Annotated in this window: 58 protein-coding genes; 26 read left to right on the top strand and 32 right to left on the bottom strand. The window is 67.0% G+C overall.

The window, feature by feature from the left end; translation table 11 throughout:
- Positions 1-55 precede the first annotated feature (55 nt).
- From A605_RS02700 to A605_RS02660, 9 genes are all read left to right on the top strand, one after another.
- A complete protein-coding gene (locus tag A605_RS02700) occupies positions 56-856 on the top strand; it encodes an IclR family transcriptional regulator (RefSeq protein WP_015399967.1) in 801 nt (266 codons plus the stop codon).
- Positions 857-1,269: 413 nt separating this feature from the next.
- Positions 1,270-2,550: a cytochrome P450 gene (locus A605_RS02695; RefSeq protein ID WP_015399966.1), complete on the top strand. Its 1,281-nt coding sequence runs from the start codon at positions 1,270-1,272 to the stop codon at positions 2,548-2,550.
- A gap of 19 nt (positions 2,551-2,569) precedes the next feature.
- A complete protein-coding gene (locus A605_RS02690) occupies positions 2,570-3,703 on the top strand; it encodes a PEP/pyruvate-binding domain-containing protein (protein WP_015399965.1) in 1,134 nt (377 codons plus the stop codon).
- Positions 3,704-3,773: 70 nt separating this feature from the next.
- On the top strand, positions 3,774-5,693 hold the full coding sequence (locus A605_RS02685) for a PEP-utilizing enzyme (protein ID WP_015399964.1): 1,920 nt from the start codon (positions 3,774-3,776) through the stop codon (positions 5,691-5,693).
- Entirely contained in the window at positions 5,686-6,453 is a 768-nt protein-coding gene (locus A605_RS02680; RefSeq protein ID WP_015399963.1) for an SDR family NAD(P)-dependent oxidoreductase, read from the top strand. Before A605_RS02685 ends, A605_RS02680 begins: the two co-directional genes overlap by 8 nt.
- Before the next feature lie 20 nt (positions 6,454-6,473).
- Positions 6,474-6,797: a 2Fe-2S iron-sulfur cluster-binding protein gene (locus A605_RS02675; protein WP_015399962.1), complete on the top strand. Its 324-nt coding sequence runs from the start codon at positions 6,474-6,476 to the stop codon at positions 6,795-6,797.
- 42 nt (positions 6,798-6,839) lie between these two features.
- Positions 6,840-8,123 carry an NAD(P)/FAD-dependent oxidoreductase gene (locus tag A605_RS02670; protein ID WP_015399961.1) on the top strand — a complete coding sequence of 428 codons (1,284 nt, stop codon included), beginning with the start codon at positions 6,840-6,842 and terminating at the stop codon, positions 8,121-8,123.
- Positions 8,120-8,857, top strand: a complete 738-nt coding sequence (locus A605_RS02665) for an HD domain-containing protein (protein ID WP_015399960.1) — start codon at positions 8,120-8,122, stop codon at positions 8,855-8,857. Before A605_RS02670 ends, A605_RS02665 begins: the two co-directional genes overlap by 4 nt.
- Complete coding sequence (locus tag A605_RS02660) at positions 8,854-10,392, top strand: aldehyde dehydrogenase family protein (protein WP_015399959.1); 1,539 nt, start codon at positions 8,854-8,856, stop codon at positions 10,390-10,392. Before A605_RS02665 ends, A605_RS02660 begins: the two co-directional genes overlap by 4 nt.
- A gap of 126 nt (positions 10,393-10,518) precedes the next feature.
- Here A605_RS02660 and A605_RS02655 read toward each other — a convergent pair whose 3' ends face one another.
- The 7 genes from A605_RS02655 to rpsH all read right to left on the bottom strand — a co-directional run bounded on the left by A605_RS02655 (position 10,519) and on the right by rpsH (position 13,826).
- On the bottom strand, positions 10,519-10,947 hold the full coding sequence (locus A605_RS02655; protein ID WP_015399958.1) for a hypothetical protein: 429 nt from the start codon (positions 10,945-10,947) through the stop codon (positions 10,519-10,521).
- Between the two features lie 200 nt (positions 10,948-11,147).
- Positions 11,148-11,597 carry a 50S ribosomal protein L15 gene (rplO, locus tag A605_RS02650; protein WP_015399957.1) on the bottom strand — a complete coding sequence of 150 codons (450 nt, stop codon included), beginning with the start codon at positions 11,595-11,597 and terminating at the stop codon, positions 11,148-11,150.
- Between the two features lie 7 nt (positions 11,598-11,604).
- On the bottom strand, positions 11,605-11,790 hold the full coding sequence (rpmD, locus tag A605_RS02645; RefSeq protein WP_015399956.1) for a 50S ribosomal protein L30: 186 nt from the start codon (positions 11,788-11,790) through the stop codon (positions 11,605-11,607).
- A gap of 3 nt (positions 11,791-11,793) precedes the next feature.
- Positions 11,794-12,426, bottom strand: a complete 633-nt coding sequence (gene rpsE / locus A605_RS02640) for a 30S ribosomal protein S5 (protein WP_015399955.1) — start codon at positions 12,424-12,426, stop codon at positions 11,794-11,796.
- Between the two features lie 40 nt (positions 12,427-12,466).
- A complete protein-coding gene (gene rplR, locus A605_RS02635) occupies positions 12,467-12,871 on the bottom strand; it encodes a 50S ribosomal protein L18 (protein ID WP_015399954.1) in 405 nt (134 codons plus the stop codon).
- Positions 12,872-12,873: 2 nt separating this feature from the next.
- Complete coding sequence (rplF, locus tag A605_RS02630) at positions 12,874-13,410, bottom strand: 50S ribosomal protein L6 (RefSeq protein WP_015399953.1); 537 nt, start codon at positions 13,408-13,410, stop codon at positions 12,874-12,876.
- A gap of 17 nt (positions 13,411-13,427) precedes the next feature.
- Complete coding sequence (gene rpsH, locus A605_RS02625; RefSeq protein ID WP_015399952.1) at positions 13,428-13,826, bottom strand: 30S ribosomal protein S8; 399 nt, start codon at positions 13,824-13,826, stop codon at positions 13,428-13,430.
- 431 nt (positions 13,827-14,257) lie between these two features.
- Here rpsH and A605_RS02615 point away from each other — a divergent pair, with 431 nt between their 5' ends.
- From A605_RS02615 to A605_RS02595, 5 genes are all read left to right on the top strand, one after another.
- Positions 14,258-15,502 carry an amidohydrolase gene (locus A605_RS02615; RefSeq protein ID WP_015399951.1) on the top strand — a complete coding sequence of 415 codons (1,245 nt, stop codon included), beginning with the start codon at positions 14,258-14,260 and terminating at the stop codon, positions 15,500-15,502.
- Positions 15,503-15,521: 19 nt separating this feature from the next.
- Positions 15,522-15,845 carry a DUF6457 domain-containing protein gene (locus A605_RS02610; RefSeq protein ID WP_015399950.1) on the top strand — a complete coding sequence of 108 codons (324 nt, stop codon included), beginning with the start codon at positions 15,522-15,524 and terminating at the stop codon, positions 15,843-15,845.
- Between the two features lie 48 nt (positions 15,846-15,893).
- Entirely contained in the window at positions 15,894-16,724 is an 831-nt protein-coding gene (gene fdhD / locus A605_RS02605; RefSeq protein WP_015399949.1) for a formate dehydrogenase accessory sulfurtransferase FdhD, read from the top strand.
- A gap of 67 nt (positions 16,725-16,791) precedes the next feature.
- Complete coding sequence (locus A605_RS02600) at positions 16,792-17,601, top strand: aldo/keto reductase (RefSeq protein ID WP_015399948.1); 810 nt, start codon at positions 16,792-16,794, stop codon at positions 17,599-17,601.
- 68 nt (positions 17,602-17,669) lie between these two features.
- A complete protein-coding gene (locus A605_RS02595; RefSeq protein WP_015399947.1) occupies positions 17,670-18,194 on the top strand; it encodes a GyrI-like domain-containing protein in 525 nt (174 codons plus the stop codon).
- A 77-nt stretch (positions 18,195-18,271) separates the two neighbouring features.
- Here the strand turns inward: A605_RS02595 and A605_RS02590 are convergent, their stop codons facing one another.
- A complete protein-coding gene (locus A605_RS02590; protein WP_027004232.1) occupies positions 18,272-19,063 on the bottom strand; it encodes a formate/nitrite transporter family protein in 792 nt (263 codons plus the stop codon).
- Between the two features lie 456 nt (positions 19,064-19,519).
- On the opposite strand from A605_RS02590, the gene betT reads away from it, so the two are divergent.
- The gene (betT, locus tag A605_RS02585; RefSeq protein WP_015399945.1) at positions 19,520-21,805 is read left to right on the top strand and encodes a choline BCCT transporter BetT; all 2,286 of its coding nucleotides are present in this window, start codon (positions 19,520-19,522) and stop codon (positions 21,803-21,805) included.
- Between the two features lie 683 nt (positions 21,806-22,488).
- On the opposite strand, the gene rplE is transcribed toward betT, so the two are convergent.
- Genes rplE through rplN form a run of 3 tightly spaced genes read right to left on the bottom strand, consistent with a single transcriptional unit; the run spans position 22,489 to position 23,750 of the window.
- Positions 22,489-23,064 carry a 50S ribosomal protein L5 gene (gene rplE / locus A605_RS02580; RefSeq protein ID WP_015399944.1) on the bottom strand — a complete coding sequence of 192 codons (576 nt, stop codon included), beginning with the start codon at positions 23,062-23,064 and terminating at the stop codon, positions 22,489-22,491.
- A 2-nt stretch (positions 23,065-23,066) separates the two neighbouring features.
- Entirely contained in the window at positions 23,067-23,381 is a 315-nt protein-coding gene (rplX, locus tag A605_RS02575; protein WP_015399943.1) for a 50S ribosomal protein L24, read from the bottom strand.
- Positions 23,382-23,750, bottom strand: a complete 369-nt coding sequence (gene rplN, locus A605_RS02570) for a 50S ribosomal protein L14 (protein ID WP_015399942.1) — start codon at positions 23,748-23,750, stop codon at positions 23,382-23,384.
- 421 nt (positions 23,751-24,171) lie between these two features.
- On the opposite strand from rplN, the gene A605_RS02565 reads away from it, so the two are divergent.
- The 3 genes from A605_RS02565 to A605_RS02555 are packed head-to-tail and all read left to right on the top strand — an operon-like array spanning position 24,172 to position 29,488.
- Positions 24,172-25,722 carry a pyridoxal phosphate-dependent decarboxylase family protein gene (locus A605_RS02565; RefSeq protein WP_081602069.1) on the top strand — a complete coding sequence of 517 codons (1,551 nt, stop codon included), beginning with the start codon at positions 24,172-24,174 and terminating at the stop codon, positions 25,720-25,722.
- Positions 25,719-27,065, top strand: coding sequence for a lysine N(6)-hydroxylase/L-ornithine N(5)-oxygenase family protein (locus A605_RS02560; RefSeq protein WP_015399940.1), 1,347 nt, complete (start codon positions 25,719-25,721; stop codon positions 27,063-27,065). Before A605_RS02565 ends, A605_RS02560 begins: the two co-directional genes overlap by 4 nt.
- Positions 27,062-29,488: a GNAT family N-acetyltransferase gene (locus A605_RS02555; protein ID WP_015399939.1), complete on the top strand. Its 2,427-nt coding sequence runs from the start codon at positions 27,062-27,064 to the stop codon at positions 29,486-29,488. Before A605_RS02560 ends, A605_RS02555 begins: the two co-directional genes overlap by 4 nt.
- A 111-nt stretch (positions 29,489-29,599) precedes the next feature.
- Here A605_RS02555 and rpsQ read toward each other — a convergent pair whose 3' ends face one another.
- From rpsQ to rpsJ, 11 genes are read right to left on the bottom strand one after another with little or no spacing between them, the layout of a single operon-like run.
- Entirely contained in the window at positions 29,600-29,881 is a 282-nt protein-coding gene (rpsQ, locus tag A605_RS02550) for a 30S ribosomal protein S17 (RefSeq protein WP_015399938.1), read from the bottom strand.
- 2 nt (positions 29,882-29,883) lie between these two features.
- A complete protein-coding gene (gene rpmC, locus A605_RS02545; protein WP_015399937.1) occupies positions 29,884-30,114 on the bottom strand; it encodes a 50S ribosomal protein L29 in 231 nt (76 codons plus the stop codon).
- The gene (rplP, locus tag A605_RS02540; protein WP_015399936.1) at positions 30,114-30,530 is read right to left on the bottom strand and encodes a 50S ribosomal protein L16; all 417 of its coding nucleotides are present in this window, start codon (positions 30,528-30,530) and stop codon (positions 30,114-30,116) included. Before rplP ends, rpmC begins: the two co-directional genes overlap by 1 nt.
- 2 nt (positions 30,531-30,532) lie before the next feature.
- On the bottom strand, positions 30,533-31,279 hold the full coding sequence (gene rpsC, locus A605_RS02535) for a 30S ribosomal protein S3 (RefSeq protein ID WP_015399935.1): 747 nt from the start codon (positions 31,277-31,279) through the stop codon (positions 30,533-30,535).
- Positions 31,279-31,641, bottom strand: coding sequence for a 50S ribosomal protein L22 (gene rplV / locus A605_RS02530; protein ID WP_015399934.1), 363 nt, complete (start codon positions 31,639-31,641; stop codon positions 31,279-31,281). Before rplV ends, rpsC begins: the two co-directional genes overlap by 1 nt.
- A 3-nt stretch (positions 31,642-31,644) precedes the next feature.
- Positions 31,645-31,920 (bottom strand): 30S ribosomal protein S19, encoded by a 276-nt coding sequence (rpsS, locus tag A605_RS02525; RefSeq protein ID WP_015399933.1) that lies wholly within the window; start codon positions 31,918-31,920, stop codon positions 31,645-31,647.
- Positions 31,921-31,936: 16 nt separating this feature from the next.
- The gene (rplB, locus tag A605_RS02520; protein ID WP_015399932.1) at positions 31,937-32,773 is read right to left on the bottom strand and encodes a 50S ribosomal protein L2; all 837 of its coding nucleotides are present in this window, start codon (positions 32,771-32,773) and stop codon (positions 31,937-31,939) included.
- 24 nt (positions 32,774-32,797) lie between these two features.
- Positions 32,798-33,103, bottom strand: a complete 306-nt coding sequence (gene rplW, locus A605_RS02515; RefSeq protein WP_015399931.1) for a 50S ribosomal protein L23 — start codon at positions 33,101-33,103, stop codon at positions 32,798-32,800.
- The gene (gene rplD, locus A605_RS02510) at positions 33,103-33,756 is read right to left on the bottom strand and encodes a 50S ribosomal protein L4 (RefSeq protein ID WP_015399930.1); all 654 of its coding nucleotides are present in this window, start codon (positions 33,754-33,756) and stop codon (positions 33,103-33,105) included. Before rplD ends, rplW begins: the two co-directional genes overlap by 1 nt.
- Positions 33,753-34,409: a 50S ribosomal protein L3 gene (rplC, locus tag A605_RS02505; protein WP_015399929.1), complete on the bottom strand. Its 657-nt coding sequence runs from the start codon at positions 34,407-34,409 to the stop codon at positions 33,753-33,755. The genes rplD and rplC overlap by 4 nt, the downstream gene beginning before the upstream one ends.
- A 33-nt stretch (positions 34,410-34,442) precedes the next feature.
- Positions 34,443-34,748, bottom strand: coding sequence for a 30S ribosomal protein S10 (rpsJ, locus tag A605_RS02500; protein ID WP_003854291.1), 306 nt, complete (start codon positions 34,746-34,748; stop codon positions 34,443-34,445).
- 616 nt (positions 34,749-35,364) lie between these two features.
- Between rpsJ and A605_RS02495 the strand changes: the two genes are divergently transcribed.
- From A605_RS02495 to A605_RS02470, 6 genes are read left to right on the top strand one after another with little or no spacing between them, the layout of a single operon-like run.
- Entirely contained in the window at positions 35,365-35,832 is a 468-nt protein-coding gene (locus A605_RS02495; protein ID WP_015399928.1) for an Asp23/Gls24 family envelope stress response protein, read from the top strand.
- A 17-nt stretch (positions 35,833-35,849) separates the two neighbouring features.
- Complete coding sequence (locus A605_RS02490; protein ID WP_015399927.1) at positions 35,850-36,212, top strand: hypothetical protein; 363 nt, start codon at positions 35,850-35,852, stop codon at positions 36,210-36,212.
- Complete coding sequence (locus tag A605_RS02485; RefSeq protein ID WP_015399926.1) at positions 36,209-36,409, top strand: hypothetical protein; 201 nt, start codon at positions 36,209-36,211, stop codon at positions 36,407-36,409. The genes A605_RS02490 and A605_RS02485 overlap by 4 nt, the downstream gene beginning before the upstream one ends.
- Positions 36,409-37,002 carry an Asp23/Gls24 family envelope stress response protein gene (locus A605_RS14735; protein WP_015399925.1) on the top strand — a complete coding sequence of 198 codons (594 nt, stop codon included), beginning with the start codon at positions 36,409-36,411 and terminating at the stop codon, positions 37,000-37,002. The genes A605_RS02485 and A605_RS14735 overlap by 1 nt, the downstream gene beginning before the upstream one ends.
- Positions 36,992-37,561 (top strand): DUF6286 domain-containing protein, encoded by a 570-nt coding sequence (locus tag A605_RS02475; RefSeq protein WP_015399924.1) that lies wholly within the window; start codon positions 36,992-36,994, stop codon positions 37,559-37,561. The genes A605_RS14735 and A605_RS02475 overlap by 11 nt, the downstream gene beginning before the upstream one ends.
- The gene (locus tag A605_RS02470) at positions 37,558-38,115 is read left to right on the top strand and encodes a hypothetical protein (RefSeq protein ID WP_015399923.1); all 558 of its coding nucleotides are present in this window, start codon (positions 37,558-37,560) and stop codon (positions 38,113-38,115) included. Before A605_RS02475 ends, A605_RS02470 begins: the two co-directional genes overlap by 4 nt.
- 22 nt (positions 38,116-38,137) lie before the next feature.
- Here A605_RS02470 and A605_RS02465 read toward each other — a convergent pair whose 3' ends face one another.
- The 5 genes from A605_RS02465 to rpsL form a co-directional block, all read right to left on the bottom strand.
- Positions 38,138-38,860, bottom strand: a complete 723-nt coding sequence (locus A605_RS02465) for a hypothetical protein (RefSeq protein WP_015399922.1) — start codon at positions 38,858-38,860, stop codon at positions 38,138-38,140.
- A 93-nt stretch (positions 38,861-38,953) separates the two neighbouring features.
- Positions 38,954-40,144, bottom strand: a complete 1,191-nt coding sequence (tuf, locus tag A605_RS02460) for an elongation factor Tu (RefSeq protein ID WP_015399921.1) — start codon at positions 40,142-40,144, stop codon at positions 38,954-38,956.
- Positions 40,145-40,483: 339 nt separating this feature from the next.
- Positions 40,484-42,607, bottom strand: a complete 2,124-nt coding sequence (fusA, locus tag A605_RS02455) for an elongation factor G (protein ID WP_015399920.1) — start codon at positions 42,605-42,607, stop codon at positions 40,484-40,486.
- A gap of 312 nt (positions 42,608-42,919) precedes the next feature.
- Positions 42,920-43,387 carry a 30S ribosomal protein S7 gene (rpsG, locus tag A605_RS02450; RefSeq protein ID WP_015399919.1) on the bottom strand — a complete coding sequence of 156 codons (468 nt, stop codon included), beginning with the start codon at positions 43,385-43,387 and terminating at the stop codon, positions 42,920-42,922.
- Positions 43,388-43,390: 3 nt separating this feature from the next.
- On the bottom strand, positions 43,391-43,762 hold the full coding sequence (rpsL, locus tag A605_RS02445; RefSeq protein ID WP_015399918.1) for a 30S ribosomal protein S12: 372 nt from the start codon (positions 43,760-43,762) through the stop codon (positions 43,391-43,393).
- Positions 43,763-44,105: 343 nt separating this feature from the next.
- Here rpsL and A605_RS02440 point away from each other — a divergent pair, with 343 nt between their 5' ends.
- Both A605_RS02440 and A605_RS02435 read left to right on the top strand, forming a co-directional pair.
- Positions 44,106-44,777, top strand: coding sequence for a DUF1707 SHOCT-like domain-containing protein (locus A605_RS02440; protein WP_015399917.1), 672 nt, complete (start codon positions 44,106-44,108; stop codon positions 44,775-44,777).
- A 61-nt stretch (positions 44,778-44,838) separates the two neighbouring features.
- Positions 44,839-45,522 carry a DUF1707 SHOCT-like domain-containing protein gene (locus A605_RS02435; RefSeq protein ID WP_034990424.1) on the top strand — a complete coding sequence of 228 codons (684 nt, stop codon included), beginning with the start codon at positions 44,839-44,841 and terminating at the stop codon, positions 45,520-45,522.
- A gap of 132 nt (positions 45,523-45,654) precedes the next feature.
- On the opposite strand, the gene A605_RS02430 is transcribed toward A605_RS02435, so the two are convergent.
- From A605_RS02430 to rplJ, 5 genes are all read right to left on the bottom strand, one after another.
- Entirely contained in the window at positions 45,655-49,665 is a 4,011-nt protein-coding gene (locus A605_RS02430) for a DNA-directed RNA polymerase subunit beta' (protein ID WP_015399915.1), read from the bottom strand.
- Positions 49,666-49,779: 114 nt separating this feature from the next.
- Positions 49,780-53,280: a DNA-directed RNA polymerase subunit beta gene (gene rpoB / locus A605_RS02425; RefSeq protein ID WP_211208981.1), complete on the bottom strand. Its 3,501-nt coding sequence runs from the start codon at positions 53,278-53,280 to the stop codon at positions 49,780-49,782.
- Between the two features lie 279 nt (positions 53,281-53,559).
- A complete protein-coding gene (gene pgfA / locus A605_RS02420) occupies positions 53,560-54,531 on the bottom strand; it encodes a cell envelope lipid trafficking protein PgfA (protein ID WP_015399913.1) in 972 nt (323 codons plus the stop codon).
- Positions 54,532-55,007: 476 nt separating this feature from the next.
- Entirely contained in the window at positions 55,008-55,394 is a 387-nt protein-coding gene (rplL, locus tag A605_RS02415; RefSeq protein WP_015399912.1) for a 50S ribosomal protein L7/L12, read from the bottom strand.
- 94 nt (positions 55,395-55,488) lie between these two features.
- Positions 55,489-56,007 carry a 50S ribosomal protein L10 gene (rplJ, locus tag A605_RS02410; protein ID WP_015399911.1) on the bottom strand — a complete coding sequence of 173 codons (519 nt, stop codon included), beginning with the start codon at positions 56,005-56,007 and terminating at the stop codon, positions 55,489-55,491.
- Between the last annotated feature and the right edge of the window lie 487 nt (positions 56,008-56,494).

Here is a 56,494-nt window from a genome sequence, read left to right as displayed (position 1 = left end):
GCCACATGTCCGAATATCCCACCCGGCCCGTCCGACTCGTGCGGAAGGGACACTGATGGCCGGCGGGAACCGTGATGCCGGGCGCACCGTCACCGCCAAGGTGCTGTCGATCCTGGGTGCCTTCGAGAAGGAACCCCGCCCACTGGCCCTGACCGAGATCGCCGAGCTGGCTGACCTTCCCGTCAGCACCGCCCACCGGCTGGTGGGCGAGCTGGCCGAATCCGCCTTCATCGAACGCAACGCCGAGGGCCGTTACCAGCTGGGACTGCGCATCTGGGAGCTGTCCCAGAACGTCGGGCGGCAACTGCGCGAGGCGGCCCACCCCTATGTCCAGGATCTGTACTCCCTGACGGGCGAGACCTCCCAACTGGCGGTGCGCGACGGCGACGAGGCGCTGTACATCACCCGCGTCTACGGCACCCGGCGCGTGCCGCGCTCCTCCCGGGCCGGGGGACGGCTCCCCCTGAACGCGACGGCCGTCGGCAAGATCCTCCTCGCCTTCGAGGAGCAGTGGGTGCGCGACTCCTACCTGAATCTCGAGCTGCCCCGGACGGCCGGCCGGGCGATCACCAATCCGGCCCGCCTCGCCACGGAGCTCGAGCAGGTGAAGGAACAGGGCTTCGCGATGACCCTCGAGGAGCTGCGCCGGGGGACCTGCTCCATCGCCGTCCCGGTCTTCCACACCGGCCGGATTGGCGCCGGCCTGGGCCTGGTGCTGCCCACGGATCGCGCCAACACCCGCGAGCGGCACCTGCCCGCACTACAGGCCATCAGTGCCCGGATTGAGAAGGCCACCGCCCACATCCCACTCGAGACCCTGATCAACTCCCACCGTTTCGCCCCTGACCGGAAGTAGCCCGACCGGGCGCCACGGGCCGGACGGCCACCGCGTCCCGACGCCGCTCCCGCCCGACACGGGCTCAACGACCACCCGCCGTCGACGCAACCCCCCGGCCGCGAATTCGGCGCCCCACATCCCCGGAGATCCTCCCGGGGCGCCGATCCGGGCCCCCGGACCCGCCTTTCGACGGACGCAATGTTTACGCAGCTCACACCTTATTTCTTCTGTGACATGAGACACCCGTGCACACTCGGCGAGAGCCCATTTCCATCCAGTGGAAGGATTTGCTCGCGTCCACCTCCCTGACCATTCAGGATGATCTGCAGGCAAGGCACGTGACGACGATCACGTGACATGTAGAAGTTGCCCGCAGTAACACCTTCGCCGGATCAGTCGGTTGCCGACACGGCCCTGGACAAGGAGAAGAGATGACCCTTCAAACCTCAGCCACCACGGCCCCCGCCACCGGAGGATGCCCCTTCGGTCACGGCGGCGAGCACCACGGCTACGAGCCGTTCCAGATGAAGAACCCGTTCCCATCCTACGCCGAACTGCGTAGGGAGGAGCCGGTGATGTTCGACGAGCGCATCGGCTACTGGGTGGTCACCCGCTACGACGACATCAAGTCCGTCTTCGAGGACTGGGAGACCTTCTCCTCGGAGAACGCCCAGGCGCCCGTCCGCGAGCGCGGCCCCCAGGCGAAGAAGATCATGGAGGAGGGTGGTTTCACCGCCTACTCCGGCCTGTCCGCCCGCATTCCCCCGGAGCACACCCGCATCCGCGCGATCGCACAGAAGATGTTCACCCCGCGCCGTTACAAGGCGCTGGAGCCCGACATCCGCGCGAACGTCGCCTCCCGCCTGGAGGCCATGCTGGCCCGCGAGGACCGCGCCGGCGAGATGGTGAAGGACCTGGCCTACGACATCCCGACCATCACCATCCTCACCCTGATCGGCGCGGACACCTCCCAGGTCGACACCTACAAGCGCTGGAGCGACGCCCGTGCCGCCATGACCTGGGGCGACCTGAGCGACGAGGAACAGATCCCCCACGCCCACAGCCTGGTGGAGTACTGGCAGGAGTGCCAGCGCATGGTCGCCGAGGCGCACGCCAACGGCGGGGACAGCCTCACCGCCGACCTGGCCCGCGCCCAGGAGGAGGGCGCGGAGATCACCGACCACGAGATCGCCTCCCTGCTGTACTCCCTGCTGTTCGCCGGCCACGAGACCACCACCACCCTGATCGCCAACAGCTTCCGGGTACTGCTCGGCCACCGCGAGCAGTGGGAGACCCTCATCGACAACCCCAAGAAGACCGGTGCCGCCGTGGACGAGGTCCTCCGCTACTCCGGCTCGATCGTCGGCTGGCGCCGCAAGGCCCTGAAGGACACCGAGGTCGGCGGGGTGGAGATCGCGAAGGGCGACGGCCTGCTGCTCCTGATGGGCTCCGCCAACCGCGACGAGTCCCGCTTCGAGAACGGCGAGGAGTTCGACCTCAACCGTCCGAATGCCCGCGAGCACCTCTCCTTCGGCTTCGGCATCCACTACTGCCTGGGCAACATGCTCGCCAAGCTGCAGGCGAAGATCTGCCTCGAGGAAGCCACGAAGCTGGCCCCCTCGCTGCGCCTGACCGACGACGCCGACGTCGACTTCCGTGAAAACCTCTCCTTCCGCGTCCCCGTGGCCGTCCCGGTCACCTGGGATGCCTGAACCTCCGTGAGGAGCCATCATGACTGAGCACACCACCATCCCCTATGTGCAGACCTTCGACGACGGACGCGCCCCGATGCTCGAGGCCCTGGGCGGCAAGGGCGCCTCGCTGGTGTCCATGACCGCCGCCGGCATGCCGGTGCCCCCGGGCTTCGTGGTCACCACCGCCTCCTACGACGACTTCCTCGTCGAGGCCGGAATCGCCGGGGACATCAACCGCCTGCTGACGGATCTCGACGCCGACGACGTCACCGAGGTCGACCGGGTCTCCGCCATCATCCGCGACGAACTGTGCAACCGCCCGGTCCCGACGAAGGTCCGCCAGGCCGTCGTCGACTCCCACGCGGCCCTCATGGAGCAGTGCGGCGGAAACGTCCCCGTCGCGGTGCGCTCGTCCGCCACCGCCGAGGACCTGCCGGACGCCTCCTTCGCCGGCCAGCAGGACACCTACCTGTGGCAGATCGGCCTGGACTCCGTGACCGAGCACATCCGTAAGTGCTGGGCCTCCCTGTACACCTCCCGGGCGATCATCTACCGACTGAAGAACAACATCCCCAACGAGGGACTGTCGATGGCCGTGGTCGTCCAGAAGATGGTCAACTCCCGCGTGGCCGGCGTGGCCATGACCCTGAATCCGGCCAACGGGGACCGCTCCAAGGTCACCGTCGACGCCTCCTGGGGAGTCGGCGAGATGGTGGTCTCCGGGGAGGTCACCCCGGACAACATCCTCCTCGACAAGATCACCCTGCAGGTCGTCTCCGAGCACATCGGCGAAAAGCACGCCGAACTGGTGCCCGACGCCGCCTCCGGCACGCTCGTGGAACGAGAGGTCCCGGCCGAGCGCGCCGCAGTCCGCAGCCTCACCGACGCGGAGCTGAAGGCCGTCGCGCAGATGGCCAAGCGGGCGGAGAAGCACTACCGGTGCCCGCAGGACATCGAGTGGGCCCTGGACGCCGACCTGCCGGACGGGCAGAACCTGCTGCTCCTGCAGTCCCGCCCAGAGACCGTGCACTCGAACGGCTCCGGCACCCCGACCGCGAGCGAGGATACCGCCGCCGACCGTGCCGCGGCCGCCGGCGCCTCCTCCCCCGCCGGCTCCCCGGCGGCCTTCGACCTCAGCTCCATCACCGCCGCCGTCCTGGGCGGAAAGTAGCGGAGCAGCACGCGGCCCCGTCGCCTACTGCCCGCCACCACCCCGACACCCCACCACTTCAGGAGCCACCATGTCCAAGAAATCATTTCCGAAGCCCTCTGAGCTGCCGGTGCCCGCGGGCGCCGAGGGCTGGGAGGAGATCTACCCCTACTACCTCGTCTTCCAGGACAAACTCAAGGAGGAAGAGGACAAGAAGTTCTGGTTCTGTGACTCCCAGCACTGGCCCACCGTCTTCAAGCCCTTCGAGACCATCGGCGCCGAGTACTCCGTCAAGTGCCTGGGCCAGTACAACGCCCGGCACCTGATGATCCCGAACGCGAACGGCATCGAATTCCGCGTCCACCTCGGCTATCTCTACATGTCCCCCGTGTCGGTCCCCGAGGACGAGATCGCCGACCGCATCCCCGAGTTCCAGGCGCGTATCACCCACTACTTCCAGAACTGGGACTCCCTGCTCGAGCAGTGGAAGGCCAAGGTCCGCGGCACCATCGACGAGCTCGAGTCGCTGACCTTCGACCGCCTGCCCGACATCGTCCCGATGGATGACATCATCACCGGCAAGGCCAAGGACGGCTCCGAGGTGCTGCTGGAGAACTACGACCGGCTCATCTCGCTGGCCTACCAGAACTGGCAGTACCACTTCGAGTTCCTCAACCTCGGCTACATCGCCTACCTGGACTTCTTCAACTACTGCAAGGAGATCTTCCCGGACATCCCGGATCAGTCGATCGCCACCATGGTCCAGGGCGTGGACATGGAGCTCTTCCGCCCGGACGACGAGCTCAAGGCACTGGCCACCCTGGCCGTCGAGCTCGGCCTGCAGTCCCACTTCGCCGACCCGGACGACGTCGACGGCACCCTGGACGCCATCGCCGCCGCCGAGGGTGGTGCCGAATGGCTCAGGCGCTGGGACGAGGCCCAGGACCCGTGGTTCAACTTCACCGTGGGCAACGGCTTCTACGGCCACGACAAGTACTGGAACGAGCACTTCGAGATTCCGCTCGGCTACATCGCGGACTACATCCGCCGCCTCGACGAGGGCCAGACCATCATGCGCCCCACGGCGGAACTGCTCGCGGAGAAGGAGCGGATCGTCGAGGAGTACCGCGAGCTGCTGACCGGTGACCAGCTGGCCGCCTTCGACGCCAAGCGCAGCCTGGCCGCCACCGCCTACCCCTATGTGGAGAACCACAACTTCTACATCGAGCACTGGACCATGGGCGTCTTCTGGCGCAAGGTCCGCGAGCTCGGCCGCACCCTGGCCTCCTACGGCTTCTGGGAGGACCCGGACGACCTGCTCTACCTCAACCGCAATGAGGTCCGCGACGCCCTGTTCGACCTGGTCACCGGGCACGGTGTCGGCGCCCCAGGTGGCCCGATCGGCGCCGCCCACTGGGAGGACGAGATCGCCCGCCGCAAGGACATCGTCGCGGCGCTGAAGACCGCCCGCCCCGCCCCGGCCCTGAACACCCCACCGGAGCAGATCACCGAGCCGTTCACCCGCATGCTCTGGGGCATCACCACTGAGCAGGTGGAGTCCTGGCTCGGCGCGGGAGAGGAGGGCTCGGAGGGCGTGCTCAAGGGCATGGCCGCCTCCCCGGGCGTGGTCGAGGGCGTGGCACGTGTGGTCATGGACTCGGACGACCTCTCCGACATCCGCCAGGACGAGATCCTGGTCGCGCCGGTCACCGCCCCCAGCTGGGGCCCGATCTTCGGCAAGATCAAGGCCGCCGTCACCGACATCGGCGGCATGATGAGCCACGCCGCCATCGTCTGCCGCGAGTACGCCCTGCCCGCGGTCACCGGCACCGGCAGCGCCTCCACCAGCATCGTTACCGGCCAGCGCCTGCGGGTCGACGGCGCGAAGGGCACCGTGACCATCCTCGACGGCGAAGGCGCCGCCCCGGTCGTTGAGGGCCCCGGCGCGCACAGCCACCACAGCCACCACCATGCGGCACCCGTCGCAGAACCGGAGCCGAGCCGTGTCTGATCAGCAGAGCCAGCAGAACGCGCAGCGCACGGTCCTGGTCACCGGTGCCGCCGGCGGCCTGGGCCGGGCCTTCGCCGAGGGCTTCGCCGCCCGCGGTGACCGCGTGGCCGTGGCCGACATCGACCACGAGGGCGCCGCCCGCACCGCCGGGGAGCTCACCGCCACCGGTGTCGACGCCGCCGCCTTCCGCGTGGACGTCACCGACCCCGACTCCGTGGCGGAGATGGCGCGGCAGGTGGCCGAGTTCGGCGGTGGCCGTATCGACGTCTTGGTCAACAACGCCGCCATCTACGCCACCGTCACCCGCTCCCCCTTCGAGGAGATCGACCCGGCCGAATGGGACCTGGTGATGGGCGTGAATCTCAAAGGCCCCTGGCTGGTCACCCGCGGCGTCAGCCCCTACCTGCCCGACGGCGGGCGCGTAATCAACCTCTCCAGCGCCACCATCTACTCCGGCTCAGCCCACTGGGCCCACTACGTGGCCTCCAAGGGCGGCGTCGTGGCCCTGACCCGCGTACTCGCCAAGGAGCTGGGCACGCGCAACATCACCGTCAACGCCATCGCCCCCGGGTTCACCCTCACCGAGGCCAGTTACGGACTCATGGAGGACGCCGCGACGTACGGCGTGGACCGCGGATCCATCAGACGGGCCAGCCAGCCCGAGGACATCGTGGGCGCCGCCCTGTTCCTGGCGTCCCCGGACGCCGGTTACGTCACCGGCCAGACCATGGTCGTCGACGGCGGCCGCCAGTTCATCTAGCACAATCACAGGAGGACATCATGACCACCGTTCACTACACCGAGGCCAGCACCGGCGAGACCCGCACCATCACCGGCAACCCAGGGGACTCCGTGATGGAGACGGCCGTGCGTAACGGCGTCCCGGGCATCGTCGCCGAATGCGGCGGCTCCCTCTCCTGCGCCACCTGCCACGTCTATGTCCGGGAGGACCAGCTCGATGAGCTGTCCGAGATGAGCGAGATGGAGGACGAGATGCTCTACGGCACCGCCGAGGACCGGGAGGACAACTCCCGCCTGTCCTGCCAGATCAAGCTCACCGAGGACATGGATCTGCACGTGACCACCCCCGAGACCCAGATCTGACCGGCCCCGCGCCGGTCTGTCCCGACCGACCCAGGAGAAAGCATGAACACCCCACACTCCGCCGCCGAGACCGGCCTGCTGATCATCGGCGCGAGTCAGGCCGGCGTGCAGCTCGCGATCTCGCTGCGCGGCCTCGGCTTCACCGAGCACATCACCCTTCTCGGCGAGGAGAATCACCGCCCCTACCAGCGCCCGGCCCTGTCCAAGGAGTTCCTCCAGGACGCCGTGGACAAGGAGAACCTGATCTTCCGGTCCAACGAGTACTGGGAGGAGCACGATATCGAGCTGGTCAAGGGCAAGCGGATCGGCCGCATCGAGAAGAACGCCGACGGTTCCGGCACCGCCCACGCCACCGACGGCGGCACCTATCCGTTCCGGCGCCTGGCCCTGGCCACCGGCGCGCGGGCCCGGAAGCTGGATCTGCCCGGCGCGGAGCTGGCCGGGGTGCGGTACCTGCGCAGCGCCGATGATGCGCTGGCGCTGAAGGCTCAGCTCGGCGAGGTCACCGACGTGGTGGTCGTCGGCGGTGGCTTCATCGGCCTGGAGGCCGCCTGCTCACTGCACGGGATGGGCAGGAACGCCACCGTGCTGGAGTACGGCCCCCGCCTGGTGGGCCGGGCCGTCGGCGAGGAGACCGCCGAGTACTTCCGGCGGGCCCACCAGTCCCGCGGTATCGACATCCGGCTGAACGCCCGGATGACGCGCTTTGTCGACGACGGCACCGGGCGCGTGGCCGGGGTGGAGCTCGAGGACGGCACCGTGGTGCCCGCGCAGCTGGTGATCGTGGGCATCGGTGTCATCCCCAACACCGAACTGGCCGAGCAGCTGGGCCTGACGGTCGACAACGGCATCGTCGTCGACCACCACGCGGTGGCCTCCGACGGCACCACCGTGGCGGTCGGGGACGTGGCGAACATGCCGAACCCGCTGCCCGGCGCGCCCGAGGAGGAGCGCCTGCGCCTGGAGAGCGTGAACAACGCCATCGAACACGCCAAGGTCGCCGCCTACTCCCTGGTCGGCCAGTCCGAGGACTACGCCGGCATCCCGTGGTTCTGGTCCAACCAGGCCGATCTGAAACTCCAGATCGCCGGGCTGACCACCGGCTACGACCAGACCGTGGTGCGCCGCGACGACGAGCGGAAGAAGTTCTCCGTCCTCTACTACCGCAACGGCCAGATCATCGCGGCCGACTGCGTGAACCAGCCCCTGGACTTCATGGCCGTGCGCTCCGCGCTGGGCAAGGGGCAGAACATCCCGGCCGACCAGGCCGCGGATCCGACCGTGCAGCTGAAGAAAATCACCAAGGACCTGGAGGTCGTCCGATGAGCACCACCACTTCCCCCGCCTGGGAGAAAGCCGATCCGGGCGCGCACGCGGCAGATCCCCGCGCCATGGCCTTCGCCGACGCGTACCCGCAGCGCCCCATTCCCACCGGCCGCCCCGTCGATGACTCGTCCATCTGCGCGGCGCCGTCGACCGGCCTGGAGGCCCTGTGGCAGGCGGTCGTGCCGGAGACCCGCACCCGCGCCAATGACATCCATCTGCCCATCGTCACGGCCTACGCCACCCGCCTGTGCGAGGCCTACCCGCAGGCCGACCGTGAACTGGTGCTGGTAGCCACGGCGTTGCACGACACGGGTTGGGCGCATGTGGACGAGTCCCGCATCATCTCGGAGGGCTTCCAGGGGGACTGGCGCAAGGCCGCCATCCGCTACGAGCACGAGGCAGAAGGCTGCCAGGTGGCACGGCGCGTGCTGCCCGAGCTGGGCTACGACGCCGAGTTCGTCGACCGTGTCTGCGAGATCATCGACGGCCACGACACCCGCCCCGTCGCCTTCTCCCTCGAGGACGCGCTGGTCCGCGACTCCGACCGGCTGTGGCGTTTCGACCGCGCCGGAATCGCGATGTCCACCACCTGGTTCGGCATGGACCCGGCCGAGTACACCGACCGGCTGGAGCGGGAGATCCTGCCCGAACTGATCACCGAGGCCGCCGTCCGCATGGCGGAGGCCGACCTGGCCCGCTCCCGGGCCCTGATGCGCACGGAGGCAATCCGATGACCACTTCCCTGACCACCGCCACGGCGCTTCCCGACGCCCGCGCCCGCCGCGCCGCACTCGACCTGCCGTACACCCACGTCGACGATTTCTACATCAACGGCGGCTGGGTCACCGCCGCGGATCCGGCACGCAACGAGGTCACCGACCCGGCCACCGGCGAGGTCTGGGGCTCGGTGCCGGTGGCCACCGACGCGGAACTCGACGCCGCCGTGACCGCCGCCCGCCGCGCGTTGGCTGCCTGGGGTGGGCGGAGCGCCGCCGAGCGCGCGGCCTATCTGCTGCGGATAGCGGATGAGATCGAGGCCCGGGCCGGGGTCCTGGCGCTGACCAACACCCGGGAGAACGGTTCGCCGATCTCGGAGACCCGCGGTGCCGCCACCAACGCGGCCGGCATCTTCCGCTACTTCGCCGGCCTGGCCGACTGGCTCGACGGCGACGACGTCCGTCCCTTCCCGGCCGGGGGCGCGGAGTCCGTGGTGGACAAGGATCCGGTCGGGGTCTGCGGGCTGATCGCCCCCTGGAACTTCCCGATCAACCTGGTCGTCATCAAGCTGGCCCCGGCCCTGTTGGCCGGCTGCCCCGTCGTCATCAAGCCGGCCTCCCCCACCCCGCTGTCCCTGCGCTTCATCATCGACGCGGTCCACGCGGCCGGGGTGCCGGCGGGCGTGGTCAACCTCCTGACAGGCCCGGGCCGCTTCGGTGACGCCATCGTGCGCCACCCGGGCGTCGACAAGATCGCCTTCACCGGGTCCACGCCGGTGGGGCGGAAGATCGCCGCCGCCTGCGGCGAACTGCTGCGCCCGGTCACCCTCGAGCTGGGGGGCAAGTCCTCGGCCATCGTGCTGCCGGACGCGGACCTGGACGCCATGTCGAAGGTGCTCATCCGTTCCTGCATGCGCAACACGGGGCAGACCTGCTACATCTCCACCCGGATCCTCGCCCCGGCCAGCCGTTACGAGGAGGTCGTCGACATGGTCGCCGCCACCATCGGCGACGCCGTCCAGGGCGATCCCCTGGACGAGGGAACGGTCTTCGGACCGGTGGCCACCACCGCCCAGTACGACACCGTGATGGAGTACATCGCCTCCGCCCACTCGGAGGGAGCGCGGGCGGTGACCGGCGGGGACAGCGCGGACACCACCACTGTCGGCCCGGGGCTGGAGGACGGCGTGTTCATCCAGCCGACCGTGTTCGCCGACGTCACCCCGGAGATGCGCATCGCCCGGGAGGAGATCTTCGGGCCCGTCATCGCGATCCTGAAGTACGACGATGCGGACGGTTCCGTCGACGAGGCCGTCGGACTGGCCAACAACACCGAGTTCGGGCTCGGCGGGATCGTCTTCGGCGCGGATGAGCAGCGGGCGCTGGAGGTGGCCCGCCGGGTCGACTCCGGTTCCGTCGGCATCAACTTCTTCGGCTCCAACCACTCCGCCCCCTTCGGTGGGCGACACGACTCTGGCCTGGGCGTGGAGTACGGCATCGAGGGGCTCAGCGCCTACCTGACCTACAAGTCCATCCACCGGCGCACGCGGTGAGCCTGTCGACGCCCTGCCCGGGCGGGGCGTCGACAAGTGCTGAGCAGGGAACGAGGGGACCTTCAGGCAGGTCCCCTCGTTCCCTTTTCCCGTCGCCCGGTGACCACGTGGGCCGGGCGGCCCGGACTACTTCACCTTCTTGACGACCTTCTTCTTGCCGTCCGGGGCCAGGAGCGCCAGGCCGATCGCGAGCAGGAAGGAGTCCTTGGCCAGCGCGGTGCCCTGGCTGGAGGGGCGGATGCCGTCGGCCTCGGTGTTGTCCTCGTCACCGAAGTACATGGTCAGCAGGCCGGCGGAGAAGGCGGTGAGGCCGAGCCCGGCGAGCCGGTCGGAGACGAACGGCGTCAGCAGAGCGCCGCCGACGGCGAGCTCGGCGATACCGACGTAGTGGCCGAATTTATCGCTCGGCAGCTTGCTCACCGCCGGAATTCCACTGGCGGCCATCTGCTGCATGCCGGCGGAGGCCTCGGCGGGCATGTTGAGCTTGCTGTAGCCGGAGTTGGCGATGTAGGCGCCGGGAAGCAGGCGCAGGGCGATGCTCTTCAGCATGGGCATGGTGATTGGCTCCTCAGGTGGTCTCGGACATGGTCCGTCGTCTCGATCTGCCGCGGGCGTCCCGCCAGACCGAGCCTACCGACGGTACGGAGTTCACCGCCGAGCCGGCGGCTGGCGGGAAACGCAGAAATCCCCCGGTCGGCACCTGGTGGTGTCGAGCGGGGGATTCCCGGTGAGGTTCACGGAACCTCGGTTACTGTCTAGGCCTGGGTGGCGGTGCCGCCCGCGGCCTCGATCTTCTCCACAGCGGACTTGGAGAACTTGTCGGCGGTGATGTTCAGCTTGACGCTGAGATCGCCGTTGCCCAGCACCTTGACCGGCTGCTTCGCGCGGACGAGGCCCTTGGCGACGATGTCGGAGACAGCGATGTCGCCGCCCTCCGGGAAGGCCTTCTCGAGGTCAGCAACGTTGATGACCTGGAAGACGACCTTGTTCGGGTTCTTGAAGCCCTTGAGCTTCGGCAGACGCATGTGCAGCGGCATCTGGCCACCCTCGAAAGCGGCCGAAACCTGCTTACGAGCACTGGTGCCCTTGGTGCCGCGGCCTGCGGTCTTACCACCCTTGCCGGCCTCACCGCGACCAACGCGGTGCTTCGGCTTGTTGGCGCCCTTGGCCGGGCGCAGATCGTGGAGCTTGATGATCTCGCTCATGTGTTACCTACTCCCCTGCCACTTCTTCGACGGTGACCAGGTGGCGCACGACGTGGACCATGCCTCGCACCGCGGGGGTGTCGGGGCGGACCACGGAGTGGCGGATGCGCCGCACGCCGAGCGAGCGCATGTTCTCGCGCTGCTTCGGGGTGGTGCCAGCCAGTCCCTTAATCTGGGTGATTTTCAGAGCCATGGATTACGCCTCCTGCCCTGCGCGGGCGCGCAGAATACGGGCCGGAGCAACCTCTTCGATGGTCTTGCCGCGGCGGGCGGCGACCTCTTCGGGGCGGACCAGCTGCTTGAGGCCGTCCACGGTCGCGTGGACGACGTTGATGGCGTTGTCGGAGCCCAGGGACTTCGACAGAATGTCCTGGACGCCGGCGCACTCAAGCACCGGACGGGCGGCGCCGCCGGCGATGACACCGGTACCCGGGGCGGCCGGCTTCAGCATGACGATGCCTGCGGCGGCCTCGCCCTGGACCGGGTGGGTGATGGTGCCACCGACCATCGGGACGCGGAAGAAGTTCTTGCGAGCCTCCTCGGCACCCTTCTGGATGGCGGCCGGCACCTCCTTGGCCTTGCCGTAACCGACACCGACCATGCCCTGACCGTCGCCCACGATCACGAGAGCGGTGAAGCTGAAGCGACGACCACCCTTGACGACCTTGGACACACGGTTGATGGTGACGACGCGCTCGATGTACTGGTTGCGCTCGTCCTGCTGCTGGTTGCGACGGTCGTCGCGGCGGCCGCCGCGGCGATCGTTGCGCTCGTTCTTCTTGTTCTCGTCGGCGGAGCGTCCGCCGTCACGCCGTTCACGTCCCGGCATTACGCGATCCTTCCGTAGATGTTCTTGGTGGTGGTGATCATTAGAACTTCAGACCACCTTCACGGGCGGCATCGGCCAGAGCGGCGATGCGGCCGTGGTACTTGTAACCCGCACGGTCGAAGACGACCTTCTCGATCTCAGCGGCATTGGCGCGCTCGGCGATCAGCTGGCCGACCTTGGCGGCCTTGGCCTTCTTGTCGCCCTCGAGGGAGCGGACGTCCGGCTCCATGGTGGAGGCGGCGGCCAGGGTGTGTCCGGCGACATCGTCGATGACCTGGACATGCATGTGGCGGGAGGTGCGGTGGACGACCAGACGCGGCGCCTCGGGGGTGCCACGCAGGGTCTTGCGGATACGGAAGTGACGGCGGGCGCGGGCGGCACGACGGCGGGTGGAGATGTCCTTGCCGACCGGGGTGCGCTTCTGATTCTCTGCGGTGTTGCTCATGCTTACTTACCCGTCTTTCCGACCTTGCGGCGGATCTGCTCACCCTCGTAGCGGATGCCCTTACCCTTGTAGGGATCGTCCTTCCGCAGACGACGGATGTTGGCGGCGATCTGCCCAACGACCTGCTTGTCAATACCCGAGATGGAGAACTTGGTGGTGCCGTCGACCGCGAAGGTGACGCCCTCCGGAGCCTCGATCAGGATCGGGTGCGAGTAGCCCAGGGCGAACTCGAGGTTGCTGCCCTTGAGCTGGACGCGGTAACCCACGCCGAAGATCTCCATCTTGATGGTGTAGCCCTCGGTGACGCCGACAACGAGGTTGTTGACCAGCGACCGGGACAGACCGTGCAGGGAGCGGTTCTTACGGTGGTCGTCCGGACGGGAGACCACGATCTGGTCGTCCTCGACGGCGACGGTGATCGGGGCCGGGACGTCGACGGACAGGGTGCCCTTCGGGCCCTTGACCTCAACGTGCTGACCGTCGATCGTGGTCTGCACGCCGGACGGGATGGCAATCGGGTTCTTACCGATACGTGACATGTGTGCTCAATCCTCCCTTACCAGACGTAGGCGAGAACTTCTCCGCCTACACCCTTCTCGGTAGCCTGGCGGTCGGTCAGGAGACCCTGGGACGTGGAGATGATCGCCACGCCCAGGCCACCGAGGACCTGCGGCAGGTTGGTGGACTTGGCGTACACGCGCAGGCCCGGCTTGGAGACGCGGCGCACGCCGGCGATGGAACGCTGACGCGACGGGCCGTACTTCAGCTCGAGGGTCAGGGTCTTGCCGACCTTGGCGTCCTCGACGGTGTAGCTCTCGATGTAGCCCTCCTGCTTGAGGATCTCGGCGATGTTCGCCTTGAGCTTCGAGGAGGGCATCGACACGATGTCGTGGTGCGCATGGTTTGCGTTGCGCACGCGCGACAGCATGTCGGCGATAGGATCAGTCATGGTCATGAGGTGACCTGGTGCCTTTCTCGCTGCGGTTCCCGTTCCCACCTGAGCGTTATCCGTGTGTTCCATCGGGCCACTTACGCTCCCCGGGCTCAGTAGTCCGGGGCGCTCGCTGCCGCTTTCCACGCGGTCGCTGTCCTGGCGGGGGGCCTACAACAAAGTAGGAATGTTCGGTTCTTTCCGGAAAAGTGCTGTGCCCCTCAGAGGGCGCACAAGTCCGACGACCGACTCTACCCGGCGGATGGCCCAGAACAAAATGCCTTTTCCGTCACATCGCACGGCGCCCGCGCCGGTGTGGTAGGAGACGCCCGTGCGGGCCCGACCCGCGGCTCCCGGACCGGGGCGCCCGGAAGTGTTTACCGTGGACCCGAGGGTAACCGCTGGCCCCGGTTTCCCGTCCCATCCCCGGAACCGGCCACAAGGAGGGCACCACCATGGGTCTGAACAATTCCGCCGTCACCGAGATCCTCAGCGACCTCGAGTCCTCGCGTCCACGGCGCGAGGAGCTCTACAAGTTCTTCCACCAGCACCCGGAACTGTCCCTCCAGGAGGACGTCACCGCCGGCCGCATCCGCGAGGAGCTCGAGGCGGTCGACATCGAGGTTCACCGCGTGGGCCGTACCGGCCTGGTGGCGGTGATCGCCAACGGTGACGGACCGACCGTCGCCGCGCGCGCCGACATCGACGCCCTGCCGGTCCGGGAGGAGTCGGGCAAGGACTACGCCGCCACCGACGCCACCCAGCTCGACGAACGCAGCGGGGCGGAGACCCCGGTCGCCCACGCCTGCGGCCACGACGTCCACATCAGTTCCCTGCTCGGCGCCTGTCAGGCCTTCCAGGCACACCGGGACCAGTGGGCGGGCACCTTCGTCGGGGTCTTCCAGCCCGCGGAGGAGACCGCCGAGGGCGCGCGCGACATGGTCGAGCACGACATCGCCGAGATCATGCCGACCCCGGACGTCTACCTGGGCCAGCACGTCCTGGCCTCCGTGCCGGGCGGTCACGTGGGCACCACCCCGGGTCCGGTGCTCTCCTCCGCCGCGTCGATCAGGGTGGTCGTGCACGGCAAGGGCTCCCACGGCTCCATGCCCGAGCTGGGCGTGGACCCGGTGGTGCTGGCCTCGTCCATCGTCATGCGCCTGCAGACCGTCGTCGCCCGGGAGATCCCGGCGCGGGAGACGGCCGTCGTCACGGTCGGCGCACTGCACGCCGGCACGAAGTCCAACATCATCCCCGACTCGGCGGAGCTGCTCATCAACACCCGCGCCTATGACGACGGCGTCGAGAAGCACCTCCACGAGGCCATCGAGCGTATCGTCCGACAGGAGTGCGCGGCCTCCCGCAGCCCGCGGGAGCCGGAGTTCACCTACTACGACACCTACCCGCTGACCGACAATCACCCGGCGTCGACCGCGGCGGTGCGCGAGTCCTTCGATGCGTTCTTCGGTGAGCGTTCGGTGGACATGGATCCGGTGCCGGCCTCGGAGGACTTCTCCGTCATCCCCGACGCGCTGGGGGTACCGTACGTCTACTGGGGCATCGGCGGCTTCGCCGACCAGGAGAATGCGCCGGGCAACCACAACCCGGGTTTCGCGCCCGACCTCCGGCCGACGCTGGACCTCGGGGTGCAGGCCATCGTCGTCGCGGCCGGCGCGTGGTTGGCCGGGGATACACTGTGAGGATGAGGAGTATGCAGCAGTGAGTCAGAAGCACGAGAAATCGGACCGCGACATCGAGACCGCCCACCAGTGGCTGCAGACCGCCGCCGCTGAGCTCGGCGTCGATCCCGGTCTGCTGCGCCCGGTGATCAAGGATCTGCTGGATCTCACCCGCGACGTCGCGCACGGTCCCTCCCGACCCGCCGCGCCCCTGACCGCGTTCCTCGTCGGCCTGGCGTCCGGCGGGGCGATTCCCGGGGGCACCGGGCAGGAGGAGGCGGTGGCGGTGATCCGCGAACGTATCGGCAGGGTCAGCGGGCTCATCCGCGAGAACTACGGGACCGGGGCAGCGGCGGAGAAGTAGCTGCGCACCGGAGCGACACACACCCGAGCAAGGAGGTAGTCGGCTGACATGGGCCGCATCACACAGAACTACGCCGTCACCCGCGTGAACCTGGGTGAGACGGTCACCGTCGACACCCGCGCGGACACGGTCACCGTCGAAGAGCCGCTGGAGATCCGCGTCGGCGGACCCACGCTGACCACCACGATGCGCACGCCGGGCAACGACATCGAGCTGGTGCACGGCTTCCTGCACGGCGAGGGACTCATCAACTCCGCCACGCAAGTGACCACCGCCCGCTACTGCGCGGGCGCGACCGGCCCCGACGGGGCGAACACCTACAACGTGCTCGAGGTGGACCTGGCCACCGGCGTGCGCGCCCCCGGCCTGGAATCGCTGCGTCTGACCACCACCACCTCGGCGTGCGGGGTGTGCGGCTCCACCTCGATCGACCAGATCATGGGCAAATCCGCCCACCCCATCACCCCGGTGGAGCTGGACCCGCGGCTGGTGGTCTCCCTACCGGAGAAGCTGCGGGAGGGACAGAAGCAGTTCCGGAAGACCGGGGGCATCCACGCCGCCGGCGCCTTCACCCTCGACGGCGAACCGGTGGTCATCCGCGAGGACATCGGCCGCCACAACGCCGCCGACAAGGTCATCGGGCACCTGCTGCTCGAGGACCGGTTGCCCGCCGAGGACCTGATCCTGGTGATGAGCTCGCGGGCGTCGTTCGAGCTGGTGCAGAAGGCCGTCATGGCCGGCTTCCCCGCACTGGTGGCCGTGTCCGCGGCCTCCTCCCTGGCAGTGGAACTGGCCCGTGAGGCAGGCATGGCGTTGACTGGTTTCACCCGTGAGAACCGCTTCAACCTGTACTCGGGGAAACTACGGGAGCGGTCCTGACCCGGCTCCCCGTCCCGCGCCCCGCCCGTGCCTCCGGCCGCCTCCGGGTGCCTCTAGCATCGGGGGCATGAGCATCTCCCTCCCCACCATCGGACTCGGCACCTACTCACTGCGCGGCAGCCGGGGCGCGGCGGCGGTCGCCGCCGCGATCGAATCCGGCTACCGCCTGATCGACACCGCCTACAACTATGAGAACGAGGGCGTGGTCGGCCGCGGCATCGCCGACTCGGGCATCGACCGCGACGAGCTGATCGTCACGAGCAAACTGCCGGGCCGCTTCCAGACCCGCGACGAGGTCGCGACCGTCCTCGAGGAATCGACCTACCGCCTCGGCCTCGACCACCTGGACCTCTACCTCATCCACTGGCCCAACCCGAAGCAGGGCCGGTTCATCGATGCCTGGCGGGGGCTTGTCGACGCCCGCGAGGCTGGCCTGGTGCGCCACATCGGCGTCTCCAACTTCCTGCCTGAGCACATCGAGGCCGTGGAGGAGGCCACCGGCGTACGCCCGGAGGTCAACCAGGTCGAACTGCACCCGCGGTTCCCCCAGACAGAGCTGCTGGCCTGGCACGCCGAGCGAGGTATTGCCGTCGAGGCGTGGAGCCCCCTGGGCCGCGGTGACCTGCTGGACCACCCGACCATCCTGCACCTGGCGCAGCGCGAGAGCATCAGCCCGGGCGCACTCATCCTCGCCTGGCACGCGGCGGTCGGCTCGGTGCCGCTGCCCCGTTCCTCCTCGCCCGAGCGACAGCGCGCGAATCTCGCGGCCGTCGAGCGGCAGCTGTCCGCGGAGACGGTGGCCGCCGTCAGCGCCATCGCGGCGTACGGCGGGCGTCGGCTGTGGGACCAGGATCCGGCGACCTACGAGGAGTTCTAGCCCCTTCTCCCGGCGCAGCCCCGGGAGTATGCTGGGGGCCATCCATCCACCCGTCGAGGAGGCGCGCGATGACAGACACCCCCGATCCCTCCTACCTCCACGCCGAGCCGCGTACCGCCGTCGAATTCCTCGAGATCACGCGCGTGCCCACCGTGGTGCGGAAGATGACCGACCACCCGATGTCCGATATGGCGGCGGTCTTCGACAGCACCTTCACCGCCCTGTTCCCGCTGCTGGAGGTTGAGGGCATCAAGCCCGTGGGCCCGGCCTTCTCGCTGCACCACCGCATGCCCACCGAGACCTCTACCTTCGAGGTCGGCGTCCCCGTCGACCGGCTGCTCGCAGAGGCAGTCACCACCGATTCCGGAGTGGTCCTCGAGTCGTCCTCACTGCCCGGCGGCAGCATCGCGACAGTCTCCCACCTTGGGCCCTATGACGACCTGGGCGAGGCCTGGGACGAGTTCACCGGGCGGGTCATGGACGGCGGGGCGGCACCGCAACTGCCGTTCTGGGAGGTCTACGTGACCGAGCCGGGCCCCGGGGCGGACCCGGCGTCGATGCGCACTGATCTGTACACGATGGTCGGCGACTGACCCCGGCCCCCACCGACGACGAGCGCCGGCCGCGTCCCCCTGCCCGGGGTGCGCGGCCGGCGTTCGTGGTGGTGGGACTAGTCGCGGTAGACGTCGTCGCCACGGTTGAGCCAGGCGTAGACGCCGCCCATGAGGAAGCCGCCGCCGATGACGTTGCCGATCCAGACGAAGATCCAGTTGATCGCCACATTACCTGCGGTCATGGACTCGATCATCGGGTCAGCGGAGAACAGGACCAGCGACATCAGCGAGAAGTTCGCGATGATGTGCTCGAGGCCCAGGCCGACGAAGACCGCGATGATGAACACGACCGTGAGGAACTTGCCGGCGTGATCCTTGGCGAAGACCGCGCCCAGGACGGCCATGTTGACCACGAAGTTGGCCAGGGAGCCCTCGATGAGCAGCTGGATGATGTCCTTGTTGAGCTTGCCCTCGGACAGGGTGGCGGCCAGGTGGTCCGGGCCGATGTCCATGAACGAGGTCGCCTGCGACATCAGGAAACCGATCAGCACACAGCCGACCAGGTTCAGCAGGGTGGACACCACGATCACCTGGAAGGCCTTGTTCCAGGTCACGGCCTTCTGGACCGCACCGTAGATCATGTACATCATGTTTCCCGTGGCCAGCTCAGCGCCCAGGATGATGATGCTGTAGAGGCCGAGACCGAAGAACAGGGCGAACACGATCGCACCCAGGCCGACCCCGGGAGCCACCTGCTCGACGGCGTGACCGGCGACGACCGCGAAAGCGGTACCGAGCGTCAGATAGACGCCCGCGAGAACGGACCTCACGGCGTAACGCCAGAAGTCGTTCTCCATGAGTGTGACCTTTTTTACGGCGGCTGATCCCGCCGCATCATTCAGGCTCATCGTTACACCGTTCCTTTCCGGGGGCCATCAATTGTCCATGGCAATTTGATCATCTTTTCAGTGACTCTGCCCACTTTACGCAGCTGCGGCGGGTAAAGGTCCAGCCGACTGGGCACGAGAGCGCTTTATCGATGATTCCCCCAGATGAAAGCACGTTTACCGACACCCGCGGCGGGACATGCGGGAGACGCGGCCACCCCACATGAGTTACTTTACCTCTCACTTTCTCTTGATTTTATTAGTAATTCCATTATAATCACTGTGGTCCCAGGCACACGCCGGTGCAGCGCAGATCGAGGCGCGGGACACACTTGATGGCATATCTCGTGGACAGGCGCCGTTGCAGAATCAGGGTGGGGGCCCGTTCTGCGGGGGAAAGGTGGCGCCGACACGGGAACGATTTTTTCGTTTCCACCTGGTTTAACAGCCGGTGTGACCGACAGAAAGTGAGTTTTTATGGCTGAGTCCGAGGACTCCAGCATGAACCGGAAGGAACAGACCCGACGCGCGGTCAACCAAACCCTCTCCGGTGACCGTCAGCGTACGAAACGCGAGATCAACCGAGAGGAAAATCGACCTCCCTCGTCCTCGAAGGAACTGCTCAAGGGGCAGACCGAGGTTTCCAAGGGAACGGAGATCCGCATCAACTGGCAGGTGCTGGGAATCTCCTCGGCCATCATCGTCGCCTTCTCCCTGTGGGCGATCTTCGCCCCGACGAACGCGGCGAACACGATGCAGTCGATTGTGTACTGGATCGCTGAGAACCTCGGCTGGTTCTACGTCCTGACCGTGACCGTCGTCATCGGCTTCGTCATCTGGGTGGCACTGTCCAGGGAGGGTGGCGTCCGTCTCGGACCCGACCATTCCCGGCCCCAGTACAAACTGGTCACCTGGGTGGCCATGCTCTTCGCGGCCGGCGTCGGCATCGACATGCTCTTCTACTCGGTGACCGGCCCGATCAGCCACTACATCGACCCGCCGAACGCGGACCCGCAGAGCGCCGAGGCGCTCCAGGACTCCGTCATCTGGACCATGTTCCACTACGGCATGGCCGGCTGGTCCATGTACGCCCTCCTCGGCATGGCGATGGGTTACTTCGCCTACCGCTGGGGCATGCCGCTGTCCATCCGCGCGGCCCTCTACCCGCTGCTGGGCAAGCGTGTGCGCGGTGCCGCCGGCGACACTCTCGACATCATCGTCCTGGTGGGCACCGTCATGGGCGTGGCCACCTCGATGGGCATCGGCGTCGTCCTGCTCAACGTGGGCTTCTCGCTGCTCTTCGGCCTGCCGCAGGGCCTCGGCCTGCAGATCGCCCTCGTGCTCGTCGCCGTCGTCATGACGATCGCGGCGTGCACCTCGGGCGTCGACAAGGGCATCCGCTTCATCTCCGAGGCGAACCTGTGGGTCGCCGCGGCGATGATGCTCTACATCCTCGTCACCGGCAAGACCGCCTTCCTGCTCAACGCCCTGGTCGAGAACATCGGCCGCTTCTTCTGGACCATGCCCGAGCGCATCACCCAGACCATGGGCTACGAGTCCGGCGGCGCCGAGTGGATGTCCGGTGCCACCCTCTTCTTCTGGGCGTTCTGGCTCGCCTGGGGACCGTTCGTCGGCCTGTTCCTGGCCCGTATCTCCCGTGGCCGCACCCTGCGCGAGTTCGTCATCGCCGCCATCACCATCCCCGTCCTCTGTGACCTGGTCATAGTGTCCCTGTTCGGTAACAGCGCCATCAACGAGGTCGTCTTCCAGGGCAACACCGCCTTCGGCGAGCTGGCCATCGAGAGCCCCGAGCGCGGCTGGTACGCCCTGCTCGAGATGTTCCCGGGAGCGATGTTCCTGATCGGCCTGGCCACCCTGTCCGGTCTGCTGTTCTACCTGACCTCCGCCAACTCCGGAGCGATGGTCATGTCCAACTTCTCCGCCTCCATCCCGAATCCCTCGGAGGACGGCCCGAAGTGGCTGCGCATCTACTGGGCGATCATCACCGCGGTGCTCACCATCGCCATGCTGCTCGCCGGCGGCGTGGTGACCATGGAGTACGCCACCCTGATCTTCGCCCTGCCCGTGACGATCGTGGCCTACCTGGTCATGTTCTCCTTCTCCAAGGCGCTGAGAATGGAGAAGGCTGACCGCGAGGGACAGATCCTGCGCCGGCGCACGGAAGCCGCCACCGGTGGCCGGGCACCCGAGAGGAACTGGCGCCAGCGGCTCGCCGGTATGCGCAACTACCCCACCGAGAAGTCGATCCTCCGCTTCGTCGACTCCACCATCTCCCCGGCGCTCCAGGAGGTCGCCGACGAGTTCGAGGAGCAGGGCTACAACGTCTCCTACTCCTCCGAGGACGAGACGCCCACCGGCATCCCCGAGCACTCGCTGCACGTCTACATCCCCGAGGAGCGCACCTTCCTCTACCGGGTGGTGGCCGTGCCCACCGCGGTGCCGACCTTCGGCGCCCGCCCCTCCCCGACGATCAACGAGTACTACCGTCTCGAGGTCTTCACCGAGACCGGTTCCGAGGGCTACGACCTCTACGGCATCTCCCGCGATCAGGTCATCGACGATGTGCTCGACCGCTTCGAGGCCCACATCGGCTTCCTGAACTACTCCGCGAAGGTGCTCACCGCCTCGGTCCTCACCCCGCCGGTTGTTCCGACGCCGACCCCCGCCACCGATGATCCCACCACGGCGGGGCTCAACGGCGAGACCCCTCCGGCAACTGAGGTCCCCATCGGGCAGAGGTAGCTCCTCCCCCGTCGCCGCCCCCGGCTGTGCACCACAGAATCCCGGGCGACCCGAGTTGGTCGCCCGGGATTCTGTCATTTCCGGCACAGGGGCGGGGACGGTATCGGACCTTAGGGTTCGGGCCGGGGTTCTGGGGTCGGGGTTCGCTCCCGCCGATTTTTTGTGATTTCGAGTGGCTTGGCTGGTGGCTTTCCGATGGGCCGGGGGCACGCACGCTCCTCCACACGCTCCGGGAGCGGGGTAGCCTCGGGCAGCCCGACTGTGTGGTGGAAGGGACATCCCCGTGTGTCATGAAGGTGCCGTCGCCGCCAGGGGCCTGGAATTTCAGGCCACTCGCCGGCGGTGTCCCCGAGGGGCCCGCGGTACGCACGTTCCTCCACACGCTTCAAAGCCGACCAGCGCTGGAGCGGTCCGAACGTGTGGAGAAAGGGACAGCGCTGCATGCCGGTGCCTCCGCCGCCGACCCTCTTGTGATTTGAGTGCACCGGGCCGACCATTACCTCGATATGGATGGCGCGCACGTTCCTCCACACGCTTCGGCCCCGGCAACTGCCGGCACAGTCCGAGCGTGTGGAGAAAGGGACAGCGCTGCATGCCGGTGCCCCTCCGCCGCCGTACCGGGATCAGAAAACCGCCCCGGAACATTGTGCTCCGGGGCGGTGTCCTTGAGTCAGGCTCAGCGACTAGCGCTGCATCGTGCCGTCCTCGCCCTTGAACGGGAAGCCGAGCTCGCGCAGGAGCGCACGGCCTTCATCGTTGTTGGCGGCGGAGGTGACGACGGTGATGTCCATACCACGGGGACGATCGATCTTGTCGACGTCGATCTCGTAGAACATCGTCTGCTCAGTCAGGCCGAAGGTGTAGTTACCGTGGCCGTCGAACTGCTGGTCGGACAGGCCGCGGAAGTCACGGATACGCGGCAGAGCGACGGTCAGCAGGCGGTCCAGGAACTCCCACATGCGGTCGCCACGCAGGGTGACGCGGGCGCCGATCGGCATGCCCTCACGCAGCTTGAAGTTCGCGATGGACTTCTTGGCGCGGCGCAGCTGCGGCTTCTGACCGGTGATGAGGGTCAGGTCCTCGATGGCGCCGTTGATGACCTTGGAGTCGCGGGCGGCGTCGCCGACACCCATGTTGACGACAACCTTGGTCAGGCCCGGGATCTGCATGACATTGTCGTAGCCGAACTCGTCATTGAGCTTGGTACGGATGTCCTCGCGGTAGCGGGTCTTCAGACGCGGAGTGTAATTCTCAGCCATATTTAGATGTCCTTCCCGTTACGACGCGAGATACGGACCTTCTTGCCGTTCTCGTCGAAGCGGTAGCCGACGCGGGTCGGGTTGCCGTCGGAGTCCAGGACCATCACGTTGGAGACGTGGATCGGGGCCTCCTGGGTGACGATGCCACCGGACTCGGCACCGCGCTCCGGAGCGGAGTTCGCGACGTGCTTCTTGATGCGGTTGACGCCCTCAACGAGAACCTTCTCGTTCTTCGGGAACGCCTGGATGACCTTGCCCTGGGCTCCCTTGTCGGGGCCAGAGACGACGAGGACCATATCGCCCTTGTGGATCTTCAACTAGATCACCTCCGGTGCAAGCGAAACGATCTTCATGAACTTCTTGTCACGAAGCTCGCGAGCAACGGGGCCGAAGATACGGGTGCCGCGCGGCTCATTGTCGTTCTTGATGAGGACAGCCGCGTTCTCATCGAAGCTGATGTAGGAGCCGTCCGGACGACGGGTCGACTTCTTGGCGCGCACGATGACGGCCTTGACGATCTCGCCGGACTTGACGTTGCCACCCGGGGTGGCCTCCTTGACAGTGGCGACGATGGTGTCGCCAATGCCAGCAAAACGTCGGGTCGAACCACCGAGGACACGGATGCACAGAATCTCTCGTGCACCGGTGTTGTCGGCGACCCGCAGACGCGATTCCTGCTGGATCACTGTTGGTCTCCTTGACCTGGATTGATGTGCGCCGGATTTCCGTCCCGAGCGCACGCGGTCGATGTACTCGTGCTCCGCGCTTATCGACGAACGCGTCACGGGGACGGTCGAAGGGTCTCGGTGAGGGTTCGGAAATGCACGCCTCACCGACCAGCACAGGCAACTGCAGTATTTAACCACATATCCACCACCGCGATCAAATCCCCCTTTCGCCCCATCACCGCAGTTCACGTGGCCCGGACCGAGCCGGATCAGCCCCCACCCCGACTGGCGCCCCCGCCGAATGACGCCCGCACGGCACGGCGGACGAAAACTTTTCCCGAATCAATTCACCGAGATGAACCATGTTTTCCATCCCTCCCAGACAGAAGGAACAATAAAAAGGTAGATAGGCAAGCCTTACCTTGCTAGCATCGCCGACATGCTGGAAACCGAACTTGAAAGAATCAGATCACGCTCCGCCCCTGCCCTGGAGGGGCAGCTGGTGGGAGGACAGGCACGGCAGCTGGAGACGGCCGTCGCCGCGGCATCCGCGTTCACGACCGACCACCTCGCCCGGGTCGATCGGCCACGTTCCCCGCGCACGCACCTTGAGCTCGAACAGTCCATCGACGCCGTCGATCTCGAGCAGCCACTGGGCGACCTGGACGAGGTTATCGGGGAGCTCGGGGACGTCTGGCTCGACCACGCGGTGTGGTACCACGACCCGCGGTACATCGCCCACCTGAACTGCCCGATCACCGTCGCGTCCGTGGCCGCGGAGGTCATGGCCACCAGCGTGAACACCGCTGTGGAATCCTGGGATCAGGCCACCTCGGCGGCACTCATCGAAAAGCGCCTCATCCGCTGGACCACCGATCGGATCGGTTTCACCGATGGGCTCGCCGACGGCGTTTTCACCTCGGGTGGGACGCAGTCGAACCTGCAGGCGCTCTTCATCGCCCGCGAAAAGGCGCTGGCATCCTGCGGGACCGACGCCGACACACATGCGGAGAACCTCTCCCGCATCCGGTTTTTGACCACCGGCAACGCCCACTATTCCGTCGCCCGCGCCGCCCGCCTGCTGGGGCTGGGAGACCGGGGCATCATCTCCCTGGGGGAGGACTCCCGTGGGCGGCTCAACCCTGCGGAACTGGACCGCCGACTGGCGGAGGCCCGCCTGGAGGGGCTGCTGCCGGCGGCCGTGATCGCCACTGCCGGAACGACGGACCGCGGTGCGATCGACCCGCTGCCGGAGATCACGGAGGTCTGCCGCCGCCACAGCGTCCATCTCCATGTCGACGCCGCCTACGGCGGTGCCCTGCTCGTGTCACCCCGACGGCGCTCCTGGCTCGCGGGGATCGAGCAGGCCGACAGCATCACCGTCGATTTCCACAAGGGCTTCTACCAGCCGGTGGCCTGCTCCGCTGTGCTGGTCCGGCGGGCCCGGGATCTCTACCATGTCAGCTGGTTCGCCGACTATCTCAATCCGGCCTCGTCCGGTCGGTTGAATCTCGCGGACATCTCGCTCCAGACGACCCGGCGGTTCGACGCCCTCAAGCTGTGGGTCACGCTGCGCGTCTGTGGGGCCGCGGCCATCGGTGAAGCCTTCGACCGCTGCTGCGATCTCGCCACGGACACCGCCCGATTACTGTACGAGGATCCCGACTTCGAACTCGTCGATCCCCCGCAGCTGTCCACCGTGCTGTTCCGTTTCGCTCCCCCGCAGACGGGACCGGACGTCGATGCCGCACAGCTCAACCAGTGCATCCGCGACGTCCTCTTCGACTCCGGTGAGGCGGTGGTCGCCACCACGGTCATCAAGGGGAAGGCGTGTCTGAAGTTCACGATCCTCGACCCAACGCTGACCGTCGACCAACTCCGCGAGGTGATCGCCCTGGTCCGTGACACCGGACACGAGCTCACCACCCCTGCCCCGCAGTCATCAGCCGACCAGACCCCCTCCCCCGCAGAAAGGCAGCACCTGTCGTGAATCCCGAGGCAACCTCCGACACCTACGACCTCGTGGGCGTGGGGCTGGGCCCCTTCAATCTCGGTCTCGCCGCTCTGACCCAGCCGCTGGTGGACTCCGGCGAACTGAGTGCGGCGTTCTTCGATCAGCGGCCGGGTTTTATCTGGCATGAGGGAATGATGCTTCCCTGGGCCACCATCCAGGTCCCGTTCATGGCGGACCTGGCGACCCTGGCCGATCCCACCAGCGAATACACCTTCCTCAACTACCTCAAGCAGCACGGCCGGATCCACCGCCACTACATCCGGGAGTCCTTCTACCCCCTGCGCTCCGAGTACTCGGACTACTGCGCATGGGTGAGCTCCCGGTTGAGCACCACCCAGTGGGACACCCTCGTCACCTCCGCACACCGGGACAGCGACGGCACCTGGGTGGTTTCCCTCCGCGACACCACCGAATCCACCGGGGATGCCCCGGTGGTCCGGCGGATCCGAGCGCGCCACATCGTCTCCGGCGTCGGAACGGTGCCCCACGTACCTGCGGCACTCGCCGAGGCCACCGGGGCCGACGGAGTTTTCCACTCGTCGGACTTCCTCCATCACCTCGACGAGATCCGGGCATCGTCCTCGGTGACCGTCGTCGGTTCGGGCCAGTCCGCCGCCGAGATCTACCGGGCACTCATGGAACACGCCGCCGAATCCAACCGCAGGTTGGACTGGTTCACCCGCTCCCCACGGTTCTTCCCGATGGAGTACACGAAGCTCACCCTGGAGATGACATCCCCCGAGTACACCAACTACTTTCACGGCCTTGGCGTCGACGCCCGGGACCGGATCAACCGCACGCAACGGAACCTGCACAAGGGCATCTCCTCGGAGCTCATCAACGACATCTACGACACCCTCGACCGGCTGAGCATCCGGCGCTCCTTCCATTCCACACTCCGCACCGGAGTGAGCGCGGCCTGGACGCCCGGGGCCGAACCGACCGACGGCACAACGGGCCGGCACCGGCTGCGCCTCACCCACGACGAATCGGGGGTCAGCGGCGTCCACGCCACCGACACCGTCATCCTCGCCACCGGGTACCGGCCTCCCCGCCTCCCCGAGTTCCTCCGGCCGGTGGCCGATCACATCCGCCGGGACGAGCACGGAAGGATGGCGGTCGGACTCGGCTTCGACATCGATGACGCGGGCACGCTGTTCGTCCAGAACGCGGAGGAACACACCCACGCACTCTCCGCCCCGGACCTCGGGATGGGCCCGTGGCGTAACTCCGTGATCCTCTCCCGGATCCTGGGCCGGGAGGTATACCCGGTCGAACGGGGGGTCGCGTACCAGTCGTTCGGGGGTGAGGGCCTGTGAGCGCACAGTCCGTCACCCTCTACACCACTGTCGGCGACATGACCATCCGCCCCGTCCATCCCGACCGAGACACCGCCACGCTCCACGGCTGGCTCACCCACCCGCGGTCACGGTTCTGGGGCGCCCTCGACACCTCCGCGGACGACATCCGCCACGAGTACACCCGCATCCACACCTCGACGACGGAGGACGCGTGGTTGATCCACCTCGACGCCTCCCCCGTCGCCCTCGTCGAGACCTACGATCCCGTGGGCTCTCCCCTGGCTCCTCACCTGGAGCTGCGCGAGGGCGACGTCGGGATGCACGTGCTCGTCGCGGCGCCCGGGGGCGAACCGGTCCACGGCCTGACCGACGCGGTGTTCGCCGCCCTGATGCGCTGGCTCACTGATGTCCGGGGAGCGCGTCGTGTCGTGGTCGAGCCCGACGCCGCCAATACCCCCGTCCTGACCAAGAACGCCCTCGCCGGCTTCCATGACGCCCCGGGATCCGGATGTCCGGATCTCGGCCACAAGACCGCCCGCATCCAGATCTGTGAGGCGGGGGCCTTCCATTCCTCGGAGCTCGCCGGGCTGGCGGCCCTCTCCGAGGGCCCCTCCTCCCCGACGCATCTGACTTCGGCCGGGACCGTAGCGGAACGCCAGTTGGTTGCCAAGGCCATCCGGGAATTCGTGCATGAACGTCTCCTGACCGCCAGCCCGACGGAGGAACCCACCTCCGGTCGGTGGCGGTGGTACCGGGTGTTCTTCGGCGGACGGGGGATCCGCTTCCGCGCCCTCGGGCACGAGCTCGAACACCTGAGCATCGATCCGGACTCACTCTCCCCGGACGACGGGCGTGCGCTGCGCCTCGTGGAGCTCGTCTCCGACGCCGCGCCCAGGCTCGGTGTTCCGCCCGATTTTCTCCACACCTACCTCGAGGAGCTCCAAGCGACCCTGGCCGCGCGTGCCAGGATCCTGGCCGCTCCCCGACCGGATGCCGCCCGGCTCGCGGGACCTGACGCGGCGTCGCTCAGCGATCCCCACCGGCAGGCACGCCACCTCCAGTTCATCGAGGCCGCGATGACCGAGGGTCATCCGGGGTTTCTCGCCAACGCAGGGCGGGGTGGCATGAGCGAGCGGGATCTCGCGGCATGGGCCCCGGAACTCGGACGTTCCACCCGGCTCGTGTGGTTGGCCGCCCGCCGGAGTATGTGCGTCCACTCCGTCGCCGATTCCATCCGGGCCGCGGATTTCCTCCCCGCCCAGATGGGTCCCCGTCTCTGGCGGCGTTTCCGGGAACAGCTCCTCGACCGGGGACTCGACCCCCACGAGTACCTCCCGCTGCCCGTCCACCCGTGGCAGTGGGAGAACCGGGTGACCACGACATTCGCCACGAACCTGGTGGCCGGCGATCTCGTCTACCTCGGCCCCGGGGAGGACCTGCACCGTCCCCAGCAGTCGCTGCGGACATTCTTCAACGTCAGCCGCCCGGAGGCGGCGTACATCAAGACCGCGGTGGCCGTCCGCAATATGGGGTTCCTGCGGGGGCTGTCCCCGGCCTACATGGACCACACCCCGGCCATCAACGACTGGCTCCAGACGACCCTGGGTGAGGACGAGGATCTGCGGTCCCGCAATGTGCGGCTACTGCGGGAGGTGGCCACCGTGGGGTTCACCGGGGACGTCTATCACCGCAGCGTGCGCGACGGCCATGCCGGGGACGGTGGCCACCTCAAGATGCTCTCCGCCCTGTGGCGCGAATCGCCGGTTCCGATGCTCGGCCCCGGCACCGTGCCCGCCACTCTCGCGGCGGTCCTGCACATCGACGCCGCCGGCCGACCGCTGGTCGGCGAATGGATCGAGCGTTCCGGCGTCGGTGCCCGCTCCTGGGTGGACGCGCTCCTGGCCGTGTACCTGCGTCCGGTGCTACGGGCGCTGATCGGGTACGACATCGTGTTCATGCCACACGGTGAGAACATCATCCTCGAGCTGCGGAACGGCCTACCCGTCGGGTCCTTCTTCAAGGATCTCGGCGAGGAGGTCGCGGTGGTCAACCACGTCCGTCGGCTTCCCCCCGGGCTCGAGCGGATCATGGCCGACCACGGGGACATCGACGATGCTCAACGCGCGCTGTCCGTGCACACCGACGTCATCGACGGGGTCCTCCGGCACCTGGCCGCGCTGCTCGACGACCACGGATTCCTGCCCGAGCGGGAGTTCTGGCTGGCCTGCCGTGAGTGTGTCGAGGAATACGACGCCGACCATCCAGGCACCGCCGGCCGACTGCCGTTGCTGTCCGGGACGTTCCGGCACTCCTGCCTGAACCGACTGCAGCTGCGCAACCCCACCTCCATGGTCAATCTGGGGGACCAGAATTCCTCCCTGCTGTATGCCGGGGAGATGCCCAACCCACTTGCCGTGGCTCCTGTGCGGGCGGCTTTCTGAGGCACCTCGGGCATCTTCCCCGACGTTCGACGCACGATCGGCGCCGACGCGAAGACAGAGAAAAGGCCCCGCACGATGTGTGCGGGGCCTTTCATTCGAGTAACGCCGGTTCTACTTGGCCTTCTCGATGATCTCGACGAGACGGTAGTGCTTGTCCTTGGACAGCGGGCGGGTCTCGGCGATCAGGACGCGGTCGCCGATACCGGCGGTCTCGTCCTCGTCGTGCGCCTTCACCTTGGCGGAGGTGCGCATGATCTTGCCGTAGAGGGCGTGCTGCTTGCGGTCCTCGATCTCGACGACGATGGTCTTCTGCATCTTGTCAGAAACCACGACGCCGGTGCGGGTCTTGCGAGCGCCCTTCTCCTTCTTGTCAGTCACGTTTGCCTCACTCATATTTAAGCCTCAGCTCCCGGAACGACGGACAGGCCCAGCTCACGCTCGCGGATAACGGTGTAGATGCGGGCGATGTCGCGCTTGACCGTGCGAAGGCGGCGGTTGTTGGTCAGCTGGCCGGTGGCCATCTGGAAGCGCAGGTTGAACAGCTCCTCCTTGGCCTCGGCCAGGCGGTTGTTCAGCTCCTCGGCGTCCAGCTCGCGGAACTCAAAGGCAGGGGTACCGGTTGCCATTAGAACTGGTCCTCCTTCTTGACGATGCGGACCTTGCAGGGCAGCTTCTGGCCTGCGCGGCGCAGGGCCTCGAGTGCGGTCTCCTCGTTCGGGTAGCTCATCTCGAAGAGGATGCGGCCGGGCTTGACGTTGGCCACCCACTTCTCGACGGGGCCCTTACCGGAGCCCATACGCACGCCGAGCGGCTTCTGGGTCAGCGGACGGTCCGGGAAGATGTTGATCCACACCTTGCCACCACGCTTGACGTGGCGGTTGATGGCGATACGTGCGGACTCGATCTGACGGTTGGTGATGTAGGCCGGCTCGAGAGCCTGGATGCCGTAGTCACCAAAGGTGATGCGGTTGCCGCCCTTGGAGATGCCCGAGCGGGTCGGACGGTGCTGGCGACGGTACTTAACGCGCTTGGGGATAAGCATTCTTAGCCCTCCTGCTTCTGCTCGGCGCGCTGACGACGCTGACCACCGCGGCGCGGACGGCCGGCACGGTCACCGCGGCCACGGCGCTCGGCCGGAGCGTTGATCTCGGACTCGCGGCGGCCACCGACGACGTCACCCTTGTAGATCCACACCTTGACGCCGATACGGCCGAAGGTGGTGTGGGCCTCAAAGAAGCCGTAGTCGATCTCGGCACGCAGGGTGTGCAGCGGAACGCGACCCTCATGGTAGCGCTCGGTGCGGGACATCTCGGCACCGCCGAGACGACCGGAGCACACGACCTTGATGCCCTTGACCTGCGGCTGGCGCATCGCGGACTGGATGGCCTTGCGCATCGCGCGGCGGAAGGCCACGCGGTTGACGAGCTGCTCGGCGATGGACTGTGCCACCAGCTGAGCGTTGGCGTCGATGTTCTTGACCTCGAGGATGTTGAGGGCGACCATCTTGCCGGTGAGCTTCTCGAGCTCGCGGCGGATGCGGTCGGCCTCGGAACCACGGCGACCGATCACGATGCCCGGGCGGGCGGTGTGAATGTCGACGCGGACGCGGTCACGGGTGCGCTCGATGACGACATCGGCGATACCGGCGCGGTCCAGTCCCTTGGAGAAGAACTCGCGGATCTTGATGTCCTCGGCGACGTAATCTGCGTACTGCTCATCGGCGTACCAGTGGGTCTTCCAGTCGGAAGTGATGCCCAGCCGGAGACCGTGAGGATGAATCTTCTGGCCCACTACTTGGCCCCTTCCTTCTGGCTCTCGACCACCACGGTGATGTGGCTGGTGCGCTTGCGGATCTGGAAAGCACGACCCTGGGCGCGCGGCTGGAAACGACGCATGGTCGGACCCTCGTTGGCGAAAGCCTCGGAGACGACCAGGGTGCGCGGATCCAGACCGAAGTTGTTCTCGGCGTTGGCGGCCGCGGAGGCGACGACCTTGGCGATCGGCTCAGCGGCGCCCTGCGGAGCGTACTTCAGGATGGCCAGTGCTTCGGACACGGACTTGCCGCGGACCAGATCGAGAACGCGCCGGACCTTCATCGGGGAGACGCGGACGAACCGGGCGGTGGCGCGTGCGGAGGTGATGGTGTCACTCATCGCTTATCGACGTCCCTTCTGGTCCTTGACGTGACCCTTGAAGGTCTTGGTGGGCGCGAACTCGCCCAGCTTGTGGCCGACCATCGAGTCATCGATGAACACCGGCACGTGCTTACGACCGTCGTGGACGGCGAAGGTGTGGCCGATGAAGTCGGGGAGAATGGTGGAGCGGCGGGACCAGGTCTTGATGACCTGCTTGGTGCCCTTTTCGTTCTGAGCGTCGACCTTGTTGAGGAGGTGCTCATCGACGAACGGGCCCTTCTTAAGGCTGCGTGGCATTCTTCGTTACCTCCTCTTAGCGCTTCTTGTTGGACCGGCGGCGACGCACGATCATGTTGTTGGAATAGCGGTTCGGGTTACGCGTGCGGCCTTCCTTCTGGCCCCACGGCGACACCGGGTGGCGGCCACCCGAGGTCTTGCCCTCGCCACCACCGTGCGGGTGGTCGATCGGGTTCATGACGACACCACGCACGGTCGGACGCCAGCCCTTCCAGCGCATACGGCCGGCCTTGCCCCAGCGGATGTTGATCTGCTCGGCGTTGCCGACCTCACCGACGGTCGCGCGGCAGCGGATGTCCACGCGGCGGATCTCGGAGGAGGGCATACGCAGGACCGCGTAGGAGCCTTCCTTACCGAGCAGCTGGATGGACGCACCGGCGGAGCGGGCGAGCTTGGCGCCGGCGCCCGGCTTCAGCTCGACGGCGTGGATGGTGGTACCGGTCGGGATGTTGCGCAGCGGCAGGTTGTTGCCCACCTTAATGTCGGCGCCCGCGCCGGACTCGAGCAGCATGCCCTGCTTCAGGCCCTTCGGAGCGATGATGTAGCGCTTCTCGCCGTCCCGGTAGTGCAGCAGCGCGATGTTCGCGGTGCGGTTCGGGTCGTACTCGATGTGGGCGACCTTGGCCAGCACGCCGTCCTTGTCGCTGCGACGGAAGTCGATGACGCGGTAACGACGCTTGTGGCCACCGCCGCGGTGGCGGGTGGTGATGTGACCGTGCACGTTGCGGCCACCGGTCTTGTGGATGGGACGCAGCAGAGACTTTTCCGGGGTCGAGCGAGTGATCTCGTCGAACTGGGAAACGGAGCTCTGGCGGCGACCCGGAGTTGTCGGCTTGTACTTGCGAATAGCCATAATGTGTCCTTTTCTCTCGACGCCTTAAGCGGCGGAGCCGCCGAAGATGTCGATGGAGTCGCTGCCCTCACGGAGCGTCACGTAGGCGCGCTTGGTTGCCTTGCGCTGGCCGTAACCGGTGCGGGTGCGCTTGCGCTTGCCCTCACGGTTGGCGGTGTTCACGCTGGCGACCTTCACGCCGAAGATCTGCTCGACGGCGGTCTTGATCTGGGTCTTGTGGGAGTCCGGGGCGACGAGGAACGTGTAGACGTTCTGCTCCATCAGGCCGTAGGACTTCTCGGAGACCACCGGGGCGATGATGATGTCGCGCGGGTTGGCGATCTTGGCCATTAGTTCTCCTCCTTGTCCGCGCCGGTGACGCGGTTGATGAAGGTGTGCAGGGCCTCGACCGAGAACACGACGTCATCGGAGTTGAGCACGTCGTAGGTGTTCAGCTGCGAGGCCTCCAGGATGTGGACGCCGGGCAGGTTGTTGGCGCTGCGACGGGCGTTGAGGTCCTCACGGCCGACGACCAGGAGCACGGACTTGCGCTCGGTCAGACGCTCCAGGAAGACGCGTGCCGACTTGGTGGACGGGTCCTGACCCGGCACCAGCTCGGTGATCACGTGGATGCGACCGTTGCGGGCACGGTCGGAGAGAGCACCGCACAGGGCGGCGGACTTCATCTTCTTGGGGGTCCGCTGAGCGTAGTCACGCGGCTTCGGGCCGTGGGAGATGCCACCGCCGGCGAAGTGCGGAGCGCGGATCGAGCCCTGACGGGCGCGGCCGGTGCCCTTCTGACGGAACGGCTTCTTACCGCCACCGGAGACCTCGGAACGGGTCTTGGTGGAGTGCGTGCCCTGGCGGGCGGCTGCCAGCTGGGCGTTGACGACCTGGTGCATCAGAGCGATGGACACCTCGCGGTCAAAGATCTCGGCCGGCAGGTCCACCTGGCCGTCGGTCGTGCCCTCAGCGGTGTGGACGTCAAGCTTCAGAGTGGTCATGCGTGTGCACCGCCCTTCACTGCGGTCTTAACGGTCACGACGCCACCGCGCGCACCCGGGATGGCACCCTTGATGAGCAGCAGGTTGGAGTCGGCGTCAACCTTCTGAACCTTGAGGTTCTGGGTGGTGACGCGGTCATTACCCATACGCCCGGCCATCTTCTTACCCTTGAAGATGCGGCCCGGGGTAGCGGCAGCGCCGATACCACCGACGCGGCGGTGGGCGGCCTGGTTACCGTGGGCGGCACCCTGGCCGGCGAAGCCGTGGCGCTTCATGCCGCCGGCGTAGCCCTTGCCCTTGGACTGACCGGTGACGTCGACGAACGTGATGCCGTCGAAGATCTCCACGGTGATGTCCTGACCGACCTCGTAGGCGGAGACGTCGTCCATGCGAATCTCAGCCACGTGGCGGCGGGGGGTAACGCCGGCCTTCTTGAAGTGACCCTGCTGCGGCTTCTTGGCCTTGCGGGGGTCGATGTCGCCGTAGGCGATCTGGATGGCGTTGTAGCCATCGGTTTCCTTGGTACGAATCTGGGTGACCACGCACGGCCCAGCCTCGACGACGGTGACCGGGATGACTCGGTTGTCCTCGTCGAAGATCTGGGTCATGCCGAGCTTGGTGCCCAGAATGCCCTTGATCTCGTTTTCACTCATTAGTTAGTTCTCCGCTGCCAAAGTTTCCGTCGATCACTGAATGTTCACGTCGACGCTGGCCGGAAGGTCGATGCGCATGAGGGCATCAACCGTCTTCGGCGTCGGGTCGAGGATGTCGATCAGGCGCTTGTGGGTGCGCATCTCGAAGTGCTCGCGAGAATCCTTGTACTTGTGGGGAGAACGAATAACGGCGTACACGTTCTTTTCGGTGGGCAACGGCACCGGACCGACGACGCGGGCACCCGTGCGGGTGACAGTCTCCACGATCTTGCGTGCAGACGCGTCGATCGCTTCGTGGTCGTAGGCCTTGAGCCGAATGCGGATCTTCTGTCCCGCCACGCTTATCCTCTTCCTCGCTTGTCCCACTTCCGCGATGGAGCGGTGGGAATTCGCTTCTCGATTTCTCTATAACGTTGTCCGGGCTGAGGGCCTGGGCGCAACGCCAGTGTCTTACCTGACTGCCATGACTGGCCGGGAGATGTCGGACGTGGAATAAACACACGTCCAGTGCTCCTGACGGGGTACAAGACCCGTGAGTCAAGTTCGGAAGGGACCGTATATCTCGCGATAAGCGTGGCCCTCACGTACTGCCGCTGTTTATTTGCCATGCCCCTTCTCCGGTCCCCGCGCTCGGGAGTGTCGCTTTGGCGACCCTGCCCGAATACAGAGCCTTCCCCTGACCTGACGGACATGGATGAAGGTGTCATGTTTGCCTCACCAGCGACGGTCTTGCCTGCGCGGTGCCCCTGGTCCCCGGCGACCGGGCCTGGCGGCGGTGCGCGGACGCACGTCGTGTTAAAGCAACCCATGTATTTAAGCACACGACCCGCCCGGAACACAAGCCCCCGGTTCGGGTGGGTTCGTCGCGGTTTCTCCCTGTGAGGACCGCCACGCAGCGGTTTCCTCACCTACGATGGGACCATCCCGAATGGTTCGTCGTTGAGGAGCCCACACCATGGCCGAGCAGGATCCCACCGCCGAGAAGACCGCGGGGACTCTCCCGACCGATCCGCTGACCGCCTCCACCACCCGCGGCGTCACCCGCATCGAGGACGTCGTCGTCGCCAAGATCGCGGGGCTGGCCACCCGTGAGGTCTCCGGCGTCCACTCCCTCGGCGGCCCCGCCCGCGCCGTCGGGGCCCTGCGCGACACCCTCACCGGCACCGCCGTCAACCTCCAGCGGGGTGTGTCCGTGGAGGTCGGCGAGCACCAGGCCGCGGTCGACGTCGACATCGTCGCCGAGTACGGCGTGGCCATCCACGAGCTCGCCGAGGCGATCCGGCGCAACATCATCACCGCCATTGAGCGCATGACCGGCCTCGAGGTCACTGAGGTCAACGTCACCGTCCACGACGTCCACCTGGACCTAGGCGACGAGGAGCCGGAGCCGGCGGCCGCCGAGAGCGCTCCCCGGGTCCAGTAGCGGAAAGGCCCCGACCCGTGCCCGCCACCTCGACGCCCCGAGCCGCCCCGCCCCTCGATCCCGTCCCCGCCCGCCGGGCCATGGCGCTGGCGCGGGCGCTCCTGGGCGTCGACGGCATCGCCGCCCTGCACCCCGGCCTGTTCGGGGAGGTTGCACTGCTCTATCCGCGTGGGCGCGTGCCGGGGCTGCGGGTGACGCCGGGGCCGGCTCCGCGCCTCGAGGTGCACGTCGTCGTGGATTTCTCCGCTTACCGACGCCCGCTCTCCGGGCTCGCCGCCACGGTGCGCGACGTCGTCAGGGAGTCCGGGGTGGACCTGCCGGTCGACGTCGTCTTCGCCGACGGCACCGAATCCCCTGTCACGAGGAGGCCGCCGCGGTGAGCAACCACACTCTGACCGGCATCATCCTGGGGTTGGCCCTGGCCTTCGCCATCATCCTGGGCGGCTGGACCGGTCTGCTCTACGCACTGGTCTTCGCCCTGGTGGGCGGTGTCATCGGCGCCCACCTCGACGGCCGAATCGACCTGCGGACCTTCTTCGACAACTTCGGGCCGTCCGGGAGAGGGGGCCGGGGCTGATGGACTCGACCACCGCCACCGGGCGAGTGCGCATCTCCGAACGCGCTCTGGGCCGCATCGTCGCCGCCGCGGCCGCCTCTGTCCCGGGCACCACGACACTCGGCCGCAGTCTGGAGCGTATCGCCGGGCGCATCTACCCGCGCTATGACGTGCTCATCGACGACGCCGCCGGCACCGCGAGCGTCGAGGCGTTCATCGCCGTGACCTGGCCGTCGCCGGTGACCGGAGTGGCGGAGGCGGTGCGTGCCACGGTGATCGACCGGGTGCGGGGCCTGACAGGCCTGACCGTCACCCACGTCAACGTGGTCGTCGGGCCGGTCGTCGCCGGTGAGCACTCCCGGCGGGTCACGCAGGCGCAGATCGACGCCCGCCCGCGCCTGCCCAGGCTCAGCCCCATCGGGGCCCCTGCCCTGCGGGTGCAGCATCCGCGCACGGAACCTTCCGCGGCCCTGACCCCGGTGCGGGCACCGGCACCCGCCCCGCTCACCCCGGTGGTGGTGCCGACCCCGCCGAGCCTGAAGCCGGTGCGGGTGATCCCCTTGCACCCGGCCAGCCCATCCGTCCGGTCCGGGGGAGGTCGCGATGTCCGCTGAACCGAACATCGGCCCCACGCGGCGGACACCGGAGCCGAAGGCCCAACCGGTGGCGCGCTACGTGGCGATGGTCATCGGGCTGGCTCTGCTGGCCGTCGCGGTCATCTGCGCGCGCGAGCTGTGGCTGCGCAACTCCGCGGACGTCGCCTGGGACAGCTGGGTCGACCCGGTGGTGCTCACCGTCGGCTCGGCCACTTTCGAGCCCTGGATGCTGCCCGTCGGCATACTCGCCGTGGTGCTCGGCGCGCTGCTCATGTGGATCGGCGTGCGCCCACGCACCCGCACCCACCGTCGGCTGGGTTCGCCGGCCCCGTTGTGGATGCGCCCGACGGACATCGCCCGCATGACCTCCGCGCAGACGCGGCGGGTCGCGGGGGTATTGTCCGCGCACAGCCAGGTCAGCGGAAAGACTCTGACCGTGACCGTCAGCGGTGGTGCCGAGGACAGCGGCCTCGCCGCCCGCGTGGAGGAGGAGGTGGTGTCCCTGCTGGAGGAGCTGGGGCTCACCGCCCTGTCGCCGCGGGTGCGCGTCCGGCCGCACACGGAGGTGACGCGGTGACCACCCGGCTCGCGGTCTTCGACCGGATCGTCGTGTTCGTCCTCGGGCTGCTCATCCTGCTCGGCGGGGCCTGGGCCGTGGGCCTGTACCTCGATGTCCCACTCGCCCAACGCATGGCGGACCTCATCCACTTCCCCGCGTGGCTCTCGGCACCGGCCGCCGAGTGGTATGACCTGGCCATCGCCGCGGTCATGCTGTTCAGCCTGGTTATCGGCGGCTGGTTGATCGCCCTGAATCTGCGCCGCCGCCGGTTCAACCGCATGCGTTCCCCGGCCACCGACGCCACGGGCAGCATCGACCTCGACATCCTCCCGCTGGCCACCGCACTCGCCCGGGACATCGGGGAACTACCCCGCGTGGAGGGGGTCCGGCCCGTCCTGGGCATGAACCGCAGCCGTCCGGCCGTCACCTTCCTCGTCCGGGCCCGGGCCGGGGTGGACGTGCCCGCACTGCGCGGGGTCCTCGAGCAGGCCGAGACAGATTTCCGGGAGGCCGTGCGCGACATCGACGTCGACACCACCTACCTCATCCACCTGCTGCCGGTGGACGCCTGATCGCCACACATGCGCCTTCCGGCTAGTCGGCCGGCGCGTCCTCCACCACGAGAATGTCCTCGACCGGTGCGAGACGGATCGGCGCTCCCCCGCCGGGCCGCGACACGAGAAGTTCCTCTCCCAGGCGGCAGGTGAGCAGCTCCTCCCATTTCCCCGCCCGCCGCTCGAGGCTGCGCCGACCGGGGATGAACCGTTCCAGGCCGTGGTCGAGCAGGACCGTCTCCCCGTCCGCCAGCCGGATGAGGTGGACCGCGTCGCCGACGTCGCGGCGGCGCAGACCCGACAGGTCGGTGACCTCGGCTGCAGGGGACTCGTCGAGCAGCGTGATCCGCGTGACGACGCCGAGGCGGTGCTCGATGCCGCCGGTGTCGGCGACGACCAGCGGCGAGCCCGGGGACGCCGGGCGGATGGTCCGGTAGTCCCACGACCCGGGCTGGGTGGCGTGTCCGGCGTCGGTGATGCGGCGGACCACGACCCGCCAGGGGTCGACGGTGACCCGGTGGGCGGGCGCCTCGGTGACGATGAGGTAGCGGGCGGTGACGCGGGCGTCGACACGCGGCAGCTGCCCGGGGTGGATGCGTGCCAGGGCGGCGAGCGCGGCGATGAGTTCCCCGTCCGTGCTGCCCCAGCCGATGCCGCGGTTGTTCAGCATGCCGAACAGTGTGGCCAGCGGCAGGTCGGGCTGGCCTTCCCAGGTGCGGCGCAGGGCGTCGAGCACGCCGGGCAGGCGGGTCGGATCCATCATGGCACCCGATCTTACGGTGGCCCTGAGAAGCAGAAAACCACCGCCCGAATGGACGGTGGTTGACTGTGCGAACCCTAGCGGGTCAGCAGATCATTACTTGATGATCTTGGTGACACGGCCAGCGCCGACGGTGCGGGAGCCCTCGCGGATGGCGAAGCGCAGACCCTCATCCATGGCGACCGGCTGGATCAGCTCGACGGACATCTCGACGTTGTCGCCCGGCATGACCATCTCGGTGCCCTCCGGCAGCTTCACGACGCCGGTGACGTCGGTGGTGCGGAAGTAGAACTGCGGACGGTAGTTGTCGAAGAACGGGGTGTGGCGACCGCCCTCATCCTTGGACAGGACGTAGACGGAGCCCTCGAACTGGGTGTGCGGGGTGTAGGCGCCCGGCTTGATGATGACCTGGCCGCGCTCGACATCCTCGCGCTTGATGCCGCGGAGCAGCAGACCACAGTTGTCGCCGGCCTCGGTGTAGTCGAGAAGCTTACGGAACATCTCGATACCGGTGACGGTGGTGTTGGTGGACTTCTCCTTGATGCCGATGATCTCGACATCCTCGTTCACCTTCAGGGAGCCACGCTCGACACGGCCGGTGACGACGGTGCCGCGGCCGGTGATGGTGAAGATGTCCTCGATCGGCATCAGGAACGGCTGATCGGTGGCGCGCTGCGGATCCGGGATGGAGTCGTCGCAGGCCTGCATGAGCTCCAGGATGGACTGGGCCCACTTCTCGTCACCCTCGAGGGCCTTCAGAGCGGAGATGTGGACGATCGGGGCATCCTCGTCGTAGTCCTGCTCGGCCAGCAGCTCGCGGACCTCCATCTCGACGAGCTCGATGATCTCCTCATCGTCGACCATGTCGCACTTGTTCAGGGCGACGAGGATGTAGGGGACGCCGACCTGGCGGGCCAGGAGAACGTGCTCACGGGTCTGCGGCATCGGGCCGTCGGTGGCGGCGACCACGAGGATGGCGCCGTCCATCTGAGCGGCACCGGTGATCATGTTCTTGATGTAGTCGGCGTGACCCGGGGCGTCAACGTGGGCGTAGTGGCGCTTCTCGGTCTGGTACTCGACGTGGGAGATGTTGATCGTGATGCCACGCTCCTTCTCCTCCGGCGCCTTGTCGATGGCGTCGAAGGCGAAGGACTCGTTCAGATCCGGGAAAGCGTCAGCCAGCACCTTGGTGATGGCAGCCGTGGTGGTGGTCTTGCCGTGGTCGACGTGACCGATGGTGCCGATGTTGACGTGCGGCTTCGTACGCTCGAACTTCGCCTTTGCCACTGTATGTCCTCCTGGACTTCATGGTGGCTACGACTTTCGCAGCCACGTGGTTGACAGTGCCATCTTCGCTGAAAACACGCAGGTATCCAGCATGATGACGGTTTCACAATGTGCCAGTTACATGATCCTAGGTTTATGCCGCCCGATTTTCAAACCGTGACACTGGGCCACAACTGGATCAGGCTGCAAGAATCCGGGATCTCCGGAGGGTAACGGCCGGCTCAGCGACCACCAGATTCTGGTGGCCACCCAGCGCGGCCGCTACCCCACGGGGCGGTCCGGGGCGGAGCGGCGCCGGCACAGGCGCCGCTCCGTTATCCCCCGGTCCAGGGGCCTTACCTAGGCGCCGGTGCGCTCGGCGATGATGTCCTGGGCGACGCTGCTCGGGACCTCGGCGTAGGAGTCGAAGACCATGGAGTAGTTCGCACGACCCTGGGTCTTGGAACGCAGGTCACCGACGTAGCCGAACATCTGGGACAGCGGAACCTTGGCCTTGACCAGCTTGGCGCCGGCGCGGTCCTCCATGGCCGAGACCTGGCCACGGCGGGAGTTGATGTCGCCGATGACCTCGCCCATGTACTCCTCCGGAGTGGTGACCTCGACGGCCATGACCGGCTCGAGCAGAACCGGCTTGGCCTTGGCCACGGCCTCCTTCAGCGCCTGGGAACCGGCGATCTTGAAGGCCATCTCAGAGGAGTCGACGTCGTGATAGGCGCCGTCGAGCAGGGTAGCCTTGATGTTGACCAGCGGGTAACCGGCCAGGTAGCCGTACTGCATGGCGTCCTGGATACCGGCGTCGACGGACGGGATGTACTCCTTCGGCACGCGGCCGCCGGTGACGGCGTCCTTGAAAGCGTACAGCGGGGACTGGCCCTCCTCGAGCTCATCCTCGGACGGGGCGTAGGGCTCGAGCGCGATGATGACCTTCGCGAACTGACCGGAACCACCGGTCTGCTTCTTGTGGGTGAACTCGAGCTTCTCGACAGGCTTGCGGATGGTCTCGCGGTAGGCGACCTGCGGGTTACCGATGTTCGCCTCGACCTTGAACTCGCGCTTCATGCGGTCGACCAGGACGTCGAGGTGGAGCTCGCCCATGCCGCCGATGACGGTCTGACCGGACTCCTCGTCCAGACGGACGGTGAAGGTCGGATCCTCCTCCGCCAGCTTCTGGATGGCGGTGCCCAGCTTCTCCTGGTCGGACTTGGTCTTCGGCTCGATGGCGACCTGGATGACCGGATCCGGGAAGTCCATGGACTCCAGGATGATCTGCTCGTTGGGGTCGCAGAGGGTGTCACCGGTGGTGGTGTCCTTCAGGCCGACGACGGCGAAGATGTTGCCGGCGCGGGCCTCCTCCACCGGGTTCTCCTTGTTGGAGTGCATCTGGAAGATCTTGCCGATGCGCTCCTTCTTGCCCTTGGTGGAGTTCATGACCTGCTGGCCCGGCTCGGTGCGGCCCGAGTAGACGCGGATATAGGTCAGCTTGCCGAAGAACGGGTGGACGGCGATCTTGAAGGCCAGCGCGGAGAACGGGGAATCGGCGCTCGGCTTACGGGTCAGGTCGACGGACTCGTCGCCGACCTTGTGGCCGTGGACCTCGCCGACGTCCAGCGGGTTCGGCAGGTAGTCGACGATGGCGTCGAGCACCGGCTGGATGCCCTTGTTCTTGTAGGCGGTGCCGCAGAAGACCGGGTAGATCTCGGAGGCGACGGTCATCTTGCGGATGGCGGTCTTGATCTCCTCGACGGTGAGCTCCTCGCCGCCGAAGTACTTCTCCATGAGCTCTTCGTCGGACTCGGCGACGGCCTCGAGCAGCTTCTCGCGGTACTCCTCGGCACGCTCCTGCAGGTCCGCCGGGATCTCCTCGACGGTGGCCTCGGTGCCGATGTCGGTCTTGCCCGGCCACATCAGGGCCTTCATGCTGATCAGGTCCACGACGCCGTCGAAGTCGTCCTCGGCGCCGATCGGCAACTGCATGACCAGCGGCTTGGCGCCGAGACGGTCGACGATGGTGCCGACGGTGTAGTAGAAGTCGGCGCCCAGCTTGTCCATCTTGTTGACGAAGCAGATGCGCGGGACGTCGTACTTGGCGGCCTGACGCCAGACCTGCTCGGACTGGGGCTCGACGCCCTCCTTGCCGTCGAAGACTGCGACGGCGCCATCCAGGACGCGCAGGGAGCGCTCGACCTCGACGGTGAAGTCGACGTGACCGGGGGTGTCGATGATGTTGATCTGGTTCTTTTCCCAGAAACAGGTGACGGCGGCGGAGGTGATCGTGATGCCACGCTCCTTCTCCTGCTCCATCCAGTCGGTGGTGGAGGCACCGTCGTGGGTCTCGCCGACCTTGCGGTTGATACCCGTGTAGAACAGGATGCGCTCGGTGGTGGTGGTCTTACCGGCATCGATGTGGGCCATGATGCCGATGTTGCGGACCTTGCTCAGGTCCTTAAGCACTTCTTGTGCCACAGTCTTACCCCAACTTGTTGTTCGTGGACGTCATGGTTCAGGCACCAGGAACGCCGTCTGTGGATAGTTCTCGTTCAATCTTGCCATTACTTGGCCGCACCGGCAGTACCGGAAAGGAAAATCCCCGGCCAGGCCGTACGGCACCGCGCCGCACCTTCCGCCGTCAGGCCCCGGAGGCCGGGACCCTGCCGAGCGGAGAGGGTACGGAAGAACAATGGCCCAATCGACGCCGCCGCGCACCCGCCACCGCACTGCTGCGGGGGACGGGGTGGCACAACAGGTTCATCGAGTGGGCCATGGGCATCGGGCGGACTACCAGCGGTAGTGGGCGAAGGCGCGGTTGGCCTCGGCCATCTTGTGGGTGTCCTCGCGACGCTTCACGGAGGCACCGAGACCGTTAGAGGCATCCAGGATCTCGTTGGCGAGGCGCTCGATCATGGTGTTCTCGCGACGCTGGCGGGTGTAGGTGACCATCCAACGCAGAGCCAGGGTGGTGGAGCGGCCCGGGCGGACCTCGACCGGAACCTGGTAGGTGGCGCCACCGACACGGCGGGAGCGGACCTCGAGGTCCGGGCGGATGTTGCCCAGGGCCTTCTCGAGGGTTCCGACCGGCTCGGTGCCGGTCTTCTCGCGGCACTTCTCGAGGGCACCGTAGACGATGCGCTCGGCGGTGGACTTCTTGCCGTCGAGGAGGACCTTGTTGACCAGCTGGGTCACGAGCTCGGAGCCGTAGACCGGATCCTTGACGACGGGACGCTTCGGAGCTGCAGACTTACGCATTGATTACTGTCCCTTCTTGGCGCCGTAGCGGGAACGGGCCTGCTTGCGGTCCTTGACACCCTGGGTGTCGAGGGCGCCGCGGACGATCTTGTAGCGGACACCCGGGAGGTCCTTCACACGACCGCCGCGGACGAGCACCATGGAGTGCTCCTGCAGGTTGTGACCCTCGCCCGGGATGTAGGCGGAGACCTCGATGCCGGTGGTCAGGCGCACACGGGCGACCTTACGCAGGGCGGAGTTCGGCTTCTTCGGGGTGGTGGTGTAGACACGGGTGCACACGCCACGACGCTGGGGGGAACCCTTCAGCGCCGCGGTGGACACGCCGGCCTTCTTCGAGTGGCGGCCCTTACGGACCAGCTGCTGAATAGTGGGCATGAACCGTCTTTCTGTGTTGATCGGCATATCCGGCCGGATGTGCCGACCGAGAAAACTTACGCATTCCTCGCCTGCTTTTTCATGCGACACCGTGATTTGCTTTTAAACAGGTGAAACCCAGTCAGCCGCTCTCGCTGGCCTACCGGGGAAAAAGTCAGACTCCCACCATGGAGACGTGGGACTAGAGAGGAATGCTACAGCAGGGACGCCGATACACCAAAATCCCGTTCGATGGCCAATCGGGCGGCCGCCGCGCTCCCCTGCCCCGCACCGTCCGGGAGCCGGAGTGAACGCGAACCGGAAGGCGGCGCGCAGACGGGGACGCCGTCGTAGGATCGGGGCCATGAGCGACGGTGGAACCCCGAGGCTGCGCGCGAGCGACGACGATCGCCGCCGCGTCGCTGCCGCGTTGAGCGACGCCTTCGCCCGCGGCCAGCTCGACTACGGGGAGCTCGACGCCCGCACGGAGCAGGTGTGGTCCGCCAGGTACCGGGACGAGCTGTTCGCCCCGCTCAGCGACCTGCTGCCCGACCCGGCCCGCATCCTCGAGGACCGCGCGCCGGCACCCCGCCCGCGGACCGCTCCCCGGTCGCCCCGGGCAGGCGCGGAAACCGCCCGCCAGCAGGTTACCGGCGAACCGGGAGGGCAATCACTCACCTTCTCCCTGCTGGGCATGTCCCAGAAGCGCGGTGACTGGCTGTGCTCCCCCACGCACCACACGACGGCGATGCTGGGCAGCACCGTGATCGACCTGCGGCTCGCCCGTCTGACCTGCGCGGAGACCACCATCAACGCGTTCGGCGTGCTGGGGGCGGTGGAGATCCTCGTCCCGGAGGATGTCCTCGTCATCGGCGACGGGTACGGGGTACTCGGTGCCTTCGAGGTCACCGAGGACAAGAAGGTCACCGTCGCCCAACGTGATCTGCCCGCAGACGCCCCCGTGGTCCGGGTACGTGGACTGGGCCTGTTGGGATCCGTGGGCATCCGACGGGTCCCCCGTGAATCCGGGGATTAGTCGGGGCCGGGGGCGCTGAAACAGCCCACGCCCCGGCATGGGGCTGCGTAGAATCGGGGCCATGAGCGACGGTGCCCCTCCCCCGATGCGCGCCAGTGACGACGACCGCCACCGCGTCGCCGCCGCCCTGAGCGACGCCTTCGCGCGCGGCCAGCTCGACTACGGGGAATTCGACGAACGCACGAAGCGGGTGTGGGTGGCCAAACACCACGACGAGCTGCTCGACCCGTTGATTGACCTGATGCCCGACCCCGCCCGCGTCCTCGCCGCCCCACCACCGGCGGTGCGCCCCGAGCGCACTCCGGAACCCGGACGGTATCCGCCCGACACCGGGACGGACACCGCCAGCCGGCAGGTCACCGGCGAACCCGGTGGCCAGTCCTTCACCCTCGCGCTGATGGGCGGCAGCGGCAAGCGCGGCGACTGGCTGTGCGCACCCCATCACGTCAGCATCGCGGTAATGGGTGGAACGGATCTGGACCTGCGCCGGGCCCGTTTCCACGCCCACGAGACGACCATCACCGCGGTTGCCCTCATGGGCGGCACGGACATCATCGTCCCCCACGATGTCCGCGTCATCAACGACGGCGTCGGCGTCATGGGCGCCTTTGACATTGAGGAGGACGAGGACGTGCTCGACTCCATGGAAGAACTGCCGACCAACGCCCCGGTCATCCGGATCAACGGTCTCGGACTGATGGGCGCCGTGACGATGCGGCGCGCCCGTCGGGAATCGACCGATTAGATCCCCTTTCCGGACGCCCCATTATGGGACCCGCCCATAATGGAACGCCCCTGCAAAACGAAAGCCCGCCCCCGGCTTCATTGCCGGGGGCGGGCTCGGTGATGAGGATTCCCCCTCACCGGGGGTCGGCTCTTAGAGACCGAACTCCTCGTCCAGCGGCACCGAGGCGCCGGTGAACTCGGCGTAGCCGTCGTCGCCGTAGATCGAGTCCCCGTAGGTGGGGATCGAGTAGGCGGCGTTGCGGGCGGCCTCGGTCGGCTTCACGGAGATGTTGCGGTAACGGGAGATACCGGTACCGGCCGGAATCAGCTTACCGATGATCACGTTCTCCTTGAGACCGATCAGCTTGTCGGAGCGCTTGTTGATCGCGGCATCGGTCAGGACGCGGGTCGTCTCCTGGAAGGAGGCGGCCGACAGCCAGGACTCAGTGGCCAGGGAGGCCTTGGTGATGCCCATGATCTCGGAGCGCAGCTCCGCCGGCTGACCGCTCTCGGCGATGGCGGCCGAGTTGGCCTGCTTCGCCTCGGACAGGTCCACCAGGGTGCCCGGGAGGAACTCGGTGGAGCCGGCGTCGATGACGGTGCCACGACGCAGCATCTGACGGATGATGATCTCGATGTGCTTGTCGTGGATGGCCACACCCTGGGTCCGGTAGACGGCCTGGACCTCGTCGATCAGGTGCTTCTCCACGCCACGGCGTCCGAGGACCTCGAGCACGTCGTGCGGGTCGGCCGGGCCACGCAGGAGGCGGTCGCCCACCTCGACGTGGTCGCCCTCGCGCAGGGTGCGCTCGATCATCGCCGACGGGTTGTTCTCCATCGGACGGCGGACCTGGGCCAGACCCTGGCGCTTGGACAGCTTCTCGTAGACCACGTCGTCACCGCCGTCATCCGGGGTGACGGTCAGGGTCCAGAAGTTGCCCTCGTCCTCCAGGTGGACGGTACCGGCGACCGAGGCGATCGGGGCACGGTTCTTCGGAACGCGGGCCTCGAACAGCTCCTGGACACGCGGCAGACCGCCGGTGATGTCGCCACCGACACCACCCTGGTGGAAGGTACGCATGGTCAGCTGGGTACCCGGCTCACCGATCGACTGGGCGGCGACGATGCCGACGGCCTCGCCGATGTCGACCAGGTGGCCGGAGGCCATGGACTTGCCGTAGCACTTGGCGCAGACACCGGCCGGGGTCTGGCAGGTCAGCACGGAGCGGACCTTGACCTGGGTGATGCCCCGCTCGACGAGGACGTCGATACGCGCCTCGGTGAGATCGGTGCCGGCCTCGAAGATGATCTCGCCCTCGTCGTCCTTGAGGTCGCCGGCCAGCACGCGGCCGGAGACGGAGGTCTCGACCAGGCTGTGGCGGGCGTGGCCGGAGACGTTGCCCTCGGCGTCGAGCAGCTCCTCGGAGACCGGGACGCGCACGCCCTGGCGGGTGCCGCAGTCGTCCTCACGGACGATGACGTCCTGCGCGACGTCGACGAGACGACGCGTGAGGTAACCGGAGTCGGCGGTACGCAGAGCGGTGTCGGCCAGGCCCTTACGGGAACCGTGGGAGTTGTTGAAGTACTCGAGCACGGACAGTCCCTCGCGGAAGGAGGTCTTGATCGGTCGGGTGATGTAGTCACCCTTGGAGTTCACGACCATGCCCTTCATGCCGGCCAGGGTCCAGATCTGGCGCATGTTACCGGCGGCGCCCGACTTCACGATCATCGGAATCGGGTTGTCGTCCGGGTACATGTCCTCGACGGCCTGGCCGACGGTGTCGGTGGCGTCCTTCCACAGCTCGACCAGGCGGTCGTAGCGCTCACGCTCGGTCAGGGCGCCCTGCACCCAGAACTTGCGCTCGATCTCACGGGCCTCGGCCTCGTAGCGCTCGAGGATCTCCTCCTTGTTCGGCAGAACCAGAACGTCGGACATGGAGATGGTCACGCCGGAGCGGGTGGACCAGTAGAAACCGGCGTCCTTCATCTTGTCCATCGTCTGCGCGACGGTGATCATCGGGTACTTGGCCGACAGGTCGGTGATGACGTCGCCCAGCAGGATCTTGCCGGAGCCGCCGCCCTTACGGACCATGACTCCCTCGAGGTACGGGTAGTTCCACGGCAGGAGCTCGTTGAACATGACGCGCCCCAGGGTGGTCTCGGCGAGCCAGGTCTGGCCCTGCTCCCAGCCGTCCGGGAACTGCTCGGCCTCGATGTCGGCCGGCGGACGCAGGTGCGAGATACGCACGTGGATCGGGGCCTGCAGGCCGAGCACACCGCGGTCACGGGCCATGATGGCCTCCGCCACGGAGGAGTACACGCCCTGGGCCGGACCGTTCTCGTCGCCCGGGACGTAGCGGCCCTGGCCGCCGAACTCGTCCTCGGACTTATCCATGGTCAGGAAGTACAGACCCGTGACCATGTCCAGACGCGGCATGGCCAGCGGCTTGCCGGACGCCGGGGACAGGATGTTGTTCGAGGCGAGCATCAGCACGCGGGCCTCGGCCTGCGCCTCCGCGGACAGCGGCAGGTGCACGGCCATCTGGTCACCGTCGAAGTCGGCGTTGAAGGCCTCACAGGCCAGCGGGTGCAGCTGGATGGCCTTACCCTCGACCAGCTTCGGCTCGAAGGCCTGGATGCCCAGGCGGTGCAGGGTCGGTGCACGGTTGAGCATGACCGGGTGCTCGGAGATGGCCTCCTCGAGCACGTCCCACACCTCGGGGCGCTGGCGCTCGACCATGCGCTTGGCGGACTTGATGTTCTGCGCGTAGTCGTTCTCGACCAGGCGCTTCATGACGAACGGCTTGAACAGCTCGAGCGCCATGAGCTTCGGCAGGCCGCACTCGTGGAGCTTGAGCTGCGGGCCGACGATGATCACGGAACGGCCGGAGTAGTCCACACGCTTGCCCAGCAGGTTCTGGCGGAAGCGGCCCTGCTTGCCCTTGAGCAGGTCGGACAGGGACTTCAGCGGGCGGTTGCCCGGGCCGGTGACCGGACGGCCGCGACGGCCGTTGTCGAACAGCGCGTCGACGGACTCCTGCAGCATGCGCTTCTCGTTGTTCACGATGATCTCGGGGGCGCCGAGATCGATCATGCGCTTGAGGCGGTTGTTGCGGTTGATCACGCGGCGGTACAGGTCGTTCAGGTCGGAGGTGGCGAAGCGGCCACCGTCGAGCTGGACCATCGGACGCAGCTCCGGCGGGATCACCGGGATGCAGTCCAGGACCATGCCGGCCGGGTCGTTGCCGGAGCGCTGGAACGCGGCGACGACCTTCAGGCGCTTGAGGGCACGCATCTTCTTCTGGCCCTTGCCGCTGTTGATGATCTCGCGCAGCTCCTCGGCCTCGGCGTCGAGGTCGAAGTTGCGGATCAGCGTCTGGATGGCCTCGGCGCCCATGCCGCCGGTGAAGTAGTCCTCGTAGCGGTCGACGAGCTCCTCGTAGATGGTCTCGTCGATGATCATCTGCTTCGGGGCCAGCTTGATGAAGGTCTGCCAGATCTCCTCGAGACGGTCGATCTCACGCTCCGCGCGCTCGCGGATGTGCTGCATCTCCTTGTCGGCGGCGTTCTGCACCTTGCGGCGGGCGTCGGCCTTGGCGCCGGCGGCCTCGAGCTCGGCGAGGTCCTCCTCCAGCTTCTGGGCGCGCTCGGCGATGTCGGACTCGGCGTCGGACTCGACGTCCTTCTTCTCGAGCAGCATCTCGGCCTCGAGGGTGGACTGGTCGTTGTGCCGGGCCTCCTCGTCGACGGAGGTGATGATGTTGGCGGCGAAGTAGATGATCCGCTCGAGATCCTTCGGCGCCAGGTCCAACAGGTAGCCCAGACGGGACGGCACGCCCTTGAAGTACCAGATGTGGGTGACCGGGGCGGCCAGCTCGATGTGGCCCATGCGCTCACGGCGGACCTTGGACTTGGTCACCTCGACGCCGCAGCGCTCACAGATGATGCCCTTGTAGCGGACGCGCTTGTACTTGCCGCAGGCGCACTCCCAGTCCCGGGTGGGACCGAAGATACGCTCGCAGAACAGGCCGTCCTTCTCCGGCTTCAGGGTGCGGTAGTTGATGGTCTCCGGCTTCTTGACCTCGCCCTTGGACCAGCGGCGGATGTCGTCGGCGGTGGCCAGGCCGATGCGGAGCTCGTCGAAGAGGTTTACGTCGAACACGTAACTCCCTTTCCCCTCCGGTGAGGGAGGGATTGAATGGCGTATATCAGGGTTAGCTAGTTGGTTCGCCCGACGGCGGGTGTCGCTTGGCGACGCCCGCGTCGAACCTGGCGGCTAGGCGATGTCGGCGTCGGAGCGCTCGTCGCGGGACAGGTTGATGCCCAGCGAGGAACCGGCGGCGTCGTCATCGTCGTCGGAGCCGGACAGTTCCATCGGCGTGCCGTCGGTGGAGAGGACCTCCACGTTCAGGCACAGGGACTGCAGCTCCTTGAGCAGAACCTTGAAGGACTCCGGGATACCCGGGTCCGGGATGTTCTCACCCTTGACGATGGCCTCGTAGACCTTCACGCGGCCGACCACGTCATCGGACTTGATCGTCAGCAGCTCCTGCAGGGTGTAGGCGGCGCCGTATGCCTGCATCGCCCACACCTCCATCTCGCCGAAGCGCTGGCCACCGAACTGGGCCTTACCGCCCAGCGGCTGCTGGGTGATCATGGAGTACGGGCCGGTGGAACGGGCGTGGATCTTCTCGTCGACCAGGTGGTGGAGCTTGAGCATGTACATGTAGCCCACCGAGACCGGGTACGGGAAGGGCTCGCCGGAGCGGCCGTCGAAGAGCGTGGCCTTGCCGTGCTCGTCGACCATGACCTCGCCGTCGCGGTTCGGACGGGAGTTGGCCAGCAGGCCGGACAGCTCCTCGTTGGAGGCACCGTCGAACACCGGCGTGGCGGTCAGCGAGCCGGCCGGCACGTTGTAGAGCTCCTCGGGCAGGGTCTTGAGCAGCTCGGCGTTCTTGACGTCCTCCGGGTCCACCTGCCAACCGGCGGCGGCCAGCCAGCCCAGGTGGATCTCCAGGACCTGGCCGATGTTCATACGACGCGGGACACCGTGGGTGTTCAGGATGATGTCCACCGGGGTGCCGTCCGGCATGAACGGCATGTCCTCCGGCGCCAGGATCTTGCCCACGACGCCCTTGTTGCCGTGGCGGCCGGCGAGCTTGTCGCCGTCCTGGATCTTGCGCTTCTGGGCGACGTAGACGCGGATCATCTCGTTGACGCCCGGGGCCAGATCGTCGTCGTCCTCGCGGGAGAAGCGGCGCACGCCGATGACCTTGCCGGTCTCACCGTGCGGCACGCGCATGGAGGTGTCGCGCACCTCGCGGGCCTTCTCGCCGAAGATGGCGCGCAGCAGGCGCTCCTCCGGGGTCAGCTCGGTCTCGCCCTTCGGGGTGACCTTGCCGACCAGGATGTCGCCGTCGCGGACGTCGGCACCGATGCGGATGATGCCGCGGTCGTCGAGGTCCTTGAGCACGTCCTCGGAGACGTTCGGGATCTCCCGGGTGATCTCCTCGGCGCCGAGCTTGGTGTCGCGGGCGTCGATCTCGTGCTCCTCGATGTGGATCGAGGTGAGCACGTCCTCCTCCACGATGCGCTGGGAGAGGATGATCGCGTCCTCGTAGTTGTGGCCCTCCCACGGCATGAAGGCGACCAGCAGGTTGCGGCCGAGCGACATCTCGCCGTTGTGGGTGCCCGGGCCGTCGGCCAGCACCTGGCCGGCCTCGACGCGGTCGCCGATGTTGACCAGCGGGGTCTGGTTGTAGCAGGTGCCCTGGTTGGTGCGCTCGAACTTGCGCAGCAGGTAGGTGTCGCGGATGCCCTCGTCGTCCATCACGGTGATGAAGTCGGCGGACATGTTCTCCACGACGCCGGCCTTCGGGCTGATGACCATGTCACCGGCGTCGTAGGCGGAGCGCAGCTCCATGCCGGTGCCCACGTAGGGTGCCTCGGCGCGGATCAGCGGGACGGCCTGCTTCTGCATGTTCGCGCCCATGAGGGCACGGTTGGCGTCGTCGTGCTCGAGGAACGGAATCATCGCCGTGCCGACGGAGACCATCTGGCGCGGGGAGACGTCCATGTAGTTCACGCCCTGGGCGTTGGTGACCTGGATGTCACCGTCCTTGACGCGGACCTCGATGCGCTGGTCGTCGGAGATGTTGCCGTCGGCGTCGACGATGATGGACGCCTGCGCAATGGCGTAGCGGTCCTCCTCGTCGGCGGTCAGGTAGTGGATCTCGTCGGTCAGCTTGCCGTCAACGACCTTGCGGTACGGGGTCTCGATGAAACCGAACGCATTGACGCGGGCGTAGGAGGACAGCGAACCGATCAGACCGATGTTCGGCCCCTCAGGGGTCTCGATCGGGCACATGCGGCCGTAGTGCGACGGGTGGACGTCACGGACCTCGATGCCGGCGCGCTCACGGGACAGACCACCCGGGCCGAGGGCGGACAGACGACGCTTGTGGGTCAGGCCCGACAGCGAGTTGTTCTGGTCCATGAACTGGGACAGCTGCGAGGTGCCGAAGAACTCGCGGATCGCCGCGGAGACCGGGCGGACGTTGATCAGCGAGGTCGGGGTGATCGACTCGGCGTCCTGGGTGGTCATGCGCTCGCGGACGACGCGCTCCATACGGGACAGGCCCACGCGGACCTGGTTCTGGATGAGCTCGCCGACGGTGCGCAGACGACGGTTGCCGAAGTGGTCGATGTCGTCGGTGGAGACCGGGATGGTCTCGCCGGTCGGGGAGGTCATGGTGCGCTCGCCGACGTGGAGGCGGACGAGGTACTCCAGGGTGGTGGCGATGTCCTCCTCCGTCAGGGTCATCAGCCCCTCGTCGTCACCGCCCAGACCGAGCTTGCGGTTGACCTTGTAGCGACCGACCTTGGCCAGGTCGTAGCGCTTCGGACGGAAGAAGGCGTTGTCGAGCAGGGACTGCGCGAGATCGCGGGTCGGCTGCTCGCCCGGGCGCTGCTTGCGGTAGATCTCCAGCAGGGCCTCGTCGGTGTTGGCCACGCCGTCGGACTCCAGGGTGGACATCATGAGCTCGGAGAACCCGAAGCGCTCGGTGATCTGCTCGGCGGTCCAGCCCAGCGCCTTCAGCAGGACGGTGACCGGCTGGCGGCGCTTGCGGTCGATGCGGACACCGACGGTGTCGCGCTTGTCGACGTCGAACTCGAGCCACGCACCGCGGGAGGGGATGACCTTCACGGAGTGCAGCGGACGCTCGGTCGACTTGTCGATCGTCTGGTCGAAGTAGACGCCCGGGGAACGCACGAGCTGAGAGACGACGACTCGCTCGGTGCCGTTGACGATGAACGTGCCCTTGTCGGTCATCATCGGGAAATCGCCGATGAAGACGGTCTGGGACTTGATCTCCTGGGTGTCGTTGTTGATGAACTCCGCGGTCACATAGAGTGGGGCGGAGTAGTTGATGTCCTTGTCCTTGCACTCGTCGATCGTGTTCTTCACGGGCTCGAAGCGCGGCTCGGACAGGGACAGCGACATGTTCCCCGAGTAGTCCTGAATCGGGGAGAGTTCGTCGAGGATGTCCTCGAGACCACTGGTGACACGGGTCTCGGGACCGCGCTCCTCCTGCTGGCGGGCGCGCCACTCGGACGAGCCGATCAGCCACGCGAAGGAGTCGCGCTGCAGGTCAAGGAGACCCGGCACCTCGATGGGCTCGGAGAGCTTCGCGAAGGAGTAACGCTTCGCCGCCCCGGGGATGTCGGCCACTGACTTGGTCTGGCGGGAGACTGCCAAGATGGGTCCTTCCAGCACCTCACGCGGACGGCGACTGCTCTGGCATACAATCGTCGAAACCGCTGGTATTTTTAGCATTCGGTCTGCTGTGGAATTACCGTCCCCAGATAGCACAAAATCACCTTGTCAAGTCGGTGTTTTCAGGACCGGGCGGACAAGGTTTCTGTGTTGCCAGAGACGAATTCCAGCGCAACGAAGTAGCCTATATCATTGCGCACCAAATGTAAAGGGAAGAAGGAATCCCGGGTTGGCGGGGACTCTATCACGCCACCCTGTGGGACATGCAACAACGGAACGCTAGTCGGTGGTGGAGCCCGCCTTCCGACGCCCACCGAAGGCACCGAAGGCACCGGCGAGACCGATCAGGGCGAGTACCGCGCCGATTCCCACGATAACCCACCGGATGGTCTGCGAGACCGTCACGTCACTGATACTCGCCGCCTGGTCCAGCAGAGCGTCGATCTGCTCCTGCGGCATCCCGCCGTCGAAGGCCAGCACCTGCTCACGCTTCTCGCCGTCGGCGGTGCCGTAGTAGTCGTCGATGCTCGCGCGGATCTCGACGACCATGCCGGAGACCTGATCCACGAAGATATCGCGGCTGGCGGAGTGAAACAGGTAGCCCTGGGTGGTCGAACCGTCCTCCTCGGAGAGGATCGTGGTGTTGCCGAGGCCAGCGTAGAGCTGGGCCACGTTGGTCGGCTCGATCTCCTGGTGGTAGCGGTAGACGGTGCGCCCGTCCATCTCGAGCTCCTCGGCGAAGACGGCCGGCCGGGATTCACGCAGGAGGGGATCGAATACGTCGTAGGTGGTCTGCTCGGCGTTCGTGGGGAACTTCAGCCACAGACCGTCGACGTCGACCTCGGCGGTGGGGGCGGCCAGCTGGTCGGTCAGCGTCGCCGGGGAGGTCGCCTCGCCGGTGACTCGGTCGATGCGGTAGTTCCACACCGCCGCAGAGATCAGCCGGTCCAGTTCGTCCTGCCGACTCTCACGCATGGTGGTCTCGCCGATGCGCACGGTCGTCTCTTCCTCGTCGGCGGGGGCCTGGACCTCCAGGTGCAGCTGACGGGTGACGGGCACGTCGAGCACCCGGCCATCGACGTTGAGCCGGCTCTGGGCCTCCGGATCCTCCAGCGTCCAGGTGGTGGCCTCCAGATCCAGCGGCAGGCGGCCGTCGGCATGGAAGAACCGGGGTGCCACCAGTCCCGCCACCAGCAACGCGACACCGAGGCCGAGCAGGAGGCTTGAGAAGATGCGGGACTTGGGCAGCATGGCAGCGAGTTTACCTGTGCTTACCGACGCCCCGACACCCAACCCGCCCACCGCACGGCCCCGCATGTTTCCCGGGTTGCGGGCCGGCCGCCGGGGAGCACCACGTCCGTTCCTCCACACGACCGATGCCCTGCCGGCGGCGCTTGGGCCCGACCGTGTGCAGGAAGCGACACCTCTGCCCAGCCCACGTCCCAGGCGTCCGTTCATCCACACACTCGACACCCGAACAGCGGCAACCAACCCCGACCGTGTGCAGGAAGCGACACCTCTGCCCAGCCCACGCCCCAGGCGTCCGTTCATCCACACACTCGACACCCGAACAGCGGCAACCAACCCCGACCGTGCGGAGAAAAATCCACCCGGCCCAGACGCCCCCCCCCGACCCACCAACGCAAAAGACCCCGCTCCCCCACCGCGGATGCGGCAGGAGTGCGGGGTTTTCGTCAACTCGGCGCCGTCAGGCGACGAGTCGGATCTTACTTGAGGTTGACGGTGGCGCCGGCCTCTTCGAGCTTGGCCTTGGCAGCCTCGGCGTCGTCCTTGGAGGCACCCTCGAGGATGGCCTTCGGGGCACCCTCGACGAGCTCCTTGGCCTCCTTCAGGCCCAGGCCGGAGACGAGCTCGCGGACAGCCTTGATCACGCCGATCTTCTTGGCGCCGGCATCCTCGAGAACAACGTCGAACTCGGTCTGCTCCTCAGCGGCAGCAGCCTCGCCGCCGGCGGCACCCGGGGCAGCAGCGGCGACCGGGGCGGCAGCGGTGACGTCGAAGACCTCCTCGAACTCCTTGACGAACTCGGAGAGCTCGATCAGGGTCATCTCCTTGAAGGCCTCAATGAGCTCGTCCTTGGTGAGCTTAGCCATGGTGGCATCCTTTCTGTGTGGGACCGGTTCCCCGGTCCCGGAAGTGTGGGGTTAAAGCTTTGCGGGGTGCGTACGCCGGTGACGGCGGTACGTCTTAGGCTTCCTTCTTCTCCTGGAGCGCAGCCGAGAGGCGTGCGACCTGGGAAGCGGGAGCGTTGAACAGGCCTGCGGCCTTTGCCAGAGAGCCCTTCATGGCACCGGCCAGCTTCGCGAGAGTGGTCTCGCGGTTGTCCAGCTCGGCGATGGCCTTAACCTGGTCGGCAGACAGAGCGTTGCCGTCCATGTAGCCACCCTTGACGATGAACGCCTCGTTGTCCGAGGCGAACTTCTTCATCACCTTGGCGGCGTCGACCGCTGCCTCGCCCTTGATGAAGGCGACGGCGGTCGGGCCGGTGAGGTGCTCGTCAAGACCCTCGATGCCCTTTTCCTGGGCAGCGAGCTTGATCAGGGTGTTCTTGGCGACGGAGTACTGGACATCGAAGCCGAGGGCCTCACGCAGCTCAGTGATCTGAGCGACGGACAGGCCGCGGTACTCGGTGAGGAAGACAGAGGATGCCTCCTCGAACTTGCCCTTGAGCTCTGCGAGCTCGGCCTGGTTCTTCGGGTTTGCCATTACTACGCCTCCTTCCAATTACGTGTCGTTTTGATCCGCCGGAGCCTTCCTGTCGTTCCCAACAGAAAAGCCCCGTGCAAGAGCACAGGGCGCATCATCTCCACAAGGAGGTGGTGGCTCGAAAGTGTCTCCTGCGTGGGCCGTCCCGATGGTGCGGGAACCTTCGATCCTCTCGGATGACCGACGGTCTTCGGTGAAACTTGAGCTCGGCCGGAAACGGCCGTTCAAACTTCGGGTTGAATGTTAGTGCAGAGTTCGCGCCTGTACCAAATCGCCGCGTGGCGACGCTCGCGGGGGCCGCCGTGGGGGCGGCGGTTGCGGGCCAACACCCCACTACTCCTCCCCTTCCCCTGATGGGACTGAAAGCGGTAACGGTTCGGAGACATTGGTACCTGTTGATACATCTGTTTCGCCCACGAAAGGGTAACGTGCGGGGTACACACCCTCCGGGTGGGCCGGAACCGGTGTGTTCCCCTGAAGGGAGGAA

Source organism: Corynebacterium halotolerans YIM 70093 = DSM 44683, from assembly GCF_000341345.1.
Lineage (GTDB): Bacteria > Actinomycetota > Actinomycetes > Mycobacteriales > Mycobacteriaceae > Corynebacterium > Corynebacterium halotolerans.
The sequence above is the reverse complement of the archived record's forward strand: the minus strand, read 5'-3'. Positions and strand labels throughout refer to the sequence as shown.

What these genes read in the sequence shown, in the direction of transcription:
- A605_RS02440 (WP_015399917.1), top strand. Translation starts at nt 44,106, where the DNA reads ATGAGCGACGGTGGAACCCCGAGGCTGCGCGCGAGCGACGACGATCGC.
- rplR (WP_015399954.1), bottom strand. Translation starts at nt 12,871, where the DNA reads ATGAGCAACACCGCAGAGAATCAGAAGCGCACCCCGGTCGGCAAGGAC.
- A605_RS02700 (WP_015399967.1), top strand. Translation starts at nt 56, where the DNA reads ATGGCCGGCGGGAACCGTGATGCCGGGCGCACCGTCACCGCCAAGGTG.
- betT (WP_015399945.1), top strand. Translation starts at nt 19,520, where the DNA reads ATGGCTGAGTCCGAGGACTCCAGCATGAACCGGAAGGAACAGACCCGA.
- A605_RS02565 (WP_081602069.1), top strand. Translation starts at nt 24,172, where the DNA reads ATGCTGGAAACCGAACTTGAAAGAATCAGATCACGCTCCGCCCCTGCC.
- rpsE (WP_015399955.1), bottom strand. Translation starts at nt 12,426, where the DNA reads ATGCCGGGACGTGAACGGCGTGACGGCGGACGCTCCGCCGACGAGAAC.
- rpsQ (WP_015399938.1), bottom strand. Translation starts at nt 29,881, where the DNA reads ATGAGTGAGGCAAACGTGACTGACAAGAAGGAGAAGGGCGCTCGCAAG.
- rplJ (WP_015399911.1), bottom strand. Translation starts at nt 56,007, where the DNA reads ATGGCAAACCCGAAGAACCAGGCCGAGCTCGCAGAGCTCAAGGGCAAG.
- rpsS (WP_015399933.1), bottom strand. Translation starts at nt 31,920, where the DNA reads ATGCCACGCAGCCTTAAGAAGGGCCCGTTCGTCGATGAGCACCTCCTC.
- rpmC (WP_015399937.1), bottom strand. Translation starts at nt 30,114, where the DNA reads ATGGCAACCGGTACCCCTGCCTTTGAGTTCCGCGAGCTGGACGCCGAG.
- A605_RS02660 (WP_015399959.1), top strand. Translation starts at nt 8,854, where the DNA reads ATGACCACTTCCCTGACCACCGCCACGGCGCTTCCCGACGCCCGCGCC.
- A605_RS02465 (WP_015399922.1), bottom strand. Translation starts at nt 38,860, where the DNA reads ATGATGGATCCGACCCGCCTGCCCGGCGTGCTCGACGCCCTGCGCCGC.
- rplE (WP_015399944.1), bottom strand. Translation starts at nt 23,064, where the DNA reads ATGGCTGAGAATTACACTCCGCGTCTGAAGACCCGCTACCGCGAGGAC.
- A605_RS02655 (WP_015399958.1), bottom strand. Translation starts at nt 10,947, where the DNA reads ATGCCCATGCTGAAGAGCATCGCCCTGCGCCTGCTTCCCGGCGCCTAC.
- rpsG (WP_015399919.1), bottom strand. Translation starts at nt 43,387, where the DNA reads ATGCGTAAGTCTGCAGCTCCGAAGCGTCCCGTCGTCAAGGATCCGGTC.
- A605_RS02475 (WP_015399924.1), top strand. Translation starts at nt 36,992, where the DNA reads ATGTCCGCTGAACCGAACATCGGCCCCACGCGGCGGACACCGGAGCCG.
- A605_RS02495 (WP_015399928.1), top strand. Translation starts at nt 35,365, where the DNA reads ATGGCCGAGCAGGATCCCACCGCCGAGAAGACCGCGGGGACTCTCCCG.
- A605_RS02695 (WP_015399966.1), top strand. Translation starts at nt 1,270, where the DNA reads ATGACCCTTCAAACCTCAGCCACCACGGCCCCCGCCACCGGAGGATGC.
- rplF (WP_015399953.1), bottom strand. Translation starts at nt 13,410, where the DNA reads ATGTCACGTATCGGTAAGAACCCGATTGCCATCCCGTCCGGCGTGCAG.
- A605_RS02665 (WP_015399960.1), top strand. Translation starts at nt 8,120, where the DNA reads ATGAGCACCACCACTTCCCCCGCCTGGGAGAAAGCCGATCCGGGCGCG.
- A605_RS02435 (WP_034990424.1), top strand. Translation starts at nt 44,839, where the DNA reads ATGAGCGACGGTGCCCCTCCCCCGATGCGCGCCAGTGACGACGACCGC.
- A605_RS02690 (WP_015399965.1), top strand. Translation starts at nt 2,570, where the DNA reads ATGACTGAGCACACCACCATCCCCTATGTGCAGACCTTCGACGACGGA.
- pgfA (WP_015399913.1), bottom strand. Translation starts at nt 54,531, where the DNA reads ATGCTGCCCAAGTCCCGCATCTTCTCAAGCCTCCTGCTCGGCCTCGGT.
- A605_RS02595 (WP_015399947.1), top strand. Translation starts at nt 17,670, where the DNA reads ATGACAGACACCCCCGATCCCTCCTACCTCCACGCCGAGCCGCGTACC.
- A605_RS02670 (WP_015399961.1), top strand. Translation starts at nt 6,840, where the DNA reads ATGAACACCCCACACTCCGCCGCCGAGACCGGCCTGCTGATCATCGGC.
- A605_RS14735 (WP_015399925.1), top strand. Translation starts at nt 36,409, where the DNA reads ATGGACTCGACCACCGCCACCGGGCGAGTGCGCATCTCCGAACGCGCT.
- A605_RS02675 (WP_015399962.1), top strand. Translation starts at nt 6,474, where the DNA reads ATGACCACCGTTCACTACACCGAGGCCAGCACCGGCGAGACCCGCACC.
- A605_RS02615 (WP_015399951.1), top strand. Translation starts at nt 14,258, where the DNA reads ATGGGTCTGAACAATTCCGCCGTCACCGAGATCCTCAGCGACCTCGAG.
- rplW (WP_015399931.1), bottom strand. Translation starts at nt 33,103, where the DNA reads ATGGCCAAGATCGCCAACCCGCGCGACATCATCATCGCCCCGGTGGTC.
- A605_RS02600 (WP_015399948.1), top strand. Translation starts at nt 16,792, where the DNA reads ATGAGCATCTCCCTCCCCACCATCGGACTCGGCACCTACTCACTGCGC.
- A605_RS02590 (WP_027004232.1), bottom strand. Translation starts at nt 19,063, where the DNA reads ATGAGCCTGAATGATGCGGCGGGATCAGCCGCCGTAAAAAAGGTCACA.
- rplO (WP_015399957.1), bottom strand. Translation starts at nt 11,597, where the DNA reads ATGAGCGAGATCATCAAGCTCCACGATCTGCGCCCGGCCAAGGGCGCC.
- rplL (WP_015399912.1), bottom strand. Translation starts at nt 55,394, where the DNA reads ATGGCTAAGCTCACCAAGGACGAGCTCATTGAGGCCTTCAAGGAGATG.
- rplC (WP_015399929.1), bottom strand. Translation starts at nt 34,409, where the DNA reads ATGAGTGAAAACGAGATCAAGGGCATTCTGGGCACCAAGCTCGGCATG.
- fdhD (WP_015399949.1), top strand. Translation starts at nt 15,894, where the DNA reads ATGGGCCGCATCACACAGAACTACGCCGTCACCCGCGTGAACCTGGGT.
- rplB (WP_015399932.1), bottom strand. Translation starts at nt 32,773, where the DNA reads ATGGCTATTCGCAAGTACAAGCCGACAACTCCGGGTCGCCGCCAGAGC.
- rplV (WP_015399934.1), bottom strand. Translation starts at nt 31,641, where the DNA reads ATGAGTGACACCATCACCTCCGCACGCGCCACCGCCCGGTTCGTCCGC.
- rpsL (WP_015399918.1), bottom strand. Translation starts at nt 43,762, where the DNA reads ATGCCCACTATTCAGCAGCTGGTCCGTAAGGGCCGCCACTCGAAGAAG.
- rpmD (WP_015399956.1), bottom strand. Translation starts at nt 11,790, where the DNA reads ATGGCTCTGAAAATCACCCAGATTAAGGGACTGGCTGGCACCACCCCG.
- rplD (WP_015399930.1), bottom strand. Translation starts at nt 33,756, where the DNA reads ATGACCACTCTGAAGCTTGACGTCCACACCGCTGAGGGCACGACCGAC.
- rpsH (WP_015399952.1), bottom strand. Translation starts at nt 13,826, where the DNA reads ATGACCATGACTGATCCTATCGCCGACATGCTGTCGCGCGTGCGCAAC.
- A605_RS02685 (WP_015399964.1), top strand. Translation starts at nt 3,774, where the DNA reads ATGTCCAAGAAATCATTTCCGAAGCCCTCTGAGCTGCCGGTGCCCGCG.
- rplP (WP_015399936.1), bottom strand. Translation starts at nt 30,530, where the DNA reads ATGCTTATCCCCAAGCGCGTTAAGTACCGTCGCCAGCACCGTCCGACC.